Consider the following 57671-nt stretch of genomic DNA (forward strand, 5'->3'; position numbering starts at 1 on the left):
CCGGGATTACGGCCACGCAGGGCCGGGAATCCAACGAGCGGTCTCCGTCAGCTCGTCACTATGCCAGTGACAGCCGACAGATACAGGAATCCAGCCAAAGGTGCCGACGCTCGTCGCCGGATTCCGGGTTCGCCGCTCCGCGGCGCCCCGGAATGACCGAGTGGCGGCGCCCGCGTTCCCGCCACGCCGCGCGAGCCCCCGGACAAGCGGGGCGGGGCGCTCTATATGACCCCCATGCAGAAGTCCCTCCAGAATCTCGACCCCGATCTCGACCCCGGCCCGGAGACCGACGACGATGCCGAGGCGACGCTGCCCGAGCTGCCGGACCCGGACAGCGAGGCCGAAGCGGCCGAGGCCGATGCCGGCACCCTGCAGGCCGGACGCGAGGTGATCGCCCGCCACGCCCGGCTGGCGCCGGCGGCGCCCGGCGTCTACCGGATGATCGGGGCCGGCGGCGAGGTCCTCTATGTCGGCAAGGCCAAGGACATCCGCCGCCGCGTCGTCTCCTACACGCGGCCGACCGGCCTGTCGGCCCGCATCGCCCGGATGATCGCCGCGACCGTGTTGCTGGAGTTCGTCTCCACCGCGACCGAGACCGAGGCGCTGCTGCTCGAGGCGAACCTGATCAAGCGCCTGCGGCCGCGCTTCAACGTGCTGCTGCGCGACGACAAGTCGTTCCCCTACATCCTGATCGCGCAGGACGGGCTGCCGGCCCAGATCTGCAAGCATCGCGGCGCCCGCAACCGCAATGGCGACTATTTCGGCCCGTTTGCCGCCGTCAACGCCGTCAACCGCACCATCACGGCGCTGCAGCGCGCCTTCCTGCTGCGCTCCTGCACGGACGCCGTCTACGAGAGTCGCACCCGGCCGTGCCTGCTGCACCAGATCAAGCGCTGCTCGGGTCCCTGCACGGGCGAGATCGCGCCGGACGACTACGCCGTGCTGGTCGGCGAGGCCAAGGCGTTCCTCTCGGGCAAGAGCCGCGCCGTGAAGGAGGAGCTGGCGAAGGAGATGGACGCCGCCGCGGCCGCGCTCGACTTCGAGCGCGCGGCGGTGCTGCGCGACCGCCTCGCCGCGCTCGCCGCCGTGCAGTCGCACCAGGGCATCAATCCGCGCGGCGTCGAGGAGGCCGACGTCTTCGCCATCCACCAGGAGGGCGGCTTCTCCTGCGTCGAGGTGTTCTTCTTCCGGGCCGGCCAGAACTGGGGCAACCGCGCCTATTTCCCCAAGGCCGACCGGACCCTGTCGGCCGAGGCCGTGCTCGCCGCCTTCCTGGCCCAGTTCTACGACGACAAGCCGGTGCCGCGGCTGCTGCTGCTCTCCCACGACGTCGAGGAGTGCCGGCTGCTGGCCGAGGCGTTGTCGCTCAAGGCCGGGCACCGGGTCGAGGTGGCGGTGCCGCGCCGCGGCGAGAAGAAGGATCTGGTCGACCACGCCGCCGCCAACGCCCGCGAGGCGCTCGGCCGCAAGCTCGCCGAGACGGCGTCGCAGCAGCGCCTGCTGGAGGCGCTGGCCGGGGCCTTCGGCCTGCCCCGCATGCCGCGCCGCGTCGAGGTCTACGACAACAGCCACATCCAGGGCTCGAACGCGGTCGGCGTCATGGTGGTCGCCGGCCCCGAGGGCTTCCGCAAGAGCCAGTACCGCAAGTTCAACATCCGCTCGACCGACCTCGAGCCCGGCGACGACTACGGCATGATGCGCGAGGTGCTGGAGCGGCGCTTCAAGCGGCTGCTGGGGGAGGGCCGGGGCGAGGCGGGGCCGCCAGACGTCGGCGACGGAAATGCAAGTCAGGGGACCGGGGCGCCGGTTGCCCCTCCCCCCGCGCGCGGGGAGAGGGTGGCTCGCCTCGAAGAGGCGAGCCGGGTGAGCGGGCCTCTCGGGGATACGGAGGCGCCCCCTCACCCGGATTCGGCGCTGGACGCGCCGAATCCGACCTCTCCCCGCGTGCCGGGAGAGGTGAACGAGGCGTTGCCGCCCGGCCCGGAGACCATCGAGACGCCCGCCGGTCCCGACCCCGACGGCGAGCCCGCCGAATCGCCGTGGCCGGACCTGGTGATCATCGACGGCGGGCCGGGGCAGCTCGCGGCGGCGACCGCGACCCTCGCCGGGCTGGGCATCGACACCGTGCCGCTGGTCGCCATCGCCAAGGGGCCGGATCGCGATGCCGGGCGCGAGCATTTCCACATGGCGGGGCGCGCACCGTTCCGGCTGGCGCCCCGCGACCCGGTGCTGTACTTCGTGCAGCGGCTGCGCGACGAGGCGCACCGGTTCGCCATCGGGTCGCACCGGGCGCGCCGCAAGCGCGACATCAGGGAGGCGGGACTGCAGGAGATCCCGGGCGTCGGGCCGGCCCGCAAGCGGGCGCTGCTGCGCCACTTCGGCACCCTCAAGGCGATCGAGCGCGCCGCCCCGGCCGATCTCGCCCACGTGCCGGGAATCAGCGACGAGACGGCGCGGCGGATCTACGATTTTTTCCACGACTCGTCGGGCCGAGGCTGATCTGCACCCGGAAGGCTGTTAGAGGACGACGCCAGAGGCTATCTTCACCGCCATGGACATCGCGACCACCCGACCCCTGCCGGCCCGGCCGTATTCCCTGCCGAATCTGCTCACCTACGGGCGGATCGCCGCGGTGCCCCTGGTGGTCGCCTGCATGTACGGGCAGATCATCCTGGAGGGCGGTATCTGGCTGCGCTGGGTGGCGCTGGCGCTGTTCGTCGTCGCCGCCGTGACCGACTTCCTCGACGGCTGGCTCGCCCGCTCCTGGGGCCAGCAGTCGAGCTTCGGCCGCATGCTCGACCCGATCGCCGACAAGCTCCTGGTGTCGTCCTGCCTGCTGATGCTGGCCGCCGACCACACCATCTACGGCTGGTCGCTGTGGGCCGCCATCATCATCCTGTGCCGCGAGATCCTGGTCTCGGGCCTGCGCGAATACCTGGCCGAGCTGCGCGTCTCGGTGCCGGTGACCCGGCTCGCCAAGTGGAAGACCTCGCTGCAGCTCGTCGCCATCGGCTTCCTGCTCGCCGGCGACGCCGGCGACGACCTGGTCGCCACCAACGCCTATCTCGGGTTCCCGCTGGTCACCTTCGCCGGGCTGACGCTGCTGTGGATCTCGGCCCTGCTGACCCTCTACACCGGCTACGACTACTTCCGCGCCGGCCTGCATCACCTGATCGACGAATGATCCGGACGACGTGTTCCCTTGGTGGTCATTCCGGGACGGCGCGGAGCGCCGGACCCGGAATCCAGCCCCGGTCTCCGCGTTCGCCGCTGGATTCCGGGTTCGCGCCCACGGCGCGCCCCGGAATGACGGAGAACGATCCTTCGGAATACGCATGAGCATGAAGGTCCTGTACTTCGCCTGGGTGCGCGAGCGCGTCGGCAAGGCCGAGGAGGAGATCGTGCCGCCGGAGGGCGTCGGCACGGTCGCCGAGCTGATGGACTGGCTCGCCGGCCGCGGCGAGGAGTACGCCCATGCCTTCGAGAACCGCCGCGTCATCCGCGCCGCCCTCGACCAGGCCCATGCCCGCCCCGATTCGCCCATCGCCGGCGCCCGCGAGATCGCCTTCTTCCCGCCCATGACGGGGGGGTGAGGGGGAGGGGGGCGACAGGGGGGCGACAGGGTGATGCGCTGTCCTTCCCTCTCCTCTCGCTCGGAGCTCGGGGTGGCCCCCTCACCCGCCCTCGCGTTCCGCGAGGGCACCCTCTCCCGCGAGGGGAGAGGGAAGAAAGCAGCCGTGCCGAGCCGCGAGGGCCGAGTTCATGACCGTCCGCATCCAGCGCGAGCCGTTCGACGCCGCCGCCGAGGCGAAGGCGCTCACCGCCGGGCGTACCGACATCGGCGCCGTGGTGACCTTCACCGGCATCTGCCGGGGCAGCGACGACGGCGCCCCGGTCGCCGCGATGACGCTCGAGCACTACCCCGGCATGGCCGAGGCCGAGATCGAGCGCCATGTCGGCGAGGCCGGGACGCGCTGGCCGCTGCTCGGCGTCACCGTGATCCACCGCGTCGGCCGCCTGCTGCCGGGCGACGACATCGTGCTGGTCGTCACCGCCGCGTCGCACCGCGGCGACGCCTTCGCGGCGGCCGAGTTCCTGATGGACTGGCTGAAGACCCGCGCCCCCTTCTGGAAGAAGGAGGAGCGCCCCGGCGCGACCGGCTGGGTCGCCGCCCGCGAGGCCGACGACACCGCCGCGGCGCGCTGGGAGAGCGGGACGGGGACGTAGCGCGCAGAGTGGCAGAGCGCCTTGCCTCTCCCCGCGCGCGGGGAGAGGGACGGTACGGCGCTGCCGCAGGCCTCCCGCACCCGCCGACGCGCGAAGCCCGCGGTTGACGCACGTCAAGGTGTTGCGCCGCAATAAGGCACAGATGGCTCCGAGAGGGGGCCGTCATGACCGAGAGCAGGCAGAAGCTGGCCGGGTTGCTTCTCGGTGCGCTCGGCGTCGTCTACGGCGACATCGGCACCAGCCCGCTCTACGCGCTGCGCGAGACCTTCGCGGGCCACCATCCGATCCCCGTCACGCCCGAGAACGTGTTCGGCGTGCTGTCGCTGGTGTTCTGGACCGTGATGCTGCTGGTCACGGTCAAGTACGTCCTGATCATCATGCGGGCCGACAATCACGGCGAGGGCGGCAGCCTCGCCCTGCTGGCCCTGGTCACCGATCTCACCCGCGGCATGCGGGTCTCCTATCCGCTGACCCTGCTCGGCATCTTCGCGGCGGCGCTGTTCTACGGCGACAGCATGATCACGCCGGCCATCTCGGTGCTCAGCGCCGTCGAGGGGCTCGAGGTGATCGCGCCCGAGCTCGAGGCCTACGTGGTGCCGACCACCGCCGTGGTGCTGGCCGGGCTGTTCCTCCTGCAGAAGAAGGGCACCGGCGCGGTCGGCATGCTGTTCGGCCCGATCATGCTGGTCTGGTTCGCCGTGCTGGCGGTGCTCGGGGTGATCAACATCCTGGCGCATCCGGGCGTGCTCGCCGCGCTGGCGCCCGGCTACGCCGTCGCCTTCGTGGTCGGGAACCCGCTCGCCGGCTTCTTCGCGCTCGGCTCGGTGGTGCTGGCCGTCACCGGCGGCGAGGCGCTCTACACCGACATGGGCCATTTCGGCCGCGCCCCGATCCGGCTCACCTGGTTCGGCTTCGTGCTGCCGGCCCTGATGCTGAACTATCTGGGCCAGGGCGCGCTGCTGCTCGACAACCCGGCCGCCGTGACCAACCCGTTCTACCGCCTGGTGCCGGACTGGGCCGTCGCGCCGCTGATCTGCCTCGCGACGCTCGCCACCGTGATCGCCTCGCAGGCCGTCATCTCGGGCGCCTTCTCGGTCGCCCGCCAGGCCGTGCAGCTCGGCCTGCTGCCGCGCATGACCATCGTCCACACCTCGGGCGCCGAGGAGGGGCAGATCTACGTGCCCTTCACCAACTGGACGCTGGTGTTCGCCGTCATCGCGCTGGTGGTCGGCTTCCAGTCGTCGAGCAATCTCGCCGCCGCCTACGGCATCGCCGTCACCGGCACCATGATGATCGACACCATCCTGGTCGCCTTCGTGATGCTGTATCTGTGGAAGTGGCCGCGCCTGCTGGTCGCCGTCCTGATCGGCGGGCTGCTGCTCGTCGATTTCGCCTTCTTCTCGGCGAACTTCATCAAGGTGACGCAGGGCGGCTGGTTCTCGCTGTTCATCGCCGTCCTGTCGTTCACGGTGCTGACCACCTGGCGGCGCGGCCGCGCCCTGGTGCGCACCCAGCTCGGCAAGCAGTCGGTGCCGCTCGAGGCGGTCATGCGCTCGCTCGGGCCCGACATCTCGCGGGCCAAGGGCACGGCCGTGTTCATGACCTCGACGGCCGACGGCGTGCCGGCGGCGCTCCTCCACAACGTCAAGCACAACCAGACGGTCCACGACCGCGTGCTGCTGGTCACCGTCAAGACGGCCGAGACGCCCTATGTGGCGGAGGCCGAGCGGGCGAGCGTCGCCGCGCTCGGCGACGGCTTCTGGCGGGTGCTGATCCGCTTCGGCTTCATGGAGTCGCCCGACGTGCCGGCGGCGCTCGCGACCCTGCGCGACCAGGGCGTCGCGCTCGACCCGATGCGCACGTCCTACTTCCTCAGCCGCGACACCATCGTGCCGAGCCTCTATCCGGGCATGGCGGTATGGCGCGAGCGCCTGTTCGCCTTCATGGCCCTGAACGCGACGCGCGCCACCGTGTTCTTCAAGATCCCGACCGAGCGGGTCGTGGAGCTGGGGACGCAGCTGGAGATCTGATGCCGAGTCCTCGTGTCCCGGGCTCGCGGCTTCGCCGCGCCCCGGGACGAGCGGGCCTGTCGGACGGGACCGTTCGAGGCGGTCCGACTATCACGTCGCGTCTGCAGCGCGCCGCCGTCCTTCCCTCTCCCACGAGGGGAGAGGGTGGGGAAGAGCCGGCCGCTACGCCGCGGCGGCCTTGGGCTGGGTCTCGGCCGTGTAGTCGTCCATCAGCTGCTTGGTGATCTGGCCCGGCGTGAACCGCCAGTCGGCGATCTCGGCGACGGCCGTCACCTCGGCGGCGGAGCCGGTGATGAAGCACTCCGAGAAGCCGGTCAGCTCGTCCGGGAGGATCCGCCGCTCGACCACCTCGATGCCGCGGCGCTTCGCCAGCTCGATCACGGTCTGCCGGGTGATGCCGTCGAGGAAGCAGTCGGCGATCGGCGTGTGGATCACCCCCTCCCGGACGAAGAAGATGTTGGCGCCCGTGCACTCGGCGACGCGGCCCTGCCAGTCGAGCATCATGGCGTCGGCGTAGCCGCGGCGTTCCGCCCGGTGCTTGCTGATGGTGCAGATCATGTAGAGGCCGGCCGCCTTGGCGAGCGACGGCGCCGTCTTCGGGTCGGGCCGGCGGTACTCGGCGAGATCGAGCCGGATGCCCTTCAGCCGCTCCTCCGGGTTGAAGTAGCTCGGCCACTGCCAGCTCGCGATGGCGAGGTGGATGGTGTTGCTCTGCGCCGACACGCCCATCATCTCCGAGCCGCGCCAGGCGATCGGCCGAACATAGGCGTCGCGGAAATTGTTCTTCTCGATGACCAGCCGCTTGGCCGCGTCGATCTCGGCGACCGACCACGGGATCTCGAAGTCGAGCACGCTCGCCGAGCGCTTCAGCCGCTCCGAATGCTGCGTGCACTTGAAGATCTCGCCGCCGTAGCAGCGCTCGCCCTCGAACACGGCGCTCGCGTAGTGAAGGCCATGGGAGAGCACGTGGAGGGTCGCCTCGGTCCACGGCACCAGCTTGCCGTCGTACCAGATGACCCCGTCGAACTTGTCGAATGAAATGCCCATGGCAATCTCCTGAACGTCGGCCGCGCCGGGCGCGGCATGCTCCTGTGTGCCGACGCGCCGCGCGCGCCGTGGTCGTGCCGTTGCTTTGCGTCGTGCCGGGAGTCCCGATATGGTCGCGCGGACATCAGACCGCGCCGGGATCGGCATGGCAACCGGGTCGCGCGAGCACGATCGTTTCGCGAACCCCGGTGTTCAAGTAACAATCAAACCGAAATATGTCAACATGGCTGACATAAATGTCCGAGCAACGCCGCCCCGAGCCCTGAGCATGGATCAGGCCGCGGGCGCGCAGCCGGGGGCTCCCGCCGGGGCTGCGGCGGGCCCCGCCGCGGATCCGCCCATGTGGGACATCATCGAGCTCTTGTACTTCGCCTACAGGGACTTCGTCGGCGATCCCGACAGCGTGCTGGCGACCTTCGGGTTCGGCCGGGCGCACCACCGGGTGCTCCATTTCGTCGCCCGCAACCCCGGCCTCAAGGTCGCCGAGCTGCTCGACATCCTGCGCATCACCAAGCAGTCGCTCGCCCGCGTCCTCAAGCAGCTGGTCGACGAGGGCTTCGTCGAGCAGCGCGAGGGCGAGACCGACCGCCGGCAGCGCCGCCTGTTCGCCACGCCCAAGGGCGAGGCCCTGGCGCTGCGCCTCGCCACCCAGCAGACCCGCCGCATCCGCCGGGCGCTCGCCGAGCTCGGGCCCGAAGGGCACGCCCAGGCGCGGCGCTTCCTGGTCGGCATGATCAATGCGGGCGGGCGCGACGAGGCGCTGCACTTCGTCGACCAGACGACGGGCGTGCCCGGCCGTCGCTGAGCGGGAGACCGGCATGAGCGAACCGCAACCGGGCGCACCGCCGGCGATCCCGCCGGACGACGCCCCGCATCTCCTGGTGGTCGACGACGACCGCCGCATCCGCATGCTGCTGTCGCGCTACCTCACCGCCGAGGGCTACCGCGTCACCACGGCCGAATCGGCCGCCGACGCGCGGGCGAAGCTCGGCGGGCTGTCGTTCGACCTCCTGATTCTCGACGTGATGATGCCGGGCGAGACCGGCTTCGAGCTCGCCCGCTCGATCCGGGCCGACTCCAGCGTGCCGATCCTGATGCTCACCGCGCGGGCCGAGAAGCAGGACCGCATCACCGGGCTCGAGATCGGCGCCGACGACTACGTGATCAAGCCGTTCGAGCCGCGCGAGCTGTCGCTGCGGGTCGCCTCGATCCTGCGGCGGACCCAGCCGCCGGCGGTGGCGGCGCCGGCCGAGCAGGTGCGCTTCGGCCCGTTCGTGTTCGACCTCGGCCGCGGCGAGCTGAAGAAGGGCGACGAGATCGTCCACCTCACCGACCGCGAGCGCGAGATGCTGCGCCTGCTCGCCGCCGCGCCGGGCGAGACCGTGACGCGGCTGGCGCTGGCCGGCACCGGCGCCGCCGCCGGCGAGCGCGCCGTCGACGTCCAGGTCAACCGCCTGCGCCGCAAGATCGAGAGCAACCCGGCCAATCCGCTGCTCATCCAGACCGTCCGCGGCATCGGCTACCGGCTGGTGGTGACATGACCGCGGGCGGGCGGCGCCATGGGGGACCGGGCGACCCGGCACTCGACAGGAGAGGCCGCCGGGTGGGGCTCTCCCCCTCTCCCCGACCCTCCCCCACGAGGGGGGAGGGGACGCAGGAGCCGAAGCGCTGGTCTGCTCTGATCCGTCCGTCTTCGGGTCATGCTGATCCGACCACGCGCCGCAGCGTGCTCCCTCCCCCCTCGTGGGGGAGGGTCGGGGAGAGGGGGAGAGCCACGACCTCCGCGCCAGCCGGCGCGAGCCTCTGCATGCCCCCTGCGGTTCGCAGGCCGCGGCCATGACCACGATCGACGGCGGCCTCGCACGGCTGCGCAGCGCCGCCGGCCGGGTCGCCGCCGCCGCGGGGCGGGTGGCGTCGGTGTGGGACCGCGTCGGCCGCGCCCTCAAGGGCGTGCTGCCGACCCGCCTCTACGCCCGCACGCTGCTGATCATCATCGCCCCGATGGTGATCCTGCAGTCGGTGGTCGCCTTCGTGTTCATGGAGCGCCACTGGAACACGGTGACGCGCCGCCTCTCCGCCGCCGTGACTCAGGACATCGCGGCGCTGATCGACGTCTACCAGTCCTATCCGCAGGACGCCGACTACACGACGCTGCGCCGCATCGCCCAGCAGCGGCTCGGCCTGGTCGTCGACGTGCTGCCCGGCACCGGGCTGCCGCCGGTCGGGCCGAAGCCGTTCTTCTCGCTGCTCGACCAGGCGCTGTCGCGCGAGATCAGCCTGCAGATCGGCCGGCCGTTCTGGATCGACACGGTGGGGCGCTCGTCGCTGGTCGAGATCCGCATCCAGCTCGATCGCAACGTGCTGCGCGTCTTCGCCCGCCGCAACGCCGCCTATGCGTCGAACTCGGAGATCTTCCTGCTGTGGATGGTGGGCACCTCGCTGGTGCTGATCACCATCGCGATCCTGTTCCTGCGCAACCAGATCCGGCCGATCCTGCGGCTCACCGAGGCAGTCGAGAGCTTCGGCAAGGGCCGCGACGTGCCGAACTTCGGGCCGCGCGGCGCCCAGGAGGTGCGGCGCGCCGCGCTCGCCTTCATCGAGATGAAGCGCCGCGTCGAGCGCGCCATCGAGCAGCGCACCACCATGCTGGCCGGCGTCTCGCACGATCTGCGCACCGTGCTGACGCGGTTCAAGCTCGAGCTGGCGCTGCTCGGCGACGGGCCGGAGCTCGACGCGCTGAAGAAGGACGTCGACGAGATGGCCCGCATGGTCGAGGCCTATCTCGCCTTCGCCCGCGGCGATTCCGGCGAGCAGGCGGAGCCGACCGACATGGCCGCGTTCCTCGACGAGCTGAAGGCCGACGCCGAGCGCGCCGGCCACCGCACCAGCGTCGCCTTCCACGGCCATCCGATCGTGACGGTGCGGCCGCACGCCTTCCGCCGCTGCCTCGCCAACCTGGTGTCGAACGCCGCCCGCTTCGCCGGCGAGATCGCCATCACGGGCCACCGCGACCACCGCTGGCTCACCGTCACGGTCGACGACGACGGCCCCGGCATCCCGACCGCCTCGCGCGAGGACGTGTTCAAGCCCTTCCTGCGCCTCGACGACGCACGCAACCAGGACGAAGGCGGCACCGGCCTCGGCCTCGCCATCGCCCGCGACATCGTCCGCTCCCACGGCGGCGACATCACGCTGGGCGACAGCCCCCTCGGCGGGTTGAGAGCGACGGTGCGGATTCCGGTGTGAGGGGATCGCAGGCCGCAGCCGCAGCTCCTTCGCAGCAGCTCCTTCGTAGCCCGGGCGGAGCGCCAGCGGCGGCCGGGAGGGGCCGTGCCGCTAGTCCCGGGTTTCGCCGGCTCGCCCCGCGCTACCCGTCCACGCTTCGCCCGGCCTCGACGCCCGGTCGCCCGGTCGCTCGGCTGCCGATCGCCTCGGGCGGCGCATCGACGGCTCTTGAATTAAGAAACTCTTCAGTTTACGAATTCGGCGCACTGCCGCGGAGCGCCGATGTCCGTTCGCTGTCTGACTGTCCTGCTGATGGCGACGACGCTGGCGTCGTGTGCCTCGGCGACCCTGACCGAGAGCGGTCAGCTGTCCTCCTATGCCGGCCTCCAGACGAGCAACGGCGTGCTCACCCGGGCGAAGGTGCGGGCCGAGAAGGACGCCGTGCTGGCCGCCCGGGCGGTCAGCCTGACCCCGGCCGTGGTCGCGGCGGAGGCTGCGGCCTCGGGGCTGTCGCCCAAGGAGCTGCGCCTCGTCGGGAATGCCATCGACCGGGCGCTGTGCCGTGACCTCAGCCGGCGTTTCGTCATGGTCGACAGCGGCCAGCCGGCCGATCTCGTGCTGACCGTGGCGATCACCCGGATCGAGAAGACCGACACGACCGCGGCGGGCGCCTCGGTGGTCACCGGGATCGGCAGCAAGGTGGCCGGAGCCGTCACCGGGGCGCCGGTGCCCTCGATGCGGATTCCCATCGGGCTCGGCGGCCTCTCCGTCGAGGCCGAAGCCAGGGATCGGACCGGGCATCAGGTCGCGGCGCTCATCTGGGCCCGCGGGGCCGACATGTTCACGACCAAGGCGCGGGTGGCGAGCGACGGCGACGCCCATCAGCTCGCCGCGGAGTTCGCGGCCGACTTCGCCAAGCTGATCGTCACCGGCGACGACCCGATGGCGGCGTCGGCGCCCAGCGTCCCCTCCACCGAGCGGATCGGCGAGTATTTCGGGGCGGAGGCCAAGTCCGCCGCGTGCCGCCGCTTCGGCAAGGACCCGGGTCTCGGCGATACCCTCGGCGGCGCCATCGGCCTGCCGCCCGAGTGGACGGACAAGGGGCCGGCGGACCCGTGACCGCCGCCACCGGGCCCCGTTCGTAGCCCGGGCGGAGCGCCAGCGACGGCCGGGACGGGCCGTGCCGCGGATCCCGGGTTTCGTTTCATTCGACCCGGGCTACGACGCCGGTGGCTCCGCCCCCACGCCCTCGATCGCGGCGACCATCGCGGCGACGGCGGCGTCCGGCGCGAGGCCGGCGTCGCGCACCAGGGTGCGCCAGGTGAAGAAGCTCAGCGCCACCGCCAGCATCGCCTGCTGCATCGGGTCGAGCCCGTCGCCGAGCACCGCGCGGCAGGTCGCCATCGGCGGCCCGAGGCGCAGCTCGTTGACCTCGCGGGTCAAGGCGTGGTGCTCGGCGTCACGCAGCACGCAGCCGGCCAGCGCCGCATTGCGCCCGTACCAATCGTAGAGCGCCGTGAGCCCGGTGCGCAGCCGCTCGCGCCGGTCGGCGATCGCCCGCCACGGCGCCGCGTCGGGCAGCGGATCGCGCTCCATCGTCAGGCCGGAGCAGGCGAGGAGCAGGCTGCGCTCGTCGGGAAAGTGGGCATAGAGCGTGTGGCGCTGCACGCCGGCGCGCTCCGCCACCATGCTGAACGTGGTCTGGGCCGGGCCGACGCTGCCGTGCAGGTCGACCGCCGCCTCGACGATGCGCAGCCGCGTCTGCGCCTGCTGCTCGGCGCGGCGCTTGAGCGTGTAGGGACGGGCCATTCGCGATTCCGATGCACGATGTCGTGTAGTCAATATTGACGGGAGCGGCAAAGTTCGATACACGAGCTTGTGCACCCAAATGAGGCGAAAGTCCACGGGGCGGGGACACGTTCGAACCGGAGGAGACGAGACCCATGGAGACCCGCGTCACCGAGATCGCCGACGCCATCTACCGGCTGTCGACCTTCGTGCCCGACATCGCGCCGCCGGCCGGCTTCACGTTCAACCAGTTCCTCGTCCTCGGCGACGAGCCGCTGATGTTCCACACCGGCCTGCGCAAGATGTTCGGGCTCAACCGCGCGGCGCTCGCCCGCATCCTGCCGCCGGAGCGGCTGCGCTGGATCACCTTCGGCCACTTCGAGGCGGACGAGTGCGGCGCCATGAACGAATGGCTCGCGGCGGCGCCGCAGGCGACCGCGGCGCACGGGCAGACCGGGTGCCTGGTGTCGCTGAACGACTTTTCCGACCGGGCTCCGCGCGTGCTCGCCGACGGCGAGGTGATCGACCTCGGCGGCAAGCGCGTGCGCTTCATCGACACGCCGCACACCCCGCACGGCTGGGACGCCGGCGTGCTGTTCGAGGAGACCACCGGCACGCTCCTGTGCGGCGACCTGTTCACCCAGCTCGGCGACGACCGCGCCGTCACCGACGGCGACGTCGTCGGCCCGGCGATCGCGGCCGAGGACATGTTCCGCTACTCGGCGCTGGCGCCCGGCATGGGCCGGACGATCCGCAGCCTCGCCGCGCTCGCGCCGCGCACGCTCGCCCTCATGCACGGCCCGTCCTTCACGGGCGACGGCACCGCTGCCCTGCACGCGCTGGCGGACGACTACGACCGTCGCGTCACGGACGAGGTCGCCGAGGCGCTCCGCGCCGCCGCCTGACGCCGCCGCGCCGATGTTCGTAGCCCGAGCGGAGCGCAGCGACGGCCGGGACGGGCCGTGCCGCGGATCCCGGGTTTCGCGGGCGCGACCCGGGCTGCAGGCTCAGGTGGCAAGCCGCCCGACCGTCCGGCGCCCTTCGCGGAGAAAAACTTTCGCCGTCGCCACCGTCGCGCGACGGTGCGCCGGCGACGGACGACGGCGGGGGAAAAATCCGGCGGCGAGGCGGGTCGACGCGGACGGCGAGGCGTCGCGGCGAGGGCGGCGAGGCGTCGCGACGGCGGCCGGCGGATTCCGCTCGGGCGGGCTTGCGAAAAGAGAAAAAATTCCTATAATGGATCCGTCCTGCTCGTCGAGGGACGTCGACCGGTGACGTCGGGCGGCGGAGCAGGCCGGGGTGGGGTCCTTGCGGGCCGTCCCCGGTCGCCGGAGCTCCCGGGAAAGCCGGCCGGCGAATGCGGCGCCTGCGGGTCCGGCCTCGTCCGCCGGGCTCCCGGGGGTTTTCGGGGCTCCGCCCTCCGGGCACCACGACCCGGGCGCGAGGAGCATCGCTGAAGAGGCGTTCGGCCCGGTCGGCCGGACGCTGCAAGCGCGGCCCGATCACCGAAAATCGCCGCGGTGGAGCGCCGGGAGGCGGGCGCATCGACGTTTCGATGCGCGCCGCGCTTCCACGAGCGCGGATCCGGTGTGGCGCCTCCCGGCGCTCCGCCTCCCTCGGCCCGTCTCGTCGGGGCCGGGCACGGGTCATGGGCACACCCCGGGCGCGGCGCGCGTCGCGGGAGCGATGGAGGCGTGGGATGCTTGCCGGCGCGGCCTGTCTCGGTGTCCGGGGCATCGCGAACGCCGTCGGGCCGCGGTGCGGTTGGCCGCCGGCGACGGCTGGTGTAACGCGTCCCCGAAACCGGGCCGCCGGCGCGACGCGTGTCCCGGTCCGGTCGGTTCGCAGGGGTTCAGTCGCATGAATGGTGCCGAAAGCCTCGTTCGCACGCTGGTGGCGAGCGGCGTCGAGGTCTGCTTCGCCAATCCCGGCACGTCGGAGATGCATTTCGTCGCCGCGCTCGACACGGTGCCGGGGATGCGGGCCGTGCTGTGCCTGTTCGAGGGCGTCGCCACCGGCGCGGCCGACGGCTACGCCCGGATGGCCGGCAGGCCCGCCGCGACGCTGCTGCATCTCGGGCCCGGCTTCGCCAACGGCATCGCCAACCTGCACAACGCCCGCAAGGCGCGGGTGCCGATCGTCAACGTGGTCGGCGACCACGCGACCACGCACCAGCGCTTCGACGCGCCGCTGACCGCCGACGTGGCCGCCATGGTGCGGCCGGTGTCGCACTGGGTCGAATCCTGCCGCGACGCCCGTAGCGTGGCGGCCGCGGCGGCGCGCGCCGTGCAGGCGGCCCGCGAGGCGCCGGGCCGCATCGCCAGCCTGATCCTGCCGGCCGACACCGCCTGGTCGCCGGCCGCCGGGCCGTCGCCGCGGCTGCCCGTGCACGCTCCGGCGCCGGTGTCGGACGCGGCGGTCGCCCGCGCGGTCGCGGCGCTGCGGGCCGGCCGCACGGCCCTGCTGCTGCGTGCCGAGGCGCTGCGCGGCGACGGGCTCGCGGCAGCCGGCCGCATCGCCGCGGCGACCGGTGCGCGGCTCGTCTGCGACACCTTCGCCCCCAGGATCGAGCGCGGCGCCGGGCGGGTGCGGGTCGAGCGCCTGCCGTACCGGCCGGAGCCGGCCATCGCGATGCTGTCCGGCACCGAGACGCTGATCCTGGTCGGCACCCAGGCGCCGATTGCGTTCTTCGGCTATCCGGACCAGCCGAGCGAGCTGACGCCGCCCGGCTGCACGCCGCTGGTGCTGGCCCATCCGCACGAGGACGGCGCCGCGGCGCTCGAAGCCGTCGCCGACGCGCTCGGCGCGGTCGCGCCGGCGCCGGTGGCGCCGTTCCGCATCCCGGAGCGGCCGCCGGCCGGGCGGCTCGATCCCGGCTCGCTGATGCGGATCGTCGGCCGCCACCTGCCCGACGACGCGATCGTCAGCGACGAGAGCATCACGGGCGGCTTCCAGCACTACGCCGTGCTCGACACCGCGGCGCCGCACGACTTCCTCAGCCTCGCCGGCGGCGCCATCGGCGACGGCCTGCCGGTGGCGACCGGCGCCGCCGTCGCCTGCCCGGACCGCAAGGTGGTGGTGCTGCAGGCCGACGGCAGCGCCATGTACACGCTGCAGGCGCTGTGGACGCAGGCCCGCGAGAGGCTCGACGTGGTGACGATCGTCTACGCCAACCGCGCCTACAAGGTGCTGATGGACGAGTTGCGCATCGTCGGCGCCGCCGAGGGGAGCGGCAAGGCCCAGGCGCTGTTCGACCTCGCCGACCCGGTGCTCGACTGGGTGCGGCTCGCCGAAGGCATGGGAGTCGAGGCCGTGCGGGTCGACGAGACCGGTGCCTTCGAGGACGCGCTGGCGTCCGCCGTCGCGGCGCGCGGGCCGCGCCTGATCGAAGCGGTGGTATGACGGGATGTCTTACGGTTGCGCTTCTTGCATGGCGGGCATGCGGATCAGGAATCAATCCGTTGCACTACGCTCGTTTTGTGGGCGCCCTGCACGCGAAGTGCGCGAGGCGCACGCGAGCGACCACCGCTCCCCATATCGGCAGTCGCTTTCGCCGCGGCCGGTGTCCCGGGGGGAATTTCCTTGAAACAGCACGACAAGCTTCTGCTCGGTTTCGTACTGGGCGTGGCCTTCGGCCTGATCGGCTATTACTGGCTGCCGGCCAAGGACTACGCGTTCATGACCACGTTCAGCGAGGTCATGACGTTCGTGGGCGCGACCTTCCTGCGCCTCATCTTCATGGTGGTGGTGCCGCTGATCCTGTCGGCCCTGATGCTCGGCACGATGGAGCTCGGCAAGGGCGCCGGCCTCGGTCAGGTGGCCGGGCGCTCGCTCCTGTTCACGGTGCTGCTCAGCGGCACCTCGGTGATCATCGCGGTCGTCATCACCAATGTCCTGAAGCCCGGCGCCGGCCTCGTCTTCGACAAGGTGGCGCTGGCCCAGAACGCCGGCGTGCTGTCGATCCAGAAGAACGCCATGGCGACCCAGGCGAAGCCCTGGTACCAGTACTTCGTCGACCTGCTGCCGCAGAACCCGATCGACTCGGCCGCCCGCGCCTTCTCGGGCGAGATCGTCGCCGTGATGGTGTTCGCGCTGTTCTTCGGCTGGGCGCTCTCCCGCGTCATCCAGTCCGACGACCATCCGACCAAGCAGGTGCTCGAGTCGATCTTCCAGGCCTGCATGAAGATCATCGGGCTCGCCATGATGATCGCGCCCTACGCGATCTTCGGCATCGTCTTCAACACGGCCTACCGCATGGGCGCCGGCTTCCTCGGCAACGTCGCCTACTACGCGCTGGTCGTCGTGATCGGCCTCGCGCTGCAGTTCCTGGTCGTCTACAGCCTGTTCATCTGGGGGGTGGCGCGCACCAATCCGCTGCGCTTCTTCGCCCAGTGCAAGGACGTCTATCTCTACGCCTTCACCACGGCGTCCTCCAACGCGACCCTGCCGGTGGCGATGGCCTGCGGCGAGAAGATCCTGCGGCTGCCGCCCAAGATCGTCCGCTTCGTCCTCACCATCGGGGCGTCGGCCAACCAGAACGGCTCGGCCCTGTTCGAGGGCGTCACCGTCATCTTCCTGGCGCAGGTGTTCGGCATCGACCTCACCATCGGCCAGCAGGTCGTGGTGGTGCTGATGTCGATGCTGGCCGGCGTCGGCACGGCCGGCGTGCCGGGCGGCGCGCTGCCGCTGATCGTCGTGGTGATGGTGCAGGTCGGCATCCCGCCGGAGGGCATCGGCCTCGTCCTCGGCGTCGACCGCTTCCTCGACATGTGCCGCACCACCCTCAACGTCGCGGGCGACCTCGTGATCGCCAAGCTGGTCACGGCGACGGTCGACGCGAAGACGCTCGCCTCGCTGAACGACGAGCCGACGACCGAGGCGGCCGCCTGACGGCGCCGCCGCGCCCGATGCGAAAAGCCCTCCGGACGCGAGTCCGGAGGGCGCTTTCGTCGTCGGAGCTCAGGGCGAGCCCCCGATCACACCGCCACGGCGGCGTCGCCGTCGGAGACGTCGGTCGAGCGCAGCGGGCGCGGGCGGCGGCGCGGCGTGCAGCCCGGGATGAAGCCGCACACCCGGTCGAAGATCCCGGAGAGCTGCTGGCCGCGGCCCAGCGCCCGGTCGAGCGCCGCCATGGTGCGGGCGTGGCCGGGCTCGTCGTCGTCCAGGAAGGTCGACATCACATTGGCGTAGAGCAGGGCGAGGCCCTGGGCGCGGATGAGGCCGGTCGGGCCGGAGGAGGGGATTTCGGCCCCGGCCAGCATCCACTGCATGGAGGTGACGCCGAAATTGTTGAGCGCCAGCGCGAGCGCCGGGTTGGTCCGGGCCGACTGCAGGATCGAGCGGATCGCCTCCTTGTAGGGCGACAGCGCCTCGAAGCGCCGCATCAGCACGTCGAACAGCCGCTCGCGGGTCGGCTCGTCGCTCATGTCGTCGTGATCGGCGTCGAGGACCTCGCGGTCGATCTCCTTGATGTGGGCGGCCAGGATCGCGAGCTTGGAGCCGAACTGGCCGCGCAGCTCGGCCAGCGACACGCCGGCGCGGCCGGCGATGTCGCCGAAGCCGATCGTCTCCCACGGCTGCTCGGCGAGCAGCTCCATGAACGCCTCGATCATCCGGCCGCGGGGCGTGCCGATGCGGCCGGGCTTCTTGCGGGCGCGCTCCTGCCCGGTGGCGCCGCTGCCGGTGTCCTCGGGGATGTTCTCGTCTCCGCCGCTCGCGGGGGGACCGGGCTTGCGCGCCATGGGCTGCTCCTCTGGCTGAATGAGCTCCCAGTCTATGTAATTCCCCGCAGGCGAGGGTGCCAGGGCCGTGCTGCGGCGCGGCGTCTCACCCCCGCGCCGTCCGTGGCGTCACCCCGCCAGCTCGCGCGAGCGCTTGGTGGCGGCGGCGATCGCCTTCTCCAGCAGCGGGTCGAGGCCGTCGGCGGCCATCAGGACGTCGAGGGCGGCGGCGGTGGTGCCGCCCGGCGAGGTGACGTTCTTGCGCAGCGTCGCCGCGTCGAGCGGCGAGCGGTACAGGAGCTCGCCGGCCCCGGCGACGGTCTCGCGGGCGATCTTCCGGGCGAGGTCCGGCGGCAGGCCGGCCGCCACGCCGGCCCGGGCGAGGCTCTCGGCCAGCAGGAACACATAGGCCGGTCCCGAGCCCGACACCGCCGTCACGGCGTCGATCAGGTCCTCCTCGGCGACCCAGTCGACCTTGCCGGTCGCCCCGAGCAGGTTCTGGGCGAGCGTCCGGCCGGCCGCGGTCACGGCGGCGTTGGCGACCGCGACCGTCATGCCGCGGCCGATCGCGGCCGGCGTGTTGGGCATCGCTCGCACGGCCGCCGTGCCGGGCCCGAACACCTGCGTGAGGAACCCCAGCGTCCGTCCGGCCATGATCGAGATCATCACGCCGCCGTGGCCGGCCAGCGGGGCGAGCGGCGGCAGCGCCTCGGGCGCGGTCTGCGGCTTCACGGCCAGCACCACGGCCTCCGGCTTCAGGCCCGCCGGGTCGGGATTGAGGCGCAGCCCGGCGATCGCCTGGGCGGCGACGTCGGCCGAGGGGTGCGGCTCCAGCACCACGATCTTCCGCGGGTCGAGGCCGAGACGGAGCCAGCCGTCGAGCAGCGCGCCCCCCATCTTGCCGGCCCCGACCAGCACGATCGGTCCCTTCAGCCCGGCGAGCGGGCCGGCGCCGGCCGCGGCGGCCCTGGTCTTCGGCTTCGGATCGGATTTCGGCTGGGGCATGGCAGAGCAACCTTTCGGACGGCGGCGCCGGGCGGACCGGCGCGCCGGAATCACGTTGACCGCCGGCCGGGGCTTCGTCCACAACCCGGTCGCATCGGTCCCGTGCGGCTCGATCGGACACTCCGCGCCGATTGGCAAGAGTCCCGATGGTTCGACCCGCGGGCGACATGGCGGACACTCACGCAGGACATTGGGGCGAGTATGGCCAAGGCGGTTCTGGGCATCATCGGCGGATCCGGCATTTACGACCTCCCGGGTCTGGAGAACGTGGTCGAGAAGCGGATCGAGAGCCCGTGGGGCGAGCCCTCCGGCCCGCTGGTCATGGGCGAGGTCGCCGGCCTGCCCATCGTCTTTCTGTCGCGCCACGGCACGGGCCACCGGATCTCCCCGTCCGACATCAACTACCGGGCGAACATCGACGTCCTCAAGCGCGTCGGCGTCACCGATATCGTCACGCTGTCGGCCTGCGGCTCGTTCAAGCAGGAGCTGCCGCCCGGGACATTCGTGCTGATCGACCAGTTCGTCGACCGCACCTACAGGCGCGAAAGCTCGTTCTTCGGCACCGGCTGCGTCGCCCATGTGTCCATGGCGCATCCGATCTCGCCGCGGCTGCGCATCCACATCGCCGAGGCCGCCCGCGCCGAGGACATCGGCGTGGTGCACGACGGCACCTATGTGTGCATCGAGGGTCCGCAGTTCTCCAGCTACGCGGAGAGCATGACCTACAAGCAGGCGGGCTATTCGGTGATCGGCATGACCAACATGCCGGAGGCCAAGCTCGCCCGCGAGGCGGAGATTTGCTACGCCTCGATCGCGATGGTGACCGACTTCGACTGCTGGCACCCCGACCACGACGCCGTGACGGTGCAGGACATCGTCAAGGTGCTGGTCGAGAACGCCGAGAAGGCGAAGCGCCTGGTGGCGCGTCTCGCCCGCGACTTCCCGCGCGAGCACGAGCCGTGCCCGATCGGCTCCGACCGCGCCCTCGACAACGCCCTGATCACCGCACCGCAGGCCCGCGACCCGGCGCTCCTGAAGAAGCTCGACGCGGTGGCCGGGCGGGTGCTGAAGGGCTGATCGCGCATCGGGACCGCGCTCGCGTGCCTCCCCCGCGTGGCGGGGAGAGGTCGTCGAAGGCGCGGCGAGAATGAAAGGAACGCATCATGGCCATCACGCTCGAGCCCATCGGCATCGTGCGCGGCGGGCGGGCCGAGGCGGTCGACGACGGCTGGGGCAATGTCGAGGCCGACATCGTGCTCGATCCGGCCCGGCTGAAGCCGGAGGCGACGCTCGGGCTCGCCTCGTTCAGCCACGTGGTCGTCGTCTTCCACATGCACAAGGTCGCCGAGGACAAGGTCGAGACCGGGGCCCGCCATCCGCGCGAGCGCACCGACTGGCCGCGGCTCGGCATCCTGGCCCAGCCGGCGCGGTCGCGGCCGAACCGCATCGGGGTGACGCCCGTCAGCCTCGTGTCGGTCGACGGCCTCACCCTGCGGGTGCGCGGCCTCGACGCCATCGACGGCACGCCGGTGCTCGACATCAAGCCCTGGATCCCGGGCTTCGCCCCGCGCGGCGTGGTCCGCGAGCCGACCTGGGTGCGCGACCTCATGCAGGGGTACTGGTGAGCCTCCCCGTTCCGGGCCCGCCGCTGTCCGGCACCCGGAACGGTGGTCCGGACCCTCACATGCTCCACCGGCGCATGAACATGTCCATGTGGCCGCCGAACAGGGCGGCGAAGACGGCGGAGAGGACGAATCCGATCACCGCCAGGATGATGGCGGCCGGAATTGCCGCGAGGCTGAGCTTGACGAGAAAGAACACCAGCCGGAAAAAGGGAATGCGGAGATCGACGATTACGATCTTCTGCGAGGTTTCGTCCATGGGGGGTCTCCGTTGCGATCGGCGCCATGCTTCGCCACTGCGTGCCGGGGTGCAAGAGTGAGCCGCCCTGCCAATCCCGTTTCCCACCCCCCTCGGGCCGAACGATGATCACCAGCACTACCGTCGAGAGAGACCTCAAGGCCGCGATCCGGACCATTCCGGATTATCCCAAGCCCGGCATCCTGTTCCGCGACATCACCACGCTGCTCAGCGACGCCTGGGCGTTCCGCCGCACCGTCGACGAGCTGGTCCAGCCCTGGGCCGGCATGAAGATCGACAAGGTGGCGGGCATCGAGGCGCGCGGCTTCATCCTCGGCGGCGCCGTGGCCCATCAGGTCTCGGCCGGCTTCGTGCCGATCCGCAAGAAGGGCAAGCTGCCGCACAAGCGGGTCAGCATCGCCTACTCGCTCGAATACGGGCTCGACGAGATGGAGATGCACGAGGACGCCGTGGTGGCGGGCGAGCGCGTCATCCTGGTGGACGACCTGATCGCCACCGGCGGCACCGCGGAGGGAGCCGTGAAGCTCCTGCGCCAGCTCGGCGCCGAGGTCCTGGCCGCGTGCTTCGTCATCGACCTGCCGGATCTCGGCGGTGCCGACAAGCTGCGCAAGCTCGACGTGCCGGTGCGCACGCTGCTCACCTTCGACGGTCACTGACCGGCGGTTCCGCCCCACCGGGGCGGTTCAGGGCGCCGGCGGCGAAAAGTCCGGCGGCGCCAGCTCGAAGCGGTCGAACAGGAACCCCGGCGCCACCGTGCAGCCGACCAGGGTCCAGGCGCCGAGGCTCTCGGCGGCCTGCCAGGCGCCGGCCGGCACCACGGCCTGGGGCCGCTCGCCGGCGGCGAGATCGGGGCCGAGCCGGTGCGTGCGGGCGGATTCGCCGTCCGCCGCGATCTCCAGCCGCAGCGGGCTGCCGGCGTACCAGTGCCACACCTCGGCGGCGTCGACCCGGTGCCAGCGCGAGCGCTCGCCGCGCGCCAGCAGGAAGTAGATGGCGGTCGACGCCGCGCGTCCCGGCCCGACCTCGACCGGATCGCGAAACGTCTCGCGGAAATGCCCACCCTCGGGGTGGGGCTCGAGCCCGAGCAGGTCGATCACGTCGGCGGCGGACCGGTCCACGAGCATCCGCTCCACGATCAGAACCGGTTCTTGCGCTCGCGCACCTCGGCGAAGACCTCGGCGGCGGGCTTGCCGCTCATCTTCACGGCGGTGGCGACCACGGGAACGTCGGCGCGCAGGAACGGGTTCGCCCGCTTCTCCTCGCCGAGCGACACCGGGATCGTCGGCTTGCCGGCCGCGACCTGCTTCTCGGCCTCGGCGGCGCGCGCCTTCAGGGCCGGGTTGTCCGGCTCGATGGTCAGGGCGAACTTGATGTTGGCGAGCGTATACTCATGCCCGCAGTAGATCCTGGTGTCGTCCGGCAGCGCGCGCAGCTTCAGCAGCGACGCCCACATCACGTCGGGCGTGCACTCGATGACGCGGCCGCAGCCGATCGAGAACAGCGTGTCGCCGACGAAGGCGACCTTGTCGGCCGGGAACACGTAGGCGATGTGGCCGGCGGTGTGCCCGGGCGTGTCGAGCACCTTGGCGGTGAGGGTGCCGACCTTGACGGTATCGCCCTCGACCACGGTCGCGTCGACGGCCGGAATCGGCTGCTTCTCGTGGCGCGGCGCCGTCACCTTGCAGCCGTGCCGCTCCTTCAGCTCGACGACGCCGCCGGTGTGATCACCGTGATGATGGGTCACCAGGATGTCGGTGAGGGTCCAGCCGGTCTCCTTCAGGGCCGCGTCGACGGCCCAGGCCTCCGGCGCGTCGATGGCGGCGGTGGCGCCGGTCGCCGGATCGTGGATCAGCACGCCGTAATTGTCGGACAGGCACTTGAAGAGATGCGTTTGCGCGGCCATGGGGTCCCGTTCGTGCGGTTGGCTCGTCCCTGCACCTAGGATGAACCGGACGATTGCGCAACGGCAACAGGGTCGCGGGCGTACGGCTCGGTGCGGCGACGGACTGTCGACGGGCCGATCCCGGCGCCACGGGCCGCTCGGCCGTCCCCGCCCTCCCGCGCCGGTAAGCTAGGCCGCCGCGCGATCGAAGCGCGCCGCGAGCAGGCTTCGCGTATGCGGATGCCGTCCGTCGCCGTCGAGATCGGCGGCGGCGCAGCGGTCGACGATACGCCCGCCGTGCACGACGACGACCTCGTCGGCGATCCACCGCACCACCTCGGGATCGTGGCCGACGAACAGCATGGCGAACCGGTGCCGGTGCTGCAGCTCCTTCAGCAGCACCAGAATCTGCATCTGGACGGTGGCGTCGAGCGCCGACACCGCCTCGTCGCAGACCAGGATCTGCGGGTCGCACAGGAGCGCGCGGGCGATGCAGACCCGCTGGCGCTGCCCGCCCGAGAGCTGGTGCGGATAGCGGTCGAGCACGGCCGGATCGAGACCGACCGCGGCGAGCGCCTCGGCCGATTTCTCGCGCGCCGCCGTCCGACCGACACCGGAGAGGCGGAGCGGCTCGCCGGCGAGCTGCGCGATGGTGAGGCGCGGATTGAGGGCGCCGGCCGGGTTCTGGAAGACGAGCTGGCAGGCCCGGCGCCGCGCCGGCGGAATCGTCGGGCGCTCGGGCGTCAGGGTGCAGCCGGGCAGCCGGATGCGCCCCGCGGCCGGCCGGCGCAGGCCGGCGATCGCCGCGGCGAGCGTGCTCTTGCCGGAGCCGGACTCGCCGAGCACCCCGAGCGTGCGGCCGCGCGCCAGCGTGAAGCTCGCGCCCGCGAGCGCCCGCACCGGCGCAGCGAAGAGGCCGCGGCCGGGATAGTCGACAGCGAGATTCTCGACCGCCAGGAGCGGCGCGTCCTCGTCCCCGATCGCCGGCGCGGCCGGAGGAGGGGACAGCAGCCGGCGGCGCGCCGACACCAGCCGCTCGGTGTAGGGGAGCCGCGGCGACGAGAGCACCCGGGCGACCGGCCCGGTCTCGACGATCTCGCCGGCCCGCATCACCGCGATGTCGTCGGCCAGCCGGTGAGCCAGGGCGAGGTCGTGGGTGATGAACAGCATCGCCATCCCGCGATGCTCCTGCAGGCGGGCGAGGAGGCGGGCCACCTCGGCCTGCACGCTGGTGTCGAGCGCACTGGTCGGCTCGTCGGCGATCAGCAGGTCGGGGGCGCCGGCGAGCGCCATCGCGATCATCACCCGCTGCTGCTGGCCGCCCGACAGCTCGTGCGGGTAGCGGCGTGCGAAGGCGGGGTCGGCCAGCTCCACCTCGCGCAGCAGTGCGAGCGTCCGGTCGCGACGGGCGGTGCCGCGCGGCACGCCGGCGCGCTGCAGCGACTCGCCGATCTGGACCCCGACCCGCATGAACGGGTTGAGGCACGCCATCGGATCCTGGAATACGATCGCGATGCGGCGGCCGCGCAGCGAGCGCATCGCCGGCTCGTCGCCGAGCGGGAGCGCCCGGCCGTCGAAGCGCGCGCGGGTGCCGGAACCGACCGTTAGTCCGGGTGGCAGCAGGCCGAGGGTGGCGAGCGCCGTCAGCGACTTGCCGGAGCCGGACTCGCCGACCAGCGCGAGCGTGCGGCCGCGCCCGACCGTGAACGACACGCCGCGCACCAGCGGGCCGTGCGGCGCCTCGACCGACAGGGCTTCGACGGAGAGGAGCGGCTCGGTCGGCTCGATCATGCGGAGACCCTCGGATCGATCAGGCGATGCAGGATGTCGGTCGCGGCGTTGATCGCGACGAGGGCGACGACGATCACCGCGATGGCGGCCTGCACGACCGGGTAGTCGCGGCCGTGGATGGCGTTGAGCAGCAGGCTGCCGATCCCCGGCAGGCCGAACAGCACCTCCATGGTGAGCGTGCCGGCGACGAGGCCGGCGAGCACCAGCCCCGACAGCGTCAGCGCGATCGGCAGGGCGGTCGGCAGCAGGTGGACGACGACCACCCGGATCGGATGCAGGCCCTTGGCGCGGGCCGTGCGGACATGCGCGGCCGCGGTCGCCTCGCGCAGCTCCTCGTGGAGGGGCTTCACGATCTGCCCGGCATTGTCGATCCCGATGATCACCACCGGCAGCACCATGCTGCCGAGCACCGGCAGCCAGCCGAGCCAGACCGAGACGATCAGGATCCCCAGCACCCCGACGCAGAAGGTCGGAAACGCGATCGACCAGATGTTGACGGCGTCGACCAGTGCCACCGCCTTGCCGGTGCCGGACGTCACCGCGGCGATCGCGATCGTGAAGGCGATCACGATGCCGACCGCGAAGCTCAGGCTGGCGAAGGTCAGCGTGGTCGGCAGGGCGGTGGCCAGCATGTCGGCGACCGGCCGGTGGAACCGGATCGACTGGCCGAAGTCGCCGGAGAGTGCGGCGGCGCTCCAGGCGACCAGCTGGGCGCCGGCGGAACGGTCGAGGCCGAGCTCGTGCCGCATCGCCTGCTGCTGGGCCTCGGTGAGGTCGCCCTGGGCCGCCAGCACGTCGACGGTGTCGCCTGGGACCACCCGCACGAGCAGGAAGACCAGCACGACGATGGCGGCGGCCTGCAGCAGCATCTTGGCGAGCCGGAGCGCGACGGCGGCGAGGGTGTCGGTGGCGAGGCGGCTCACGGCTCGACCTCCGGGGGCGTCGCGCGGGCGTGGCGCAGCGGGTCGAAACGACGACGGAGGTCGTCGCCGATCACCGACAGGCTGGTGGTGAGGACCACGATAGCGATCACCGGCGCCACGATGGCGTGGGGGGCGATCTCGATGGTGCGGCTCGCATCGGCCACCATGCGGCCCCAGGTGGGCGCGTCCGGCGAGGAGCCCAGCCCGAGAAAGCTCAGCACCGACTCGGTGACGATGCAGCGGGGCAGGACGATGGCCGCCTGCGTGATCAGTGCGCCGGCGAGATTGGGCAGGACATGCAGGCGCAGGACGTGCAGCGGGCCGCCCCCGAACGTCCGGGCCGCCGTGACGTAGTCCTGCGCCATCTCGCGATGCCAGGCGGCGCGGGCCACATAGGCGAAGAACGGTGCGTAGGAGAGGCCGAGCGCGATCGCCACCGGCCCGGCGCCGGCGCCGAGGGCGACGACCAGCAGCAGCGCCAGCAGGATCGGCGGGATCGCCCGGATCAGATCGACGGCGCCGAACAGCAGCGTCTCGGTCAGCCGGCCGAGCGCCAGCGCGACGAGGCCGAGACCGCCGCCGATCGCCAGCGCGACGGCGGCCCCGCCGAAGCCGATCGTCAGCGTCGTGCGGGTGCCGACGAGAAGGCGGGACAGGACGTCGCGGCCGATATGATCGGTGCCGAGCCAGTGCGCCGCGTCCGGTGCCTGGTTGAGCGCGAGCAGATCCTGGTCGAGCGGGTCGTACGGCGCGACCAGGGGCGCGATCGCGGCCATGGCCACGATGGCCACGACCGTGGCGCCGGCCGCGAGAACCGCGACCGGCCATCGGCCGGCGCGCTTCTCGCGGAGCGGTGCGGACGACAAGGCGAGCGACACGGGTGCTCAGCCGGCGAGCCAGGTCTTCGCGACGCCGCCGCTCGCCCAGTTGGGCGACCAGGTGAAGCCCGGCTCGTAGCCCTGCACCTGGCGGCGGAAGGCGATCGGCTCGGCGGCGTGGCCGAGCACGACCGTATAGTAGTTGTCGAGCACGCGCTGCCAGGCCTTGGTGTAGATCGCCTTGCGGTCGGCGACGTCCGGCTCGGCGACGGCGTCCTTCACCAGCCGGTCGAACTCGGGATCCTGCACGCCGCCCCACAGCACCGGGTTGGGGCCGTCGCTCATCAGGCGGACATAGCGCAGGAACACGTCGGCGCGCGGACCCGAATGGATGACGGTGACGTCCCAGTCGTACTGGCCGAGCCGCTTCTGGGTGCCGATGTCGTCGAGCGCGACGTGGTTCACCTGGAAGCCCAGCCGGCGCAGCATCTGCACGGCGACCTGCGGATAGCTCTCCTGCCAGGACACCAGCTCGATCTTCACCTCGGCCGGCTTGACGCCGGCTTCGGCGAGCAGCGCCTTCGCCTTGTCGAGATCCGGCTTGGCGTGAAGGTCGGCGTCGTGCTGCGCCTGGTCGAAATAGAGGTTGCCGGGCGCCACCATCTGGTTGGTGACGACGCCCGAGTCGCCGGCGACGAAGCGCATGAACGCGGTCTTGTCCATCGCATGGGCGATTGCGCGACGGACCCGCAGGTCGTCGAACGGCGCCCGCGGCTTGCGGTTGTTGAACGACAGGAAGTACCAGTTCGTGTCCTTCAGCCGGCTGACCGCGATGTCCTGGGACTTGGCGAGCTGGGCCGCGACGTCACGCGAGACATTGGCGACGTGCAGGTCGCCGGCGCGCAGCGCGAGCCCCTTGTCGACGTCGTCGCGCAGGTCGCATTCGACCGCCTCGAGATACGGCATGCCGGCCCGCCAGTAGGTGGTGTTGGCCGGCGCGACGAGCTTCACCTTCGGTTGCCAGGTGCCGAACCGGAACGGCCCGGTGCCGATCGGCGTCTTGATGGTCGCGTCCCAACCCTCCGACTTCGGCGACACGATCCACAGCTCCGACATCAGGCCGAGCAGCGGACCGTAGGGCTGCTTCAGCGAGACCACGACGGTGCGCGGATCGGGCGCCGTGGCGGAGTCGAGGAGCTTCATGGCGGAGGCGAGCCAGCCGCCGGAGATGCGGGTCTTCACCCGCATGATGTTGGCGACCACGTCCTCGGCCGTGAGCGTCTCGCCGTCGTGGAACGTGACGCCCTGGCGCAGCGTGAACCGGTAGGTCTTGCCGTCCTCGGAGACGTCGAACGACTCGGCCAGGAACGGCTCGACGCCGCCGTCGGGCCCGATCGAGGTCAGCGCCTCGACATAGAGCTGCTGCACCCCGATGCTGCCGACATGGCGATGCGGATCGGAGGTGTCGAGACCGAGTGTCGCGTATTTCAGCACGCCGCCGCGGCGCGGCTCGCCGGCCGCGAAGGCCGGAACGGGCAGGGCGGCGGCGAGGCCGAGCGCGGCCGTTCCGGCGAGGAGATGGCGGCGATTCACGAGGCCAGTATCGTTTCGCACGTGAGAGTCTCCTTCGGGTGAAACGCGCAGGACTGGAGTGGATGGCCGTCCATGCCGGCATGGTCGACGCCGAGATGGCGCAGGACGGTCGGAGCGACGTCGACGATGCGGACCGGGTCGGGCCGCGCGGTGCCGGGCGAGAACCCCTGGCCGTCGATCATCAGGACAGGGGACTGCTCGAAGGCCGCGAGCCCTCCGTGCTGGCCGCAGCCGAGCCGGTCCGGCTTGCCGTCGCGCGGCTTCGCCGCGATGCTCGTTCCGGGCACGCCGAATTCGTTCGGCGTATCGTCGGCTTTCATCGAGATCGCGAAGGCGAGCCCGTGCCGCGGCGCCTGGCCGACGCTCGCCAGTTCCTCGGCGGTCAGGACCGTGCCGGCCCAGGGCTGCGTCCGGAAGAAGGCGTCGAGCCGCGGCCGCCGCGCATCGTGTTCGGGATGGACGTAGATCAGCGCCGAGGTGCCGTTGGAGATCGCCAGAACGTCGCCCGACGCGGCGCTCTCCTTCAGGCCGGCGGCCACGAGCGCGGCGTCGATGTCGACGATGCCGCCGACCGTCTGGTGGCCGTGGTCGGAGCCGACGATCAGCAGCACGTCGTCGCCCGCGGCGCGCAACCGGTCGACGGCGCGCACCACGGCGGCGACGTTGCGGTCGGCGGCGCGCAGCACATCGAGATGCTCCGGCGATCCGAGCGGTGCGCCGTGCTGGATGTGGTCGGGCTCGCCGAGCCAGAGGACCGCGAGGGCGGGCCGTCGCGCGGTCAGGACCTCGGCGGTGAAGCGGTCGGTCATGGCGCGGTCGCCGGCGGCGTCGAGGGTGATGCGGAGCTGCTCGGACTCCGGCAGCGGCGTGCGGCCCGGCCCGAACGCACCGACGCGGTGATAGACGTGGCCGTGCCCATCCGGATCGTGCGCATAGGCGGCGCCCGGCGACACGTTGTTGAAGACGATGGCGCCGCCGTGCGGGGCGAGCCGTTCGGCCAGCGTCGGCACCGCGAGCGAGCGGCCGGTGGCGCGACGCTTGTGCTGCAGGAAGTCCGGGTGGCCGGCGTCATGCGGCACCAGGGCGCCGTCCTCGATCAAGGCGAGCGAGTTGCCCTGCAGCTCGTGGCGCGCCGGCCAGCAGCCGGTGGCGAGCGTCGCGGACACGACCCGGGTCGCCGACGGGAACGCCGAGCGATAGCCGGAAAAGCGCTCGGCCCGCGTCGCGAACTCCGCGAGATGCGGCGTGTGCTCGGCCGTCACGAAGTCGCGGCGCAGCCCGTCGAGGATCACCAGGACGACGCGGCGCATCACGCGACCCCGTTGAGGGCGTAGTCGAAGATGTCGAAGTTGCGCAGGCCCAGCTCGGCGCGCGTCTCGTACGCCGGCACCAGCGAATGCGACAGCAGGAACGGCACCCGCTGCTCGGCGATGCTGCCGTGCGAGCGCAGGCGCTCGCCGGCGAGCTGGGACAGGTCGTGGTCGGCGGCGCGCGCCCCGATCGCGGTGCCGCGTGCGGCGACGATGACGATGTCGGCCTCGCGGTCGAGCGGAAGCTCGAACCGGGCGCAGGCCTCGTCCCTGTCGAGCGCGTGCTCGACGCCGGGCAGGGCGCGCACGAATGCCGCCACGGTCGCCGCGTCGAGGTCGTCGCGCATCAGATGCACGCGCACGAAGCCGCCCAGGGCGCCGTGATGGCGCACGAACGGATCCGTGATCGGGCAGATCACGCGGGTCGCGTCGTGGCCGAACGCCGCGTCGAGGTGGTCGCCGAGATAGAGCACGGCGGGCGTTCCGTCCGGCCGCGCCATGTCCGTCATGCCGTGATCGGCGACGACGCCCAGCGTGGCGCCGAGATCGATCAGCCGGGCGAAGCGGGAGTCGACGTCCGCCATGAAGGCGTTCGCATCCGGCGTGCCGGGCGCGTGCTTGTGCTGAACGTAGTCGGACAGCGACAGATAGAGGAGGTCCGGACGGCGCGTCTCCAGGAGCCGGATGCCGGCGTCCAGCACGTAGAGCGAGAGGTCGGCGGAATACTGGTCCGGCGTGGCGCGGCCGACCAGCGCGGTCAGGTCGGCGATGCCGTGCTCGGCGAGCGTCGCGGCGTCGGCCTTCTCGGCCGAGACGGCGATGCCGTCGAGCTCGTGGCCGAGCGCCTTCCGCAGCTTGTCCTTGGCCGTGACGGCCGCGACCGCCGCACCGGCCTGCGAGAAGCGCGCCAGGACGGTCGGGGCCCGCAGCAGCGAGGCGTCGAGCATCATGATCTCGCGGCCGCTGGCGCGGTCGAGATAGTAGTTGCCGGAGACGCCGTGCACGGCGGGAGGCGCGCCGCAGACGATCGAGACGTTGTTCGGGTTGGTGAAGGTCGGCATGGCCGCGTCGGCGATGCCGTAGAACCCGTCCTGCGCCATCCGCACCATCGTCGGGATCGCACCGGCGTCGCGCGCGGCGTCGACATAGGCCGGGTCGCAACCGTCGAAGCAGACCACCACGGTGGGCCGGCGCGGCCAGGCATAGACCCGGCCGTTGACCTCCACGGCGTCGGGCGGGGCGGACGGACAAGCGGCGGCAGGGGGCAAGACGGATCCTCTCGGGCGGCATCGTGAGCAACGTGTCGTCGCCTATACGCCCGGCCGAAGACACATATGTGACGCAGGCGGCACAAATGTTCTTGACGCGACTCCGCCGGCCCGGGATGGTTGCGCCGGGTCGGCCGCGACGGGACGTCGGGGGCGAAACGGCAGTAGGGACTTCGGCATGGCAGTCGGTGTGGGACAGGTGACGGCGCTCGAGTCCGGGGAGGCGCCTTTCGATGCGGCGCTGGCGGCGCGCATCTGCTGGTACTACTTCAAGGAAGGGCAAACCCAGGACGCCATCGCCCAGCGCCTCGGGCTCACCCGCAAGCGGGTCAACCGCATGCTCAGCGACGCCCGCGACACCGGCCTCGTGCAGATCACCATCGCCGGTCCGGTGGCGCCCTGCGTCGCGCTCGAATGCCGGCTGGTCGAACGCTTCGGCCTCCGCGAGGCCGTCGTCGTACCGTCGCCGGCGGAGGGCACCGACGTGCGCTCGGTGGTCGGCGCGGCGGCCGGCTGGTGGATCTCGGAGCGGCTCCCGCCGTCGGGATCGCTTGGAATCAACTGGGGCGGCACCATCCACGCCGCGGCCCAGAATCTCGCCCGGCGGGTCGGGCAGGGCAACACCGTGGTGCTGCTGTGCGGCGGGCTCGCCGAGAGCACGGCGATCAACCCCTACGACAACGCCGCCTCGTTCGCGCGGGCGCTCGACGCGACCTGCTATTACGTCACGGCGCCGATGTATACCGAGACCCAGGCGCTGCGCGACGCGCTGGTGGAGAGCGATCCGGTCCGACGCGTCCTCGCCATGGTGGAGACGCTCGACCTCGCGCTGATGAGTGCCATCGACCTGACCGCACGGTCGAAGGCGCTCGAATACGGCGTGATCTCCCGCGACCTGTGGCGATCACTGCGCGAGGCCGGCGCCGTGGGCGAGATTTGCGGCCACTATCTCGACCCGGCCGGCCGCCCGGTCGATCATCCGATCGCCGACCGGACCATCCGTCCGCATCTCGACGCCTTGCGGCGGGTGCCGCAGCGTGTCCTCGCCGCCGGGGGGCGGCACAAGGCGCCGGTGATCCGCGCCGCGATCGCGGCCGGGCTCGTCCACGTGCTGATCACCGACGAAGCGGCGGCGCAAAATCTTCTGCGGTGACGGGCTGCCGCCGCGAAGGCCGGAGGAAGGGTCCGCGGCGCCCACGAACGGAAAGGGAAGCGCCGCGACCGTCAGCCGAACGCCCGGCCTTCCTCGCGAAGGATGCGGGCGATCTCGACGAGGCGGTGGTCCGACGAGAAATCCTCGAGCCGCACCGGCAGCGTCTGGCGCCAGTTCGGGTGCTGGTTGATGGTGCCCGGCACGTTCGGCTGGTCGGCGACCTGGAAGGCGTCCTCGGCCGCGACCACCAGCAGCCGGGCCGGCGTGCGGGCCAGGAAGCGGGCGACGCCGTCGAAGGACACGTGGTCGGCGCCGACCTCGTGGCGCAGCGCCGCCGCGATCATCTGGCGGGCATGCTGACGGGCGTCCTCGGTCTCTCCCGGATCGATGCCGAGCCCGTGCTTGACGTCGAGGTCGTGGCCCGACATCCAGCCCGAGAAGGTCGACAGGTCGTGGGTCGAGAACGACACCAGCGCCTGCTCCGGATAGCCGTGCGGCGGGCTGAAGGAGCTGTCGCTGTCCCACGCCCGCTCGAACAGCATGATCCGGTAGGACCACACGTTCCAGCCGGCGAGCGTCTCGCGGAATCCGTCCGGCACGGTGCCCAGATCCTCGCCGATGACGAGGCAGTGCTCGGCCTGGCTCTCCTGCGCGACGACGGCCAGCATCGCCTCGAGCGGGAAGCGCACATACGTCCCCTGGTCGGCCTTGAAGCCGTGCGGGACCATGTAGAGCCGGTTGAAGCCGAGAACATGGTCGAGCCGGATGGCGCCGGCGTGGCGCATCACGGCGCGCAGCGTCTCGCGCAGCAGCGCGAAGTCAGTCTCCATCAGGACACGCGGGTTGAACGAGGCGAGGCCCCAGTCCTGTCCGGCCGTGTTGAGGAGGTCGGGCGGCGCGCCGGCGGAGAGCTCGCGCACATAGGCGCCCTGGTTCGACCAGACGTCGGCCGAGTCCGCCGCGACGCCGACGGCGACGTCGAGATAGAGGCCGACCGGCATGCCGGCCTCGGCGGCGGCGGTGCTGCAGGCGGCGAGCTGGCGATCGGCCGTCCACTGCACGAAGGCATGGAACTCCATCTCGGCGGCGTCGCTGGCCGCGAGCCTCGTCAGGGTGTCGCGCGACGGTGCCCGCCACTCCTCGGGCCACATCCACCACGGTCCGCCGTAGCGGGCGCGCAGCACCGCGAAGGCACAGAAGCCGGTGAGCCAGTCGCCGCGCTCGCTCTTGAAGGCCGCGAAGTCGGCATGCCGCTCGGCGCTGCCGCGCTCGCGGAACGCCTCGAAGGCGAGCCGCAGTGCCTTCAGCTTGGCCGGGATGACGCCGGCATAGTCGACCTGCGCGGTGGAGCGCAGACGCGCCACCTCGTCGGCGAGGCCGGCGGCGGCGAGGCCCGGAAACTCCGGGATCGCCGCGACGTCGACGTAGAGTGGATTGAGGAACAGGCGGCTGGTCGGCGAATAGGGGCTGATCGCCCCCGGATCGTCGAGCGTGATGGCGTGCAGCGGGTTGAGCGCGACGCCGGCGGCGCCGAACGAGCCGGCGATGCGCACGAGGCTGCGCAGATCCGAGAAATCGCCGATGCCCCAGTTGTGCTCCGAACGTACGCCGTAGAGCTGCACGGCGAGCGCCCAGACGCGGCCGCCCTTGTCGAAGGTCTTGGGCTGCCATGCCGCCTCGGGCGCGACCAGCACGGCCTGAGGACGCTCGCCCGCCGGGTCGAGCAGCAGCCGGTAGGAGCCGACCTTGGTCTTCTCCGGCAGCACCACGGCGCCGTGCTCGCAGGTGCCCGACGCGACGGTGCGGTTGCCGCGCGTCAGCTTCCATGCCGTGCCGTCGCCGCACACGCCGTAGATCGGCTCGATCCGGCCCCGGCGGCGAACATGCACGTGCGGTTCGGCACCCGGCGGCGGGCCGCTGCGGGCGAGCACGTCGAGGATGGCGCCGACCGCGTCGTCGCCCACCTCCCGCAGCGTGCCACGTGCATCGTAATAGCTCGTCTCGACCCCGAAGGTCTCGGCCCGGCGGCTCAGCTCGCCCTCACTCATCGCGGTCGACGTGTCCCGTGCTCGCCCGTGGCGGTCCGTCCAGCCCGTAGCGTCAGATCAGTGGCGCTCGAACCGCACCACCGGCGCCTCGACGCCACGCGGTCCGGCCGCCGGCACCGTCGGGAGCTGGGAGACGACCGGCAGCGCCATGTAGGCCGAGTCGTCGAGCGTGCGAACGAAGTCCGCGAACCATAGCTGGACCGACGACGCACGCAAGACTTTCATGTTGGCCTCGAAACGCTCGCAGCGCTCCTCGAGCGACATCGTCAGCGCGCGGCCGATCGCCGCGCCGATCGCCGCGTTGTCGTGCGGATTGACGAGCAGCGCCGCGTCGAGCTCGCGCGCCGCGCCGGCGAACTCGGACAGCACCAGCACGCCGGGATCGAACGGATTCTGGGCCGCGACATACTCCTTGGCGACCAGGTTCATGCCGTCGGCGAGGGGCGTCACCAGACCGACATGGGCGGTCCGGTAGAAGCCGGCCAGAGTCGATTGGGCGTAGCCCTTGTTGAGATAGCGGATCGGCGTCCAGTCGGGCTCGCCGAACCGGCCGTTCACGTCGCTGACCAGATGGGCGATCTCCGACTTGAGGGCCTTGTAGGCCGGGATGTCGCCGCGCGACGGGACCGCGATCTGCATCAGCGTCACGCCGCGGCGGAACGACGGCTCGCTATCGAGCAGCGCCGCGAAGCCGCGGATGCGGTTCGGCAGGCCTTTGGAGTAGTCGACGCGATCGACCCCGATGGCGAGCTTGGCGCCGTGCAGGCTCGAGCGCAGGCGCGACACCTCCGGGCGGGCCGCCGCCCTGGTGGCGCGGCTGGCGAACAGCTCGGTGTCGATGGTGATCGGGAAGGCGCCGAGCCGCGTCTCGCCCTGACGCGAGCGCACGACCGTGCCGGCGCCGGACCCGCCGGCCGTCACCGTGCCGGTGACGGCGAGGCCGAGCTCGCGCCTCAGATAGTCCTCGAAGTTGCGCCGGGAGTCGTCGGTCTGGAAGCCGATCAGATCATAGGCCAGCATCGCCTCGACGAGCTCGCGATGATGCGGGACGGCGACGAGCGTGTCGCGGCCCGGCAGCGGCGTGTGCAGGAAGAAGCCGATCGGCTGGGAGACGCCGAGCCGGCGGAGCTCGGCGCCGAGCGGCAGGAAATGATAGTCCTGCACCCAGACCATCGCCTCGCCGCGGCAGAAGCGCAGCAGCGCGCGCGCCATGATGCAGTTCACCTCCCGATAGGAGGCGTAATCCTGCGGGCTGGTGTCGATCAGGTCGGGACGCGAATGCAGGGCCGGCCACAAGGCCGAGTTGGAGAAGCCTTCGTAGTAGCCGCGATAATGCGCTGTCGGCAGGTCGAGTGTCGCCAGTGCACCTTTGCCGAGCGCTTCCACCTCGACGAACGGCTCCTTGGCGGAGGCGTCGCGGGTGCGTCCGCTGGCGCCGACCCAGATGGCTCCCGAATCCGTCACGGCCGGCAGCAGAGCCGCGGCCAGGCCGCCCGTCATGGGCTCGTCCGCCTTGGCTCTCGCCACCCTGTTGGAAACCACGACGATGTCCACGGTCAATCCTCCTCGCAGCCGGCTCGCACCCGGCGGAGCAGCCGGTCACGGTCATCATCACGCCTCGTTCACGCCTCGAAACAACAACTTAGAATGCACCGGGTTCCCCTCCGCGAGGCCGCCGTCGAATTTCGGGCAAAACCGCCGGTAAGATCGACACGGGATTCGATGCTTCGAAGGCGTGGCGGACGCGGCACCGGCCGCTCCGCGCCGGCTTCGCGAAGGCCTCCAAATGGAACCGGAACGCCCCTGATTTGTTTTCGTTTACCGTCGGGTAGCACCGGCACAGCAATCATTCGGGACATGACGCACGATCCGCGCCTTACCTCGGCCCTGGACGCGACTCCGCTCGATTCGGACGTCGATGGTCGCCGCTACGTCATCGAAGACGTGTACCCGACCGTCGATGCCGGCCGGCATCCGGTGAAGCGCATCGTCGGCGAGCCTGTCGACGTGTGGGCGGACATCTTTCGGGATGGCCACGAGGTGACGGCGGCCGCGCTGCGCTGGCGGCGCGAGGGCGAGCGCGGCTGGTGGACGGCACCGATGGTCCCGGTCGAGAACGACCGCTGGCACGGCACCTTCGTGCCGATCGAGCTCGGCCGCCACGCGTTCGCGATCGAAGCCTGGACGAGCGCCTTCGGCACCTGGCGTCGCGACACGCTCGCCAAGCAGAAGGCGGGGCTGGACATCACGCTGGAGCTGAAGGAAGGCCGCGAGCTCGTGGCCGCGGCACTGCCGCGCGCCGGCGACACCGCCGGCCGTCTGCAGGCGGCGCTGAACCGGTTCGACACGACCGCGGACGCGCGGCCGCTGCTCGCCGAGGAGCTCGCCGCCGCCATGGCGGCGGTCGAGCCGCGCCCCGACCTCACCTGGAGTCAGGCCTACCCGTTGATGATCGAGCGGGCGCGGGCGCGCGCCGGCGCATGGTACGAGCTGTTTCCGCGCAGCCAGACCGACGATCCCGGCCGTCACGGCACGTTCGACGACGTCATCGCCCGACTGCCCGATATCGCTGCGATGGGCTTCGATGTCCTCTATTTCCCGCCGATCCACCCGATCGGCGTGACGAATCGCAAGGGCAAGAACAATTCGCTGAAGGCCGAGCCGGGCGATCCGGGCAGCCCCTATGCGATCGGTGGCGCCGAGGGCGGCCACGACGCCGTCCACCCGCAGCTCGGCACGCTCGCGGACTTCCGTCGGCTGGTCGCCGCGGCCCGCGGGCACGGGCTCGAGATCGCGCTCGACTTCGCCACCCAGTGCTCGCCCGACCATCCGTGGATCAGGCAGCATCCGCAGTGGTTCAGGTGGCGGCCGGATGGCTCGATGAAATACGCCGAGAATCCGCCGAAGAAGTACGAGGACATCACCAATCCGGACTTCTACTGCGCCGACCGTGTCGCTCTGTGGGAGGCGCTGCGCAACGTGGTGGAGTTCTGGGCCGAGCAGGGCGTTCGCATCGTGCGGGTCGACAATCCGCACACCAAGCCGTTCCCGTTCTGGGAGTGGATGATCCACGAGGTGCAGACGCGCTTTCCCGACGTGATCTTCCTGTCCGAGGCGTTCACCCGCCCGAAGGTGATGAAGGCGCTGGCCAAGCTCGGATTCTCGCAGTCCTACACCTACTTCACCTGGCGCACCGGCAAGGACGAGCTGTCCGCCTACATGGCCGAGCTGACCCGGCATCCCGAGCGCGAGTACTTCCGGCCGAACTTCTTCGTCAACACGCCCGACATCCTGCCCTTTCATCTACAGGGCGGTGAACGCTGGATGTTCATGTCGCGGGTCGCGCTGGCCGCGACGCTCGCCGGCAGCTACGGTGTGTTCGCCGGCTTCGAGCTGCTCGAGCACACGCCGCTCGCACCCGGACGGGAGGAGTATCTCGACTCGGACAAGTACGAGATCCGGCCGCGCGACTGGAACGCGCCCGGAAACATCAAGGGCTACATCGCCCAGCTCAACGCCATCCGGCGTGCCAATCCGGCCCTGCAGCAGACCGCGAACTTCGGCTTCGCACAGGTCGACAGCCCCAACGTGATCGGGTTCGTCAAGGAGTCGGTCGCCCACGACAACGTGGTGGCGGTCGCCGTGGCGCTCGCGCCGGGACCGCACGACGTCTGGCTTCATTTCGGCGACATGCGGATCGGCCCGGAAGGCGCGCGCCGTCCGGTGCGGGCCGTCGAGAACCTGGTGACGGGCGAATGGCGCCTGGTCGAGTGGGGCGGCGTACGTCTCGCCATCGATCCGGACCGCGACCCCGCCGTGCTGATGCGTTGCGTCGCCTGATCGTGCGGCCGGACGAGCCATTTCCAGCAAATTCGGAACACCATGAATATTCTGTCCGACATCGCGGCCGCCACAGCACCCGAGCTCTCCGGCGACGCTCTCTGGTACAAGGACGCGGTGATCTACCAGATCCACGTGAAATCGTTCTTCGACAGCAACAACGACGGGATCGGCGACTTCAACGGGCTGACCCATCAGCTCGACTACATCCAGGATCTCGGCGTCACGGCGCTGTGGCTGCTGCCGTTCTATCCGAGCCCGGGCCGCGACGACGGCTACGACATCGCCGACTACCGGCGGATCAATCCGGACTTCGGCTCGATGAAGGACTTCCGCCGCTTCATGAACGAGGCGAAGCGGCGCGGCCTGAAGGTGATCACCGAGCTGGTCATCAACCACACCTCGGACCAGCATCCCTGGTTCAAGCGGGCGCGGCGCTCGAAGCGCGGCTCGAACGCGCGCGACTGGTACGTGTGGAGCGAGACCGACCAGAAATACCTCGACACCCGCATCATCTTCACCGACACCGAGAAGTCGAACTGGGCGTGGGACCAGGAGGCCGGCGCCTATTTCTGGCACCGCTTCTTCTCGCACCAGCCGGATCTGAACTTCGACAATCCGCGGGTGCTGTGGGCCATGGTGCAGGTGATGCGCCGCTGGCTCGACTTCGGGGTCGATGGATTCCGGCTCGACGCGATTCCCTATCTGGTCGAGCGCGAGGGCACCAACAACGAGAACCTGCCGGAGACCCACGCCGTCATCAAGAAGCTCAGGGCCGAGCTCGACGCCTACGCGCCCGGTACCTTCCTGCTCGCCGAGGCGAACCAGTGGCCCGAGGACGTGCGCGCCTATTTCGGCGAGGGCGACGAATGCCACATGGCGTTCCACTTCCCGTTGATGCCGCGCATCTACATGGCGATCGCCCAGGAGGATCGGTTCCCCATCAACGACATCCTGCGGCAGACCCCGGACATCCCGGAGACCAGCCAGTGGGCGCTGTTCCTGCGCAATCACGACGAGCTCACGCTCGAGATGGTGACCGACGCCGAGCGTGACTACCTCTGGTCGACCTACGCGGCCGATCCCCGCGCCCGCATCAACCTCGGTATCAGGCGCCGCCTGGCGCCGCTGATGGACAACGACCGGCGCAAGATCGAGCTGATGAACAGCCTTCTCCTGTCGCTGCCGGGCACGCCCGTCGTCTATTACGGCGACGAGATCGGCATGGGCGACAACATCTATCTGGGCGACCGCAACGGCGTCCGGACGCCGATGCAGTGGACGTCGGACCGCAACGGCGGCTTCTCGCGCTGTGATCCGGCCAAGCTCTACCTTCCACCGATCATGGACCCGGTCTACGGATACCAGGCCGTGAACGTGGAGGCGCAGGCGCGCTCGTCGTCGTCGCTCTACAACTGGATGAAGCGCATGATCGCGGTGCGCAAGTCCAGCAAGGTCTTCGGCCGCGGCACCATGTCGATCCTGCGGCCGTCGAACCGCTCGGTGCTCGCCTATCTGCGCCAGTACGAGAACGAGGTCATCCTCTGCGTCGCCAACCTGTCGCGCTCCGCCCAATGGGCCGAGATCGACCTCGCGGCGTGGCGCGGCCGGGTTCCGATCGAGATGCTGGGCCGCGTGCGTTTCAAGCGGCTCGACGAGGCGCCGTTCGCGGTGACGCTGGCGCCCTACGGGTTCTTCTGGTTCCAGCTCGCCGAGGAAAACGGCGGCGCATCCGGCGAGACCATCATGCCGCGCGAATGGATCACTCTGGTGCTGCAGGGAAGCTGGCGATCGATCGCCGACCCGCGGGTGCGACACCCGCTCGAGCGCGAGGTGCTGCCGGCGTTCCTGTCCGGCCGGCGCTGGTTCGCCGGCAAGGGCGCCGCCGGCGGCGAGACCCGGCTGTCGCGGCTGCTGCCGCTCGGCGACGGCGCCTTCCCGCCGGTGCTCGCCGTGGTCGACCACGCGGCCCCGCGCGGCACCGCCCGCTACGCGCTGCCGCTGGTGGTCCGCTGGGGCCACATCGATCGCACCAGCGACTACCCGCTGGCCTCGATCCTGGCGCCGGTCAGGCTCACCAATCGCGAGGGCGCCCTGGTCGACGCGGTCGCCGACCGCGAGGTGGTGTCGAGCGTGGTCGATCAGATCCACGCCGGTGGCCGCCGGTCGGCCGCCGGCGCGACGCTCGAGTTCCAGCCGACCGCGAAGTTCGCCGAAAGTCCGCTGCCGCCGATCGCGCTGGTGCGGGGGGCGGGAGTCGAGCAGACCAACTCCACCACGCTGATCGACTCCTCCTTCGTGCTGAAGATCTATCGCCGCATCACGGCCGGGGTGAATCCCGAGGTCGAGATGGGACGCTTCCTCACCGACGCCGCCGACTTCGCCAACACGCCGCGCCTGATGGGAACGATCGAGCTGGTCGAGGACGGCGTCCGCTCGGCGGTCGGCGTGCTGCACCAGTTCGTCGAGAACCAGGGGGACGCCTGGTCGCAGACCGCGCACGCGCTCGACCGCTACCTCGAAGAGGTGAGCATGCTGCCCACCGACGCCGACGGCATGCCCGCCCCGGACGTCACGGTCCTCAACCGGGTCCGCCAGATCGGCCGGCGGACGGCGGAACTGCATCTGGCGCTCGCGAGTCGTCCCGATGTCGCGGACTTCGCGCCCGAGCCGGTGACCATGGCGGATGTCGACACCTGGACCGCCGAGCTCGTGCGCAACGCCGAGGCGATGTTCGCCGAGCTCGCCCGTCGCCAGCCGCAGCTCCCGGCCACGGCCCAGCCGTCGGCCCAGATGCTGCTCGCCCGCCAGGGGGAGGCCCTCGACACTCTGGGCGGCCTGCTCGCCGGGCCGATCGACGTCGACAAGATCCGACACCACGGAGATTTCCATTTGGGGCAAATTCTGATCGCCAAGGACGACGTGCAGATCGTCGACTTCGAGGGCGAGCCGGAGCGGCCGCATGCCGAGCGGACCCGCAAGGCGCCGTCCGCCCGCGACGCCGCAGGTTTCGTGCGATCGCTCGACTATGCCGCCACATCCGCCCTCATCCGGCACCTCGAGAAGGCGGTGGACGGGCCGCAGCGACTCACGGAGGTACTTGACTCCTGGCGCGATGCAGCAACGGATGCGTTCCTGATGTGCATGCGCGAGACGACCGCCGGCAGCCGGCTGTGGCCCTCCGATCAGGCCGCGGCCGACCGGCTGCTCCGTTTTTTCATTGTGGAAAAGGCCGTTTACGAGGTGGGATATGAGTTCGCCAATCGTCCCGACTGGGTCCATGTGCCTCTCGCCGGCCTGGCGCGGGCCCTCTTTCCGGTCGCGGGCGCGCAGCCATGACTGAGGTCGTCACCCCGGAGGCTCACGCCATCATCGGCGGCTATCACGCCGATCCGTTCCGTTATCTCGGGCCCCATGTCGACCGTGGGCAGCCGATCGTGCGGGTCTACCTGCCCGGCGCCCGGCAGGTCCGGGTCCGCTACCCGGACGGCCAGGAGAGCGAGCTCAGGCGCATTCACGATGCAGGCCTGTTCTCCGGCCAGGTGCCGTCCAGCGGCCGCGACTACCGGCTGATCGCCGGCTGGGGGAAGGGAGACCCGGTCGAGTTCGACGACCCCTATCGATTCGCCCCGGTCTTCTCCGACCTCGACCTCTACCTGATGGGCGAGGGGACGCACCTGCAGATCTACGACCGGCTCGGCGCCCATCCGATGGTGCACGAGGGTGTCCAGGGTGTCGCCTTCGGGGTGTTCGCGCCGAACGCACGTCGGGTCAGCGTCGTCGGCGACTTCAACTTCTGGGACGGTCGCCGCCACGCCATGCGGGTGCGCGGCAACGGCTTCTGGGAGATCTTCATCCCCGACGCCAAGGCCGGCGCCAAGTACAAGTACGAGATCATCGGGCCGCACAGCGCCGCGCCGCTCCTCAAGGCCGACCCTTACGCCTTCTCGGCCGAGGTGCGCCCGCTCACCGCCTCGGTGATCGTCGATCCGGCGACGCTGCCGCAGATCGCCCCCGGGCCGGCCGGCATCAACCGGCACGACGCGCCGATCTCGATCTACGAGGTCCATCTCGGGTCGTGGCGGCGCAACCCGTATCTCAATAATTCCTGGCTCACCTACCGTGAGCTCGCCGACCAGCTGCCGCAATACGTCGCCGACATGGGCTTCACCCATGTCGAGCTGCTGCCGATCGCCGAGCACCCGTTCGACGCCTCCTGGGGCTATCAGCCGACCGGCCTCTACGCGCCGACCAGCCGCTTCGGGACGCCGCACGACTTCGCCTGTCTCGTCGACGCCTTCCATCGGCACGGCGTCGGCGTCATCCTCGACTGGGTCCCGGGCCACTTCCCCGACGATCCGCACGGACTCGCGCAGTTCGACGGCACCGCGCTCTTCGAGCATGCCAACGCCATGCAGGGCCGGCATCTCGACTGGAACACGCTGATCTACAATTTCGGCCGGCGCGAGGTGGCGAACTTCCTGGTCGCCAACGCGCTGTTCTGGATGGACCGCTACAAGATCGACGGCCTGCGCGTCGACGCGGTCGCCTCGATGCTCTATCTCGACTACTCGCGGCCCGAGGGCGGCTGGATCCCCAACAAGTACGGCGGCCGCGAGAACCTCGAGGCGATCGACCTCCTGCGCCGCTTCAACACCGAGGTGTTCGGCCGCTTCCCCAACGCCACCACGATGGCGGAAGAGTCGACCGCCTGGCCGCTCGTCTCGCGGCCGGCCGACGTCGGCGGCCTGGGCTTCGGCTACAAGTGGAACATGGGGTGGATGCACGACACCCTGCGCTACATCGCCAAGGATCCGATCTACCGCAAGCACCACCACGGCGACGTCACCTTCGGGATGCTCTACGCTTTCTTCGAGAACTTCGTGCTGCCGCTGTCCCACGACGAGGTGGTGCACGGGAAGGGCTCGATCTTCGGCCGCATGCCGGGCGACCGCTGGCAGCGCTTCGCCAATCTGCGCGCCTACTACACGTTCATGTTCGGCCATCCCGGCAAGAAGCTCCTGTTCATGGGCGGCGAGTTCGCCCAGGAGCGCGAGTGGGCGCACGACCACAGTCTCGACTGGCACCTGCTCGAGAACAAGGAACACGCCGGCGTCCAGTCGCTGGTCCGCGATCTCAACCGGCTCTACAAGTCGCTGCCGGCGCTGCATCAGCTCGATGCGGAGGCCGGGGGCTTCGAGTGGATCGTGGTCGACGACGCCGACAACAGCGTCTTCGCCTGGCTGCGGCGCGGCCGCGATCCCGGCTCGATCTGCCTGGTCGCCGTCAACTTCACGCCGGCGCCGCGGGAGAACTACCGCATGCGGGTGCCGTTCGGCGGTGGCTGGCGCGAGGTGTTCAACAGCGATGCCGAGATCTACGGCGGCGGCAACATCGGCAACGGCGGGCGGATCGAGGCCGAGGACACCGGCCACGGCGCCGTGCTGAATCTCGTCCTGCCGCCGCTCGCCGGGATCATCCTGGTCCCGGAGGCGTGACGGCATGAGGGTCGAGCCGGGCGCGCCGCATCCGCTCGGCGCGACCTTCGACGGGCGCGGAACGAACTTCGCGATCTTCTCGGCCAACGCCGAGAAGATCGAGCTCTGCCTGTTCGACAACACGGGACGGCGCGAGACCGACCGCATCGTCCTGCCGGCCTGCACCGAGGACGTCTGGCACACCTATCTGCCGCAGGTCGTCCCGGGCCAGGTCTACGGCTACCGGGTCTACGGGCCCTACGATCCGGAGCGCGGCCACCGCTTCAACCACCACAAGCTGCTGCTCGACCCCTATGCCAAGCGGCTGACCGGGCATTTCGTCTGGAGCGACGCGCATTTCGCCTATCGCATGCGCAGCGCCCGGGCCGATCTCTCGTTCGACAAGCGCGACAACGCGCGCGGCGTTCCCAAGGGTGTCGTGGTCGACGACGCGTTCACCTGGGGCCAACACAGCCGCCCCTCGGTGCCCTGGCATTCCACCGCGATCTACGAGGCGCATGTGCGCGGCCTCACCATGCAGCGCGACGACGTGCCCGCGCATCTGCGCGGGTCGTTCCGCGGGCTCGCCGCGCCGGCCATGATCGAGCACTACCGGCGGCTCGGCATCACGGCCATCGAGCTTCTGCCCGTGCACGCCTTCGTCGACGAGCGGATGCTGGTCGACCGCGGCCTGCGCCAGTACTGGGGCTACGGCACGATCGGCTTCTTCGCCCCGGAGCCGCGTTACGGCACGCCCGAGACCGGCGTCGAGGACTTCAAGGCGATGGTCGGCCAGCTCCACGATGCCGGCCTCGAGGTCATTCTCGACGTCGTCTACAACCACACCGGCGAGGGCAACCATCTCGGCCCGACGCTGTCGTTCCGCGGCATCGACAACGCCTCGTACTACTGGCTGCGGCCGAACGCGCTACGCTACTACGAGGACTTCACCGGCACCGGCAACTCGCTGAACCTCACCCATCCGCGCGTCCTGCAGATGGTGATGGACTCCCTGCGATACTGGGTCGAGCAGTGCCACGTCGACGGCTTCCGGTTCGACCTCGCGACGACGCTCGGCCGCGAGCCGCACGGCTTCGATCCGACCTCCGGCTTCTTCGCCGCGATCGGCCAGGATCCGGTGCTGTCCCGCGTGAAGCTGATCGCGGAGCCCTGGGACATCGGGCTCGGCGGCTATCAGCTCGGCGGCTTCCCGGCCGGCTGGTCGGAGTGGAACGACCAGTTCCGCCGCACCGTGCGCTCCTTCTGGCGTGGCGACGCCAACCAGATCCGCGATCTGGCGGCGCGGGTCACCGGCTCGGCCGACCGCTTCCGGCATCGTCGCCGCATGCCGCGCGCGAGCATAAACCACGTCACGGTGCACGACGGCTTCACGCTCGCCGATCTGGTCAGCTACGCGCGCAAGCACAACGAGGCGAACGGCGAGGGCAACCGCGACGGGTCCGACGACAACATCAGCGCCAACTGGGGCGTCGAGGGACCGACCACCGACAAGGAGGTGCTGGAGATCCGCCGGCGGGTGCGCAGCGCCATGCTGGCCACCCTGTTCCTGTCGCAGGGCGTGCCGCTGATGTTGGCCGGCGACGAGGTCGGCAATTCGCAGGGCGGCAACAACAATCCTTATTGCCAGGACAACGAGGTCGGCTGGGTCGACTGGTCCGGCCGCGGCCGCGCCGGCGACGACCTGAGCGGCCTGGTCGAGGCGCTCACGGCGCTGCGGCGCGACTATCCGCAGCTGCAGGGCCGGCGCTGGCTGGTCGGCCGGCGCGGCGACCAGTACGACGTGAAATGGCTCACCCCCGGTGGAACCGAGATGGACGGAGCGGATTGGGCCTTTGCGGAAGCGCGGTTCCTCTCCTACGTCCTCGCGCCGCTCGAGCCGTCGGGTGCCCCCTTGCTGATCCTGTTGAACGCTGCCGCCCATTCGGTCGATTTCGTGCTGCCGAAATGGCCCGATTGCACCGGCTGGCGCCGCGTTCTGTCGACCGTCGCGCTTGCCGAGGATGGCACGGCGGTGCTGGTGCCGGGCACCAAGCTCGCGGCTCCGTCCCGTTCCGTCAGCGTCTTCGCCGGCACCGCCTGACACCGGCGCGGCGTGTCGGGCGCGTCGCCGCGTCCCGGACGACGAGACCGACCCGCGACCCGCCGAAGGAGGCTCGATGCCGCCCGTCGTTCCGACCGCCACCTACCGGCTGCAGCTCTCGTCGAAGCTCGGCTTCGACGACGCCGCCGGGCTCGTGCCCTACCTCGAGGCGCTCGGGGTCAGCCATCTCTACGCCTCGCCCTTCCTGAAGGCGCGAGCCGGCTCGACCCACGGCTACGACATCGTCGACCACGACGCGCTCAATCCCGAATTCGGCGGCGACGAAGCGTTCGAACGGCTGTCCGAGGCGCTCGCGCAGGCCGACATCGGGCTGATCCTCGATTTCGTCCCGAACCACATGGGCGTCGGCTATGCCGACAACGCCTGGTGGCTCGACGTGCTCGAATGGGGCCCGCGCTCGCCGCACGCCGCCTCCTTCGACATCGAGTGGGAGACGCTGCCCTACCGCCCGAACGGCGGGCTGCTGATCCCGGTCCTCGGGAAATCTTACGGCGAGGCGCTGGACGACGGCGACCTCGTGCTCAAATACGACGCCGCCGAGGGCAGCTTCTCGGTGTGGTATTTCGAGCACCGGCTGCCGATCCGGCCGAACCGGTACGGCGACATCCTGAAGACCGTGGTGGCGGAGGCGGGCGCCGGCGAGACCGAGGCCGGCCGCAGGCTGCTCGGGCTCGCCAGCCGCTACCCGGATCCCAACGAGCCGACGCGCGAGCACGCGCCCGGCTTCAAGGCGGATCTCGCCGCCGTGCCGGGCGGGGCCGAGATCATCGAGCGCGGCCTCGTCGCCTACCGGCCCGGCGCCGCCGATCCGACGCGCCTGCATCGGCTGCTGGAGCGCCAGCACTATCGCGTCGCCCACTGGCGCGTCGCCTTCACCGAGATCAACTACCGGCGCTTCTTCGACATCAACGATCTCGCCGGCATCAAGGTCGAGAACCTGCAGACCTTCGACGCCGCGCATCGCCGCGTCCTGGAGCTGATCCGCGACGGGCGCCTGCACGGGCTGCGGCTCGACCATGTCGACGGCTTGGCCGATCCGGTCCAGTACGCACGCCGGCTGTCGCGGGTGGTGCGCGCGGTGCGGCCGGGGCGGGCCCGCAGCCAGCCGTTCTACATCGTGGCCGAGAAGATCCTCGCCGAGGGCGAGCCGATGCCGGCGCTGCCCGGCGTCGCCGGCACCACCGGCTACGACGTGCTCAACGTGATCTCCCGGGTGCTGCTCGACGATGGCGGCATGCCGCGGATCGACGCGCTCTACCGGGACATTCTCGGCGAGCGCCAGCATTTCGAGGCGATCGTCGAGGCCGCCAAGCTGCGCGTGCTCGAGACCATGCTGGCATCGGAGTTCACGGTGCTGTGCCGGCTGCTCGCGCGCATCGCCGCCGGCCAGTGGAAGAGCCGCGACTTCACCTTCGACCGTCTGCGGGCCGCCCTGCAGGCCTACATCGTCCACTTCCCGGTGTACCGCACCTATATCGGTGCCGGCGGGCAGGTCTCGGCCGAGGACCGGGCCCGCATCGTCGACACGATCGCGCGGGCGCGGTCGCGCTGGTTCGGTCCCGACGCCGACATTCTGGACTTTCTGCAGGACGTGCTGACGCTCGATCTGATCGCGCCGGGCCGCCAGGGCTACAGCGTGCCGCGGGTCAGGCGCTTCGCCGCCAAGGTGCAGCAGCTCACCGGCCCGGTGATGGCGAAGGCGCTGGAGGACACCGCCTTCTACCGCTACCACCGGCTGATCGCCCTGAACGAGGTCGGCGGCGAGCCGGTGCTCCCGGCGCTCTCGCCCGGCGAGTTCGACTACCGCATGAAGGCGCGGCTCGAGACGCCGCATGCGATGACGGCGACCGCCACCCACGACACCAAGCGCGGCGAGGATGCGCGCATGCGCATTCTCGCGATTCCCGAGATCGCCGAGGATTTCGATGCCGCCATTCGCCGCTGGCGGACCATGAACGAGCGGCTGCTGACCTGGAAGCCGCGCCGCGCGCCGTCCGAGGCACACGAATACATGCTGTATCAGGCGCTGCTCGGGGTGTGGCCGGCCGGTGGCGCGGACGCCGGGCTCGTCGAGCGCATGCAGACCTACGCCGTCAAGGCGCTGCGGGAAGGCAAGCAGGAAACGAGCTGGCACAACCCGAACGACGCCTACGAGAGCGCCGTGACCGGGTTCCTGGCCCAACTGCTCGATCCGGAGGGCTCGGCCGACTTCCTGGCCGACTTTTCCGCCGTCGCCGCCCGCACGGCGCTGCTCGGCGCCTTGAACAGCCTGTCCCAGCTCGCCCTCAAGGCGACCATCCCGGGCGTGCCCGACATCTACCAGGGCACCGAGTTCTGGGACCTGTCGCTGGTCGATCCCGACAACCGCCGGGCCGTCGACTTCGGCGCGCGCCGCGCCGCCCTCGACGCCATCGGCGAGACGCCCGACTGGGAGGCGCTCGCAGCCGACTGGCCGGACGGCCGGATCAAGCTCGCGCTGACGCACCGGCTGCTGACGCTGCGCCGCCAGCTGCCGGAGCTGTTCGCCGACGGCGGTTACGTGCCGCTCCCGGTCGAGGGGCCGCACGCCGGCCATGTTCTGGCGTTCGCCCGCACCGGCCGGCGTGATGCCGTGATCGTCGCGGCCGGACGCCATTTCGCGCCGCTGACCGACGGGGGCTGCCGCTGGTTCGGCGTGGAGGCGCTCGATGCGGTGGTTTCGCTCGACGGCTGGAGCGTGACCGCCGACGTGCTGCGGCCGGGCGTGGCCCCGCCCTCCGGTGCTGCGCCGGCGCGGGCACTCTTCGGCGCGCTCCCGGTCGCCGTGCTGCGGGCCACCCACGGGACGCGTGGCGCAGCGCGGAAACTGCGCTAGATCAAGTTACCGTCACGTCTCCGCGGTAGGCTTCCGCATCGCTGGTCGCGACGCGCCCGGTCCGGAACTGCGCGGGCGCTCTTTCCGTTCTCGACATCGATGCCCCCGACCCCGTGGCCCAGGAGACACCCTTGGACGACCAGACCCCCATGGACGACCATGAGCAGCGCGTACGCGAGCGCGCCTATCAGATCTGGCAGGAGCGGGGCTGTCCCGAAGGACAGTCGGACGCGCACTGGGAGCTCGCCAGTGAGCTCGTGGCGATCGAGGAGAACCACCGGCTCGCGATGATTCCAGTCGACCGCGATCCCGAGGATTCCTCGATCGCCGGGGACCACGCCGAGCCCGCAGGCCCGGCTGCGGCAGCGGCCGGCGAGCTGCCGACCCTCACCGACGAAGGCGAGCAGATCTATCCGCCGAGCCGCGCCGCCGAGGCGGACGCCGGCGAGGTCGTCCCGCCGGAGGAGGTCAAGGCCGCCGAATGACGTGAGCCGCGCCGGCCCGCCCGCCGCCACCGAGCGGCGGCGGCCCGGCCGTGCGTTCACGATCGCGAGCGCGAGACCCGGAACCTCTCGTCGCTCGTATACCCCCACCTCGTGCTCCGCGACGGCGGAGCATTCGAGCTCCCTGCGCGCGGCGCGTCGGCGCCGTCCGAGGCGCGGTCGGGGCCGAACCCGGCCTCGCGCGGACGATCTCCGGACACCGGTGCGCAGCCTCGCACGCGCCTGTGGGCTTGTCCCGGCCATAAACGTTTGTTCTTCTGCGTCCGAGCCCGACGGGCGCTCCGCCCTGGCAGGCCGGAGCCGACCGACGCCGTCACGAATCCCGACACCGGATCCGAGTTTCGTTTTCCTTCATGTCCTCTCCCATCGAAGACTACGCCCTGATCGGCGACTGCGAGACCGCCGCCCTGGTCGATCGCACCGGCTCGATCGACTGGCTGTGCTGGCCGCGCTTCGATTCCGACGCGTGCTTCGCGGCGCTGCTCGGCGGCCGCGAGAACGGCCGCTGGCGGATCGCGCCGCGCGACCCGAGCGTTCGGGTGACGCGGCAGTACCGCGACTCGACCCTGATCCTGGAGACCCGCTTCGAGACCGCCGACGGCGCCGTCGTGCTCACCGACTTCATGCCGTTGCGCAACGGCTCGTCGGAGGTGGTGCGGCTCGTCACCGGCGTGCGCGGCCGGGTCACGATGACGCTGGAGCTGGTGCTGCGGTTCGGCACCGGCGCGATCGTGCCGTGGGTGAGCCACCTGGAGGACGGCACGCTGCGCGCCATCGCCGGGCCCGAGATGGTGGTGCTGCAGACCCCGGTCGTCCTGGAAGGACGTGACCTCACCACGGTCGCCGAGTTCACGGTGGCGGCGGGCGAGACGGTGCCGTGCGTGCTCGCCTGGGCGCCGTCGCACCATCCGACGCCGCCGCCGTTCGATGCGCTCGCGGCGCTCGCCGAGACCGAGAGCTTCTGGCGCGAGTGGGCGTCGAGCTGCCGGCCCGCCGGCCGGTGGTCGTCGATGGTGGTGCGCTCGCTCGTCACGCTCAAGGCGCTGATCTACGCGCCGACCGGCGGCATCGTCGCGGCGCCGACCACGTCGCTGCCCGAATGCCTCGGTGGCACCCGCAACTGGGATTACCGCTTCTGCTGGGTTCGGGATTCGACTCTGACCCTGTTCGCGCTGATGAATGCCGGCTACTTCCACGAGGCGCAGGCGTGGCGCGACTGGCTGGTCCGGGCCGTCGCCGGCAGCCCCGAGCAGATCCAGATCATGTACGGGCTCGGCGGCGAGCGCAGGCTGACCGAGTGGGAGGTGCCGTGGCTCGCCGGCTACGAGGGCTCGAGGCCGGTGCGGATCGGGAACGCCGCCTACAGCCAGCTCCAGCTCGACGTGTTCGGCGAGGTGATGGCGACGTTCCACCACGCCCGGCACGGCGGCCTGGCGCCGGAGAGCTCGGGCTGGGATCTGCAGAAGCGCCTGCTCCAGCATCTGGAGACGGTATGGCGCGAACCCGACGAGGGGATCTGGGAGGTGCGCGGGCCGCGACAGCACTTCACCTTCTCCAAGGTGATGTGCTGGCTCGCCTTCGACCGCGCCATCCGGAGCGCCGACGAGTACGGCCTGCCGGGGCCGGTCGGGCGGTGGACGGCACTGCGTGACGAGATCCATGCCGACGTCTGCGCCCACGGGCTCGATCCGCGGCGCGGTTGCTTCGTCCAGGCCTACGGCTCCGGCGAGCTCGACGCCAGCCTGCTGCTGCTGCCCAAGGTCGGCTTCCTGCCGATCGAGGACCGCCGCATCGCCGCCACCATCGCGGCGATCGAGGAGGACCTTCTGGCCCACGGATTCGTGCTGCGCTACCGCACCCACCGGACGCGTGACGGCCTGCCGCCGGGCGAAGGCGTGTTCCTGGCCTGCAGCTTCTGGCTGGTCGACGCCTATGTGTTGCAGGGCCGGCACGCCGAAGCGCGGGCCCTGTTCGACCGCCTGCTCGATCTCGCCAACGATGTCGGGCTGCTCGCCGAGGAGTACGACGTCCACGCCCGCCGGCAGGTCGGCAACTTCCCGCAGGCCTTCACCCATGTGGCGCTGGTCAACAGCGCCTACAATCTGCTCGCCGCCCGTCCGCCGGCGCCCGCCGAGCAGCAGGAGGAAGCGACGGCGGCGTCGTGACGCGGCCGAGGCTCGGGAGTCGCGGGCCGCGGTCCACGCCCCGGCACGACCGGTGGTTCACTCCGCCGGCTGACGCTCGAGCAGGCGGTCGAGCCAGGCGCGGACGTCGGCGGGACCGTCGAAGCTGCCGTCCGCGGTGTCGACCTCGCGGCCGACCGAGAAGCCGGTTCCGGAGAGGGGCGCCAGGATCGGAAACACCCGTTCGTCGGTGACGTCGTCGCCGACGAACACCGGCCGGCGTCCCGCGAAGGGAGGCAACTGCATCAGCTCGGCGACCGCCGTCGCCTTGTCGAAGGCGGCGGGCTTCACCTCGACGACCGCCTTGCCGGGCAGCGCCTCCAGCGGGAAATCCGGAAACGACTCGCAGATCGCCGCGACCCGGGCCGTCACCTCGTCGGCCTTGTCGGGCGCCAGCCTGTAGTGCAGGGCGAGCGAGTAGCCCTTGTCTTCGAGCAGAACGCCGGGACCGAGTTCGGCGACGCTCGCGAGCTTGCGCTTGACCATCGGATCCAGCGCCGGCGTGCGGCTCGGGTCGGAGCGCTCGCCCGGTGCGATCCGCAGCTCGGCCCCGTGGCCGCCGATCGCCGGAAGCTCCAACGGCGCGAACAGGAGGTCGATGTCGGCTAGCGACCGGCCACTGACCAGCGCGAGCGCGCCGCCCGTGCGGGCCAGCAGGCCGCCGAGCGTCCGGCGCAGGGACGGCGGCACCCACACCTCGCGCGGCGTCGGCGCGAAGTCGAGCAGCGTGCCGTCGATGTCGAGCAGCAGCGCGACCTCGTCGAGGTCGATGAAGTCGGCGGGCATCGCGGCGGTCATGGTCAGGGTTCGGTTCTCCGTTCAGTCGACGGCAGTGAGCGGGCGTGCCACGTCTTCGAGGCTCCTGCGTTCGGCCGCCACGCCGAACCGCCAGTGGACGCCGGCGGCGGCGATCATCAGAGCGGCCCCGAACAGATAACCCGCAAAGACGCTCCCGCGCGAGCCCGAATCGATCAGGCTGCCGAACAGCCACGGTCCGGAGACGCCGCCGATGCCGGTGCCGAGGGCGTAGAAGACGGCGATCGTCAGCGCCCGGATCTCGAGCGGAAAGGTCTCGCTCACCGTGAGATAGGCCGAGCTCGCCGCCGCGGAGGCGAAGAAGAACACGACGGTCCAGGCGAAGGTCTGCTCGCCGACCGTGATCAGCGCCTGCTGGAACATCAGGCCGGAGAGGGCGAGCAGAGCGCCGGACATCGCGTAGGTGAAGACGATCATCGGGCGCCGACCGAGCGTGTCGAACAGGCGCCCGAGCAGCAGCGGGCCGAGGAAGTTGCCGACCGCGAAGGGCAGGATGTACCAGCCGACCCCTTCGGGGGCGACCCCGTAGAAGTCGGTCAGCACCAGCGCGTAGGTGAAGAACACGGCGTTGAAGAAGAAGGCCTGTGCAGCCATCAGGACGAGCCCGATCAGCGCGCGGTCCCGGTGCCGCACGAGCAGTGCCTCGGCCACCGCGGCGAGCGGCGTGTACCGGCGCACCCGCAGCCGCACGGTGGGCAGGTCGCCCGTCCGGGGTACCGCGTGGCCGAGGACGCGCCGCTCGATGTCGGCGACGATGGTCTCGGCCTCGGCCAGGCGTCCGTGCGTCATCAGCCAGCGCGGGCTCTCCGGGATCCACATGCGCATGAACAGGATGACCAGGCCGAGCGCGGCACCGATCAGGAAGGCGAAGCGCCAGCCGTATTCGGGATGGATCACGGCGGGGTCGAGCACGACGATCGAGCCGAGCGCGCCGGCGGCGGCGCCCAGCCAGAAGCTGCCGTTGACGACGAGGTCGGTCCAGCCGCGATACCGCGCCGGCACCAGTTCCTGGATGGTCGAGTTGATGGCCGTGTATTCGCCGCCGATGCCGGCGCCCGTGATGAAGCGCATCGCGGCGAAGCTCCACACGTCGAAGGTCAGCGCGGTCGCCGCGGTGGCGCTCAGATAGACGGCGAGGGTGATGAAGAAGAGCTTCTTGCGTCCGAGCCGGTCGGTCAGCCAGCCGAAGCCGACAGCGCCCAGAACCGCACCGAGCAGGTAGGCACTGGTTGCGAAACCGACGTCGGCGTTGGAGAATTGCAGCACCGGGCTTTCCTTGAGCGCGCCCGCCAGCGTGCCGGCGAGCGTCACCTCCAGCCCGTCGAGGATCCAGGTGATGCCGAGCGCGGCGATCACCAGCGTGTGGAAGCGCCCCCAGGGCAGCCGGTCGAGCCGCGCCGGCAGGTCCGTCTCGACGATGCTGCCGAGAGGAGCCGAGGCGGGGAGGGCGGTCGTTGCGCTCATGCCGGACCGTTCGACGCGCCCACATGCATGGGCGGCGGCTCCGGCCGGGGCATCGGGTCGTCGATGTCGGGCGGATCGTCGTGCCCGGGGGGCGGCTCCTCGATCGGGTCGGGCTCGTCCGCGTCGGGCGGCGGCTCCTCGATCGGATCGTTCGGGCGGGTCGGCGGCGGGTCGTCGAGCGGGCCGGGATCGGCCGGACCCGGCGTCGGTTCGTCGACGGCCGGAGGGCGGCGCGGCGGCGCCGCGGCGAGAGCCGGCGCGACACGGCGGTCGTCCCCGGACCGGAAGAGATGGGAATCGGGCACGCGGACCGTCCAGTTCGAAACGTTCGGCTCGAATCACAGAGCGCCGCGAGCGGGTCGGCGCCGGTAATCGACAACGAGCGAGGAGCCGGAACGTTCCTGTCCGGGGCATGCTCGCCCAAATTGTGGAAGACGGTTTCCTTCAGGCTGGACATGCTTTAGTTCGCATGGAACGCTTTCGGTCATCGCAGAAAATCCACGGGAATATCAGCGAGAAAATGTTCCAATTTGAGTAAAGGTAAGTTAAAGTTGCATGTTTTGAAAGAAAAGCTTGAAACGTCTCAGGGTTGTGTCACTAGTGTGTTGGTACCATAACTTCGGGGGTGACGACAGTGTCTTATCCGACTCCGGTGCGCGGTCAGGGGGGCCGCTCCAGAGACGAGGGGGGCCTGCCGAGCAGCGGTGACCGTCTGCTGGCGGTGCTCGGGCTGTTCACGATGGAGCGGCCGGAATGGACCGTCGAGGACGCAGCGGTCCAGCTCGGGGTTTCCGCGACGACGGCCTATCGGTACTTCAAACGCCTGACCCGGGCCGGGCTGATCAGCCCGGTTTCGGGGGCGAGCTACACGCTCGGGCCGGCCATCATCCAGATGGACCGCCAGATCCAGCTCTGCGACCCGATGCTCAAGGCGGCGCGCGGCATCATGACGAAGCTGATCGAGCATGCCTCGGAAGGCGGCGCCGTGCTGCTGTGCCGGCTGTTCCACGACCGGGTGATGTGCGTCCACCAGGAGATCGGGCGAGGGCCGCAGGAGCCGATCGTGTTCCAGCGCGGCCGGCCGATGCCGCTGTTCCGCGGCGCCACTTCGAAGATAATCCTGGCGCATCTGCCGAACCGCACCCTGAAGTCGCTGTTCGCGGCCAATGCGGAGGAGATCGCGGCGGCCGGGCTCGGCGCCAGCTGGGAGGATTTCCGGCGTCACCTGGCCGCCTTCCGGCGCGCCGGCTACACCACCGCGGCCGGCGACGTCGACCAGGTCCGGGCCGCGGTGGCGGCGCCGGTGTTCGGGGCGCGCCGGGCCGTGCTCGGCAGCCTGAGCTTTCTCGTACCGAAGGCGCGCTGGGACGAATCGCTGCGCGCCCGGCTCGCCCCGCTGGTGATGACGGCCGCCCGCGACATCGAGGCCGCCATGCAGGCCGGCGAGGCCGAAGGCCAGGCGAGCCGACCGCGCGTGCGCGTCTCGCGGTGAGGTCGCCGCGACGCGCCGCCGTCGGCGCGTCCTGCGGCGGCGGTCCGCCTGCGCGAGGGACGACGGCCGTGCCGTCGTGTCGGCGCGGCCGGGATCACCGCCCCGCGCGCAGCCGGGTGATCAGCTCGGGCGTCGCGTAGGAATCGGCAGGCAGGCCGAATCTCGATTGCGCCTGCTTGACCGCCGCGCGGGTGCCGGCGCCGATCTTGCCGTCCGGCGTGCCGACGTCGAAGCCGGCGCGGTTCAGGAGCTCCTGCAGCTCCTTCGCCTCGTCCTGGTTCAGCACCGGGATGGTCGGCGCGCCGCGCGACATCGGCGGCGCGCCGGCGAGGCGGGTGGCGTAGTAGGCCGCCGTGGTGGCGTAGACCAGCGACGCGTTCCACTTCAGGTAGGCCTGGAAGTTCGGATAGGCCAGAAAGGCCGGGCCGAGCCGGCCCATCGGCAGCAGCAGCGAGGCGGGCGGTCCGCCGGCGGGCAGGGGCCTGCCGTCCCGCAGCGTCACGCCCCACCCGGCCCATTTGGCGTGCGGGTGCTGGATGGCGAGGTCGGCCTGGTCCCACGGCATGCTGGCCGGAACCTTGACCTCGCGGAGCCACGGCTCGCCGCGCCGCCAGCCGAGCTCCTGGAGATAGCTGGCGCTCGAGCCGATCACGTCGGGAACGCTCTTCAGGAGGTTGCGGTGGCCGTCGCCGTCCCAGTCGATGGCGTGCTTCATGTACTCGGACGGCATCATCTGGGTCTGGCCGAGCTCGCCGGCCCACGAGCCGACCATCTCGGCGGCCTGGAGGTCGCCGCGCTCGATCATCCGCAGGGCGTCGAACAGGTGACCGCGGAACATCTCCGAGCGGCGGCAGTCGTAGGCGAGCGTCGCCAGCGAGCGGATCGCGTGGTCCTTGCCCATGGCGACGCCGAAATCGCTCTCCAGCCCCCAGAAGGCGACGATGACGGGGCCGGGCACGCCGTATTGCTGCTCGGCGCGGGCGAACAGGGCGGCGTGCTTCTTGAGCTGCTCGCCGCCCTTCTGCAGCCGATAGGCGGGCAGCACCTTGTCGGAGAACTGCAGGAAACTCTGGGCGAAGAATTTCTGGCCGCGATCGATGTTCACGATGCGCTGGTCGTAGACCAGATAGGGGGCTGCCGCGGCGATGGCCTGCCGCGAGATGCTCTGCTGGATCGCCTCCTGCTTGAACCGCTCGAGCCAGCTCTCGAAGCTGCCGGTGGTGCGGCAGGGCGCCTGGGCGAGCGCGCCGGACAGGCCCGCGAGCGACAGGCCGAGCACCAGCGCGGCCGTGCGGGCGGTCCGGATGGCGGATCGAGACGCGGTGACCGGGTTCTGTCGCGGCATCGGCCCCTCCTGCGGCGCGCCCGGTCACCCGCACGAGCACGCGAATCACCGGCGGCGAATCAGGACGCCGGGCGTCGTCGCCGGCGTGATGTTCGCCGGACGCCACGGTGTCAAGGAAGCTTGTCGAATCCGTCCCCGAAGCCCTTCAGGCTCATCGGGAACCCGATGCCCTCCTCGGGCGTCTGAAAGATGAAGAAGGTGGCGGTCTGGCCGGCACGGAACTGCTTGATCAGATTGTCGTCCATGACCACCTCGGCGTAGCAGCCGCGCGGCAGGCAGCGCACGAAGCCGGCGCGGCCGACGTCCTGCTGGTCGACCTTGAGGCCCAGCCCGGCCGGCAGCAGCACCCCGAGCGGCGCCTGCACGCGCATCAGCCGGGTCTTCTGGTCGGCGGTCCGCAGCACCAGAACGGTAATACCCACATTGGCGCGATCCTCGGCGACGACACTCTGGAAGAGGGCGCACTGCTCGGACTGCGCGCCGGGCGGCGTCTCGCAGCGGATCTGCCAGTCCTCGTGCACCGAGCGGACGGCGCCCTGCGCGGCGGCCGCGGAGACGAGAGCGACGACCGCGGCCAGGCCGAACACCAGCCGGACCAGCAGGTCGGCCAGCCTCGGCCGGCCACCGGCCCGGCTGCCGATATGCGAATTCGACGATGCGACGTGCGCGGCCGAGAACGTGGCCGGCCGGAGCGGGAACGCACCCATCGCGGACTCCCTGGTCGGGCGGCGCGACCGGCCTCGGCCGGCGCGCCTGCCCCTGGATTCGGAGGACGAGCGTAATCGTGTCCGTGATACGGAATCACGCCGTCCGTGTACACGGTTACGTCGTCGACCCGCCGGCCGTGCCGCCGCCGCTCGCGAGGCCGTGCGCGGTGCCGGGCACGGCCTGGGACGCGGTGTGTCGCGACGAATGCGATTCCGTGCGTGGTCGCCCCAGCAGGCACATTGCGAGTGGGGCGGATTTGTGGTTTGAAAGGTTCGATCACGGTACAGACCCCCGGTGCCGTCGAGGCAGCCCGCGCGTGCGCTTGAACTCTGCGCCGCGGAACCTCCTGACATCATCCGGTTTTGGACCGTTGCTTCGCCGTTCGCGCCGCCGGCCCCCGCAGGGTCGTCGGCGGCCCCCAACCGACGAAGGAGCAGTGACCTCGATGAAGGGTGTTCTCCGGGTGCTTCGCGTGGCGGTCGCCGCCGCTGTCCTGCTCGGCTTCGGCGCGCTCGCCGTCCCGGATCCCGCCGCCGCCGGTCTCGGCCAGCCGTCGGCCTGGCAGCTCGGCATGCAGGAGGCGGGCGCGCCGGTGATGAAGGACGTGGTCTGGTTCCACGACCTGCTCCTGTGGATCATCACGGCGATCGTCGCGCTCGTCCTCGTCCTCCTCGTCGTCGTGACGATCCGCTTCAACGCCAAGGCCAATCCGACGCCGTCGCGCACCACCCACAACACGCTCATCGAGGTGCTGTGGACCGTGGTGCCGGTGATCATCCTGGTGGTGATCGCGGTGCCGTCGTTCCGCATCATGTTCTTCCAGCTCAACACGCCGCAGGCCGACCTCACCGTCAAGGCGACCGGAAAGCAGTGGTTCTGGAGCTACGCCTATCCGGACCAGGGCAAGTTCGAGTTCGACTCGCTGATGGTGCCCGACACCGAGCTCAAGCCCGGACAGCCGCGCCTGCTCGCGGTGGACAACGAGATGGTGGTGCCGGTCGGCAAGGTGGTGCGGGTGCAGGTGACCGGCGCCGACGTGATCCATGCCTTCGCGGTGCCGTCCTTCGGAATCAAGATCGACGCGGTGCCGGGTCGTCTCAACGAGACCTGGTTCAAGGCCGAGCGCGAGGGCGTCTATTACGGGCAGTGCTCGGAGCT

44 protein-coding genes (1 of these 44 running past the window's edge) are annotated in these 57671 nt (G+C 70.9%); 25 read left to right on the forward strand and 19 right to left on the reverse strand.

What is annotated here, in order from left to right; translation table 11 throughout:
• The first annotated feature begins 225 nt into the window (after positions 1–225).
• From uvrC to J2S22_RS22135, 5 genes are all read left to right on the forward strand, one after another.
• Positions 226–2499, forward strand: a complete 2274-nt coding sequence (uvrC, locus tag J2S22_RS22115) for an excinuclease ABC subunit UvrC (RefSeq protein ID WP_309244619.1) — start codon at positions 226–228, stop codon at positions 2497–2499.
• Positions 2500–2551: 52 nt separating this feature from the next.
• On the forward strand, positions 2552–3184 hold the full coding sequence (gene pgsA, locus J2S22_RS22120; protein ID WP_272777446.1) for a CDP-diacylglycerol--glycerol-3-phosphate 3-phosphatidyltransferase: 633 nt from the start codon (positions 2552–2554) through the stop codon (positions 3182–3184).
• A gap of 157 nt (positions 3185–3341) precedes the next feature.
• Entirely contained in the window at positions 3342–3593 is a 252-nt protein-coding gene (moaD, locus tag J2S22_RS22125) for a molybdopterin converting factor subunit 1 (RefSeq protein ID WP_272777451.1), read from the forward strand.
• Between the two features lie 169 nt (positions 3594–3762).
• Entirely contained in the window at positions 3763–4227 is a 465-nt protein-coding gene (locus J2S22_RS22130) for a molybdenum cofactor biosynthesis protein MoaE (RefSeq protein WP_272777445.1), read from the forward strand.
• A 164-nt stretch (positions 4228–4391) separates the two neighbouring features.
• A complete protein-coding gene (locus J2S22_RS22135; protein ID WP_272777444.1) occupies positions 4392–6257 on the forward strand; it encodes a potassium transporter Kup in 1866 nt (621 codons plus the stop codon).
• A gap of 162 nt (positions 6258–6419) precedes the next feature.
• On the opposite strand, the gene J2S22_RS22140 is transcribed toward J2S22_RS22135, so the two are convergent.
• Positions 6420–7304, reverse strand: coding sequence for a branched-chain amino acid aminotransferase (locus J2S22_RS22140; RefSeq protein WP_272777443.1), 885 nt, complete (start codon positions 7302–7304; stop codon positions 6420–6422).
• A 223-nt stretch (positions 7305–7527) separates the two neighbouring features.
• On the opposite strand from J2S22_RS22140, the gene J2S22_RS22145 reads away from it, so the two are divergent.
• From J2S22_RS22145 to J2S22_RS22160, 4 genes are all read left to right on the forward strand, one after another.
• Positions 7528–8109 (forward strand): MarR family winged helix-turn-helix transcriptional regulator, encoded by a 582-nt coding sequence (locus J2S22_RS22145; RefSeq protein ID WP_370878239.1) that lies wholly within the window; start codon positions 7528–7530, stop codon positions 8107–8109.
• A gap of 13 nt (positions 8110–8122) precedes the next feature.
• Positions 8123–8845, forward strand: coding sequence for a response regulator (locus J2S22_RS22150; RefSeq protein WP_272777441.1), 723 nt, complete (start codon positions 8123–8125; stop codon positions 8843–8845).
• A gap of 295 nt (positions 8846–9140) precedes the next feature.
• The gene (locus tag J2S22_RS22155) at positions 9141–10550 is read left to right on the forward strand and encodes an ATP-binding protein (protein WP_272777440.1); all 1410 of its coding nucleotides are present in this window, start codon (positions 9141–9143) and stop codon (positions 10548–10550) included.
• Positions 10551–10811: 261 nt separating this feature from the next.
• Positions 10812–11648 (forward strand): DUF3313 domain-containing protein, encoded by an 837-nt coding sequence (locus J2S22_RS22160; RefSeq protein WP_272777439.1) that lies wholly within the window; start codon positions 10812–10814, stop codon positions 11646–11648.
• A 99-nt stretch (positions 11649–11747) separates the two neighbouring features.
• Here J2S22_RS22160 and J2S22_RS22165 read toward each other — a convergent pair whose 3' ends face one another.
• Positions 11748–12338, reverse strand: coding sequence for a TetR/AcrR family transcriptional regulator (locus J2S22_RS22165; protein WP_272777438.1), 591 nt, complete (start codon positions 12336–12338; stop codon positions 11748–11750).
• Positions 12339–12472: 134 nt separating this feature from the next.
• Here J2S22_RS22165 and J2S22_RS22170 point away from each other — a divergent pair, with 134 nt between their 5' ends.
• The 3 genes from J2S22_RS22170 (at position 12473) to J2S22_RS22180 (ending at position 17207) form a co-directional block, all read left to right on the forward strand.
• Positions 12473–13222, forward strand: a complete 750-nt coding sequence (locus tag J2S22_RS22170; protein ID WP_272777437.1) for an oxygen-binding di-iron domain-containing protein — start codon at positions 12473–12475, stop codon at positions 13220–13222.
• A gap of 955 nt (positions 13223–14177) precedes the next feature.
• Positions 14178–15719 carry an acetolactate synthase large subunit gene (locus J2S22_RS22175; protein WP_272777436.1) on the forward strand — a complete coding sequence of 514 codons (1542 nt, stop codon included), beginning with the start codon at positions 14178–14180 and terminating at the stop codon, positions 15717–15719.
• A gap of 180 nt (positions 15720–15899) precedes the next feature.
• Complete coding sequence (locus tag J2S22_RS22180; RefSeq protein ID WP_272777435.1) at positions 15900–17207, forward strand: dicarboxylate/amino acid:cation symporter; 1308 nt, start codon at positions 15900–15902, stop codon at positions 17205–17207.
• Between the two features lie 86 nt (positions 17208–17293).
• Here J2S22_RS22180 and J2S22_RS22185 read toward each other — a convergent pair whose 3' ends face one another.
• Complete coding sequence (locus J2S22_RS22185; protein WP_272777434.1) at positions 17294–18058, reverse strand: TetR/AcrR family transcriptional regulator; 765 nt, start codon at positions 18056–18058, stop codon at positions 17294–17296.
• Between the two features lie 108 nt (positions 18059–18166).
• Positions 18167–19042 carry a pyrroline-5-carboxylate reductase gene (gene proC / locus J2S22_RS22190; RefSeq protein ID WP_272777433.1) on the reverse strand — a complete coding sequence of 292 codons (876 nt, stop codon included), beginning with the start codon at positions 19040–19042 and terminating at the stop codon, positions 18167–18169.
• Positions 19043–19243: 201 nt separating this feature from the next.
• Here proC and J2S22_RS22195 point away from each other — a divergent pair, with 201 nt between their 5' ends.
• Together J2S22_RS22195 and J2S22_RS22200 are read left to right on the forward strand one after the other, a co-directional pair.
• Complete coding sequence (locus J2S22_RS22195) at positions 19244–20119, forward strand: S-methyl-5'-thioadenosine phosphorylase (protein ID WP_272777432.1); 876 nt, start codon at positions 19244–19246, stop codon at positions 20117–20119.
• 86 nt (positions 20120–20205) lie between these two features.
• Positions 20206–20667, forward strand: a complete 462-nt coding sequence (locus J2S22_RS22200) for an SAM-dependent methyltransferase (protein WP_272777431.1) — start codon at positions 20206–20208, stop codon at positions 20665–20667.
• 55 nt (positions 20668–20722) lie between these two features.
• Here the strand turns inward: J2S22_RS22200 and J2S22_RS22205 are convergent, their stop codons facing one another.
• Positions 20723–20923, reverse strand: a complete 201-nt coding sequence (locus tag J2S22_RS22205) for a hypothetical protein (protein WP_272777430.1) — start codon at positions 20921–20923, stop codon at positions 20723–20725.
• A 104-nt stretch (positions 20924–21027) separates the two neighbouring features.
• Here J2S22_RS22205 and J2S22_RS22210 point away from each other — a divergent pair, with 104 nt between their 5' ends.
• Positions 21028–21579, forward strand: coding sequence for an adenine phosphoribosyltransferase (locus tag J2S22_RS22210; protein WP_272777429.1), 552 nt, complete (start codon positions 21028–21030; stop codon positions 21577–21579).
• A gap of 27 nt (positions 21580–21606) precedes the next feature.
• Here the strand turns inward: J2S22_RS22210 and J2S22_RS22215 are convergent, their stop codons facing one another.
• The 8 genes from J2S22_RS22215 to phnA all read right to left on the reverse strand — a co-directional run bounded on the left by J2S22_RS22215 (position 21607) and on the right by phnA (position 30508).
• Positions 21607–22047 carry a cupin domain-containing protein gene (locus tag J2S22_RS22215; protein WP_272777428.1) on the reverse strand — a complete coding sequence of 147 codons (441 nt, stop codon included), beginning with the start codon at positions 22045–22047 and terminating at the stop codon, positions 21607–21609.
• 11 nt (positions 22048–22058) lie between these two features.
• Positions 22059–22826, reverse strand: a complete 768-nt coding sequence (gloB, locus tag J2S22_RS22220; RefSeq protein ID WP_272777427.1) for a hydroxyacylglutathione hydrolase — start codon at positions 22824–22826, stop codon at positions 22059–22061.
• 168 nt (positions 22827–22994) lie between these two features.
• On the reverse strand, positions 22995–24596 hold the full coding sequence (locus J2S22_RS22225; RefSeq protein ID WP_272777426.1) for a dipeptide ABC transporter ATP-binding protein: 1602 nt from the start codon (positions 24594–24596) through the stop codon (positions 22995–22997).
• Positions 24593–25519 carry an ABC transporter permease gene (locus J2S22_RS22230; RefSeq protein WP_272777425.1) on the reverse strand — a complete coding sequence of 309 codons (927 nt, stop codon included), beginning with the start codon at positions 25517–25519 and terminating at the stop codon, positions 24593–24595. Before J2S22_RS22230 ends, J2S22_RS22225 begins: the two co-directional genes overlap by 4 nt.
• Positions 25516–26397: an ABC transporter permease gene (locus J2S22_RS22235; protein ID WP_272777424.1), complete on the reverse strand. Its 882-nt coding sequence runs from the start codon at positions 26395–26397 to the stop codon at positions 25516–25518. Before J2S22_RS22235 ends, J2S22_RS22230 begins: the two co-directional genes overlap by 4 nt.
• 6 nt (positions 26398–26403) lie before the next feature.
• Positions 26404–27951 (reverse strand): ABC transporter substrate-binding protein, encoded by a 1548-nt coding sequence (locus J2S22_RS22240; RefSeq protein ID WP_272777423.1) that lies wholly within the window; start codon positions 27949–27951, stop codon positions 26404–26406.
• Complete coding sequence (locus tag J2S22_RS22245) at positions 27927–29240, reverse strand: alkaline phosphatase family protein (RefSeq protein WP_272777422.1); 1314 nt, start codon at positions 29238–29240, stop codon at positions 27927–27929. Before J2S22_RS22245 ends, J2S22_RS22240 begins: the two co-directional genes overlap by 25 nt.
• Positions 29240–30508, reverse strand: a complete 1269-nt coding sequence (gene phnA / locus J2S22_RS22250; protein WP_272777421.1) for a phosphonoacetate hydrolase — start codon at positions 30506–30508, stop codon at positions 29240–29242. The genes J2S22_RS22245 and phnA overlap by 1 nt, the downstream gene beginning before the upstream one ends.
• A gap of 178 nt (positions 30509–30686) precedes the next feature.
• Here phnA and J2S22_RS22255 point away from each other — a divergent pair, with 178 nt between their 5' ends.
• Positions 30687–31661 carry a sugar-binding transcriptional regulator gene (locus J2S22_RS22255; RefSeq protein WP_272777420.1) on the forward strand — a complete coding sequence of 325 codons (975 nt, stop codon included), beginning with the start codon at positions 30687–30689 and terminating at the stop codon, positions 31659–31661.
• 71 nt (positions 31662–31732) lie between these two features.
• Here J2S22_RS22255 and malQ read toward each other — a convergent pair whose 3' ends face one another.
• A complete protein-coding gene (gene malQ, locus J2S22_RS22260; protein WP_272777419.1) occupies positions 31733–33709 on the reverse strand; it encodes a 4-alpha-glucanotransferase in 1977 nt (658 codons plus the stop codon).
• A 57-nt stretch (positions 33710–33766) separates the two neighbouring features.
• Entirely contained in the window at positions 33767–35263 is a 1497-nt protein-coding gene (locus J2S22_RS22265) for an alpha,alpha-trehalose-phosphate synthase (UDP-forming) (RefSeq protein WP_272777418.1), read from the reverse strand.
• A 303-nt stretch (positions 35264–35566) separates the two neighbouring features.
• Between J2S22_RS22265 and J2S22_RS22270 the strand changes: the two genes are divergently transcribed.
• The 7 genes from J2S22_RS22270 to J2S22_RS22300 all read left to right on the forward strand — a co-directional run bounded on the left by J2S22_RS22270 (position 35567) and on the right by J2S22_RS22300 (position 50670).
• Complete coding sequence (locus tag J2S22_RS22270; RefSeq protein WP_272777417.1) at positions 35567–37549, forward strand: alpha-1,4-glucan--maltose-1-phosphate maltosyltransferase; 1983 nt, start codon at positions 35567–35569, stop codon at positions 37547–37549.
• Between the two features lie 42 nt (positions 37550–37591).
• Positions 37592–40888: a maltose alpha-D-glucosyltransferase gene (treS, locus tag J2S22_RS22275; protein WP_272777416.1), complete on the forward strand. Its 3297-nt coding sequence runs from the start codon at positions 37592–37594 to the stop codon at positions 40886–40888.
• Positions 40885–43047 carry a 1,4-alpha-glucan branching protein GlgB gene (gene glgB / locus J2S22_RS22280; RefSeq protein ID WP_272777415.1) on the forward strand — a complete coding sequence of 721 codons (2163 nt, stop codon included), beginning with the start codon at positions 40885–40887 and terminating at the stop codon, positions 43045–43047. Before treS ends, glgB begins: the two co-directional genes overlap by 4 nt.
• Positions 43048–43051: 4 nt before the next feature.
• Positions 43052–45127, forward strand: a complete 2076-nt coding sequence (glgX, locus tag J2S22_RS22285; protein WP_272777414.1) for a glycogen debranching protein GlgX — start codon at positions 43052–43054, stop codon at positions 45125–45127.
• A gap of 76 nt (positions 45128–45203) precedes the next feature.
• Positions 45204–48002 carry a malto-oligosyltrehalose synthase gene (treY, locus tag J2S22_RS22290; protein ID WP_272777413.1) on the forward strand — a complete coding sequence of 933 codons (2799 nt, stop codon included), beginning with the start codon at positions 45204–45206 and terminating at the stop codon, positions 48000–48002.
• Between the two features lie 131 nt (positions 48003–48133).
• Entirely contained in the window at positions 48134–48487 is a 354-nt protein-coding gene (locus tag J2S22_RS22295) for a DUF2934 domain-containing protein (RefSeq protein WP_272777412.1), read from the forward strand.
• Positions 48488–48858: 371 nt separating this feature from the next.
• Entirely contained in the window at positions 48859–50670 is a 1812-nt protein-coding gene (locus tag J2S22_RS22300; protein ID WP_272777411.1) for a glycoside hydrolase family 15 protein, read from the forward strand.
• A 57-nt stretch (positions 50671–50727) separates the two neighbouring features.
• Here the strand turns inward: J2S22_RS22300 and otsB are convergent, their stop codons facing one another.
• Positions 50728–51486, reverse strand: a complete 759-nt coding sequence (otsB, locus tag J2S22_RS22305; RefSeq protein WP_272777410.1) for a trehalose-phosphatase — start codon at positions 51484–51486, stop codon at positions 50728–50730.
• 21 nt (positions 51487–51507) lie between these two features.
• Positions 51508–52968 carry an MFS transporter gene (locus J2S22_RS22310; RefSeq protein WP_272777409.1) on the reverse strand — a complete coding sequence of 487 codons (1461 nt, stop codon included), beginning with the start codon at positions 52966–52968 and terminating at the stop codon, positions 51508–51510.
• Between the two features lie 634 nt (positions 52969–53602).
• Here J2S22_RS22310 and J2S22_RS22315 point away from each other — a divergent pair.
• On the forward strand, positions 53603–54460 hold the full coding sequence (locus J2S22_RS22315) for an IclR family transcriptional regulator (RefSeq protein WP_272777408.1): 858 nt from the start codon (positions 53603–53605) through the stop codon (positions 54458–54460).
• Positions 54461–54554: 94 nt separating this feature from the next.
• On the opposite strand, the gene J2S22_RS22320 is transcribed toward J2S22_RS22315, so the two are convergent.
• Positions 54555–55805 (reverse strand): lytic murein transglycosylase, encoded by a 1251-nt coding sequence (locus tag J2S22_RS22320; RefSeq protein ID WP_272777407.1) that lies wholly within the window; start codon positions 55803–55805, stop codon positions 54555–54557.
• A 110-nt stretch (positions 55806–55915) separates the two neighbouring features.
• On the reverse strand, positions 55916–56512 hold the full coding sequence (locus J2S22_RS22325; RefSeq protein WP_272777406.1) for an invasion associated locus B family protein: 597 nt from the start codon (positions 56510–56512) through the stop codon (positions 55916–55918).
• A 446-nt stretch (positions 56513–56958) separates the two neighbouring features.
• Between J2S22_RS22325 and coxB the strand changes: the two genes are divergently transcribed.
• Positions 56959–57671: the 5' portion of a cytochrome c oxidase subunit II gene (coxB, locus tag J2S22_RS22330; RefSeq protein ID WP_272777405.1), read on the forward strand. 172 nt of this gene lie beyond the right edge of the window; 713 of the gene's 885 nt are visible here — the first part of the coding sequence; its start codon is at positions 56959–56961; its stop codon lies off the right edge, out of view.

Source organism: Rhodoplanes tepidamans (assembly GCF_030813915.1).
Classification (GTDB): Bacteria; Pseudomonadota; Alphaproteobacteria; order Rhizobiales; family Xanthobacteraceae; genus Rhodoplanes; species Rhodoplanes tepidamans.

Coding starts and splice junctions, on each gene's coding strand:
- J2S22_RS22140 (WP_272777443.1), bottom strand. CDS start 7,304: ATGGGCATTTCATTCGACAAGTTCGACGGGGTCATCTGGTACGACGGC.
- J2S22_RS22320 (WP_272777407.1), bottom strand. CDS start 55,805: ATGCCGCGACAGAACCCGGTCACCGCGTCTCGATCCGCCATCCGGACC.
- J2S22_RS22150 (WP_272777441.1), top strand. CDS start 8,123: ATGAGCGAACCGCAACCGGGCGCACCGCCGGCGATCCCGCCGGACGAC.
- J2S22_RS22325 (WP_272777406.1), bottom strand. CDS start 56,512: ATGGGTGCGTTCCCGCTCCGGCCGGCCACGTTCTCGGCCGCGCACGTC.
- J2S22_RS22205 (WP_272777430.1), bottom strand. CDS start 20,923: ATGGACGAAACCTCGCAGAAGATCGTAATCGTCGATCTCCGCATTCCC.
- J2S22_RS22185 (WP_272777434.1), bottom strand. CDS start 18,058: ATGGCGCGCAAGCCCGGTCCCCCCGCGAGCGGCGGAGACGAGAACATC.
- J2S22_RS22270 (WP_272777417.1), top strand. CDS start 35,567: ATGACGCACGATCCGCGCCTTACCTCGGCCCTGGACGCGACTCCGCTC.
- J2S22_RS22195 (WP_272777432.1), top strand. CDS start 19,244: ATGGCCAAGGCGGTTCTGGGCATCATCGGCGGATCCGGCATTTACGAC.
- treY (WP_272777413.1), top strand. CDS start 45,204: ATGCCGCCCGTCGTTCCGACCGCCACCTACCGGCTGCAGCTCTCGTCG.
- glgX (WP_272777414.1), top strand. CDS start 43,052: ATGAGGGTCGAGCCGGGCGCGCCGCATCCGCTCGGCGCGACCTTCGAC.
- J2S22_RS22310 (WP_272777409.1), bottom strand. CDS start 52,968: ATGAGCGCAACGACCGCCCTCCCCGCCTCGGCTCCTCTCGGCAGCATC.
- J2S22_RS22200 (WP_272777431.1), top strand. CDS start 20,206: ATGGCCATCACGCTCGAGCCCATCGGCATCGTGCGCGGCGGGCGGGCC.
- malQ (WP_272777419.1), bottom strand. CDS start 33,709: ATGAGTGAGGGCGAGCTGAGCCGCCGGGCCGAGACCTTCGGGGTCGAG.
- J2S22_RS22210 (WP_272777429.1), top strand. CDS start 21,028: ATGATCACCAGCACTACCGTCGAGAGAGACCTCAAGGCCGCGATCCGG.
- J2S22_RS22215 (WP_272777428.1), bottom strand. CDS start 22,047: ATGCTCGTGGACCGGTCCGCCGCCGACGTGATCGACCTGCTCGGGCTC.
- otsB (WP_272777410.1), bottom strand. CDS start 51,486: ATGACCGCCGCGATGCCCGCCGACTTCATCGACCTCGACGAGGTCGCG.
- pgsA (WP_272777446.1), top strand. CDS start 2,552: ATGGACATCGCGACCACCCGACCCCTGCCGGCCCGGCCGTATTCCCTG.
- J2S22_RS22160 (WP_272777439.1), top strand. CDS start 10,812: ATGTCCGTTCGCTGTCTGACTGTCCTGCTGATGGCGACGACGCTGGCG.
- J2S22_RS22130 (WP_272777445.1), top strand. CDS start 3,763: ATGACCGTCCGCATCCAGCGCGAGCCGTTCGACGCCGCCGCCGAGGCG.
- proC (WP_272777433.1), bottom strand. CDS start 19,042: ATGCCCCAGCCGAAATCCGATCCGAAGCCGAAGACCAGGGCCGCCGCG.
- J2S22_RS22255 (WP_272777420.1), top strand. CDS start 30,687: ATGGCAGTCGGTGTGGGACAGGTGACGGCGCTCGAGTCCGGGGAGGCG.
- moaD (WP_272777451.1), top strand. CDS start 3,342: ATGAAGGTCCTGTACTTCGCCTGGGTGCGCGAGCGCGTCGGCAAGGCC.
- J2S22_RS22155 (WP_272777440.1), top strand. CDS start 9,141: ATGACCACGATCGACGGCGGCCTCGCACGGCTGCGCAGCGCCGCCGGC.
- J2S22_RS22135 (WP_272777444.1), top strand. CDS start 4,392: ATGACCGAGAGCAGGCAGAAGCTGGCCGGGTTGCTTCTCGGTGCGCTC.
- J2S22_RS22175 (WP_272777436.1), top strand. CDS start 14,178: ATGAATGGTGCCGAAAGCCTCGTTCGCACGCTGGTGGCGAGCGGCGTC.
- J2S22_RS22245 (WP_272777422.1), bottom strand. CDS start 29,240: ATGCGCCGCGTCGTCCTGGTGATCCTCGACGGGCTGCGCCGCGACTTC.
- J2S22_RS22145 (WP_370878239.1), top strand. CDS start 7,528: ATGGCTGACATAAATGTCCGAGCAACGCCGCCCCGAGCCCTGAGCATG.
- J2S22_RS22300 (WP_272777411.1), top strand. CDS start 48,859: ATGTCCTCTCCCATCGAAGACTACGCCCTGATCGGCGACTGCGAGACC.
- gloB (WP_272777427.1), bottom strand. CDS start 22,826: ATGGCCGCGCAAACGCATCTCTTCAAGTGCCTGTCCGACAATTACGGC.
- uvrC (WP_309244619.1), top strand. CDS start 226: ATGACCCCCATGCAGAAGTCCCTCCAGAATCTCGACCCCGATCTCGAC.
- treS (WP_272777416.1), top strand. CDS start 37,592: ATGAATATTCTGTCCGACATCGCGGCCGCCACAGCACCCGAGCTCTCC.
- J2S22_RS22170 (WP_272777437.1), top strand. CDS start 12,473: ATGGAGACCCGCGTCACCGAGATCGCCGACGCCATCTACCGGCTGTCG.
- glgB (WP_272777415.1), top strand. CDS start 40,885: ATGACTGAGGTCGTCACCCCGGAGGCTCACGCCATCATCGGCGGCTAT.
- J2S22_RS22225 (WP_272777426.1), bottom strand. CDS start 24,596: ATGATCGAGCCGACCGAGCCGCTCCTCTCCGTCGAAGCCCTGTCGGTC.
- J2S22_RS22165 (WP_272777438.1), bottom strand. CDS start 12,338: ATGGCCCGTCCCTACACGCTCAAGCGCCGCGCCGAGCAGCAGGCGCAG.